The sequence below is a fragment of the Paracidovorax cattleyae genome (assembly GCF_900104515.1).
In the GTDB taxonomy this organism is placed as follows: domain Bacteria; phylum Pseudomonadota; class Gammaproteobacteria; order Burkholderiales; family Burkholderiaceae_C; genus Paracidovorax; species Paracidovorax cattleyae.
Genome location: NZ_FNJL01000029.1, coordinates 1 through 56,105 on the forward strand (window position 1 = coordinate 1; position 56,105 = coordinate 56,105).

General features: G+C 69.5%; 53 protein-coding genes and 2 pseudogenes (1 of these 55 running past the window's edge). 19 read left to right on the forward strand and 36 right to left on the reverse strand.

Annotation, left to right across the window (positions count from 1 at the left end; all coding sequences use genetic code 11):
* The 12 genes from BLR05_RS26810 to BLR05_RS19950 all read right to left on the reverse strand — a co-directional run.
* On the reverse strand, nt 1-290 hold a 290-nt coding region (locus BLR05_RS26810), incomplete at its 3' end, for a transposase (RefSeq protein ID WP_244160139.1).
* Between the two features lie 18 nt (nt 291-308).
* Entirely contained in the window at nt 309-611 is a 303-nt protein-coding gene (locus tag BLR05_RS19900) for a DUF6232 family protein (RefSeq protein WP_092837881.1), read from the reverse strand.
* A gap of 194 nt (nt 612-805) precedes the next feature.
* On the reverse strand, nt 806-1,207 hold the full coding sequence (locus BLR05_RS19905) for a hypothetical protein (protein ID WP_092837884.1): 402 nt from the start codon (nt 1,205-1,207) through the stop codon (nt 806-808).
* A complete protein-coding gene (locus BLR05_RS19910) occupies nt 1,204-2,079 on the reverse strand; it encodes a DUF6402 family protein (protein ID WP_377778093.1) in 876 nt (291 codons plus the stop codon). Before BLR05_RS19910 ends, BLR05_RS19905 begins: the two co-directional genes overlap by 4 nt.
* A 572-nt stretch (nt 2,080-2,651) precedes the next feature.
* The gene (gene ureG / locus BLR05_RS19915) at nt 2,652-3,353 is read right to left on the reverse strand and encodes an urease accessory protein UreG (RefSeq protein WP_092837890.1); all 702 of its coding nucleotides are present in this window, start codon (nt 3,351-3,353) and stop codon (nt 2,652-2,654) included.
* Entirely contained in the window at nt 3,350-4,048 is a 699-nt protein-coding gene (locus BLR05_RS19920) for an urease accessory protein UreF (RefSeq protein WP_092837893.1), read from the reverse strand. The genes ureG and BLR05_RS19920 overlap by 4 nt, the downstream gene beginning before the upstream one ends.
* Before the next feature lie 64 nt (nt 4,049-4,112).
* Entirely contained in the window at nt 4,113-4,802 is a 690-nt protein-coding gene (gene ureE / locus BLR05_RS19925; RefSeq protein WP_092837896.1) for an urease accessory protein UreE, read from the reverse strand.
* Nucleotides 4,803-4,899: 97 nt separating this feature from the next.
* Entirely contained in the window at nt 4,900-5,400 is a 501-nt protein-coding gene (locus tag BLR05_RS19930; RefSeq protein WP_092837899.1) for a GNAT family N-acetyltransferase, read from the reverse strand.
* 8 nt (nt 5,401-5,408) lie between these two features.
* Nucleotides 5,409-7,127 (reverse strand): urease subunit alpha, encoded by a 1,719-nt coding sequence (gene ureC / locus BLR05_RS19935; protein ID WP_092837902.1) that lies wholly within the window; start codon nt 7,125-7,127, stop codon nt 5,409-5,411.
* A gap of 56 nt (nt 7,128-7,183) precedes the next feature.
* Nucleotides 7,184-7,519 carry an urease subunit beta gene (locus BLR05_RS19940; RefSeq protein WP_092837905.1) on the reverse strand — a complete coding sequence of 112 codons (336 nt, stop codon included), beginning with the start codon at nt 7,517-7,519 and terminating at the stop codon, nt 7,184-7,186.
* Between the two features lie 21 nt (nt 7,520-7,540).
* A complete protein-coding gene (locus BLR05_RS19945) occupies nt 7,541-8,134 on the reverse strand; it encodes a HupE/UreJ family protein (protein ID WP_092837908.1) in 594 nt (197 codons plus the stop codon).
* 49 nt (nt 8,135-8,183) lie between these two features.
* A complete protein-coding gene (locus BLR05_RS19950; protein ID WP_092837911.1) occupies nt 8,184-8,486 on the reverse strand; it encodes an urease subunit gamma in 303 nt (100 codons plus the stop codon).
* A gap of 155 nt (nt 8,487-8,641) precedes the next feature.
* Between BLR05_RS19950 and BLR05_RS19955 the strand changes: the two genes are divergently transcribed.
* The 4 genes from BLR05_RS19955 to BLR05_RS19970 are packed head-to-tail and all read left to right on the forward strand — an operon-like array spanning nt 8,642 to nt 16,163.
* Nucleotides 8,642-10,117: a metallophosphoesterase gene (locus BLR05_RS19955; protein WP_092837914.1), complete on the forward strand. Its 1,476-nt coding sequence runs from the start codon at nt 8,642-8,644 to the stop codon at nt 10,115-10,117.
* Entirely contained in the window at nt 10,114-11,448 is a 1,335-nt protein-coding gene (locus tag BLR05_RS19960; RefSeq protein WP_092837917.1) for a cytochrome-c peroxidase, read from the forward strand. Before BLR05_RS19955 ends, BLR05_RS19960 begins: the two co-directional genes overlap by 4 nt.
* 36 nt (nt 11,449-11,484) lie before the next feature.
* On the forward strand, nt 11,485-15,075 hold the full coding sequence (locus BLR05_RS19965; protein WP_092837920.1) for a hybrid sensor histidine kinase/response regulator: 3,591 nt from the start codon (nt 11,485-11,487) through the stop codon (nt 15,073-15,075).
* Between the two features lie 5 nt (nt 15,076-15,080).
* Nucleotides 15,081-16,163: a response regulator transcription factor gene (locus BLR05_RS19970; protein WP_092837923.1), complete on the forward strand. Its 1,083-nt coding sequence runs from the start codon at nt 15,081-15,083 to the stop codon at nt 16,161-16,163.
* 37 nt (nt 16,164-16,200) lie between these two features.
* Here the strand turns inward: BLR05_RS19970 and BLR05_RS19975 are convergent, their stop codons facing one another.
* Complete coding sequence (locus tag BLR05_RS19975) at nt 16,201-17,106, reverse strand: LysR family transcriptional regulator (RefSeq protein ID WP_092837927.1); 906 nt, start codon at nt 17,104-17,106, stop codon at nt 16,201-16,203.
* 104 nt (nt 17,107-17,210) lie between these two features.
* Here BLR05_RS19975 and BLR05_RS19980 point away from each other — a divergent pair, with 104 nt between their 5' ends.
* The gene (locus BLR05_RS19980) at nt 17,211-18,194 is read left to right on the forward strand and encodes an NAD-dependent epimerase/dehydratase family protein (protein ID WP_377778086.1); all 984 of its coding nucleotides are present in this window, start codon (nt 17,211-17,213) and stop codon (nt 18,192-18,194) included.
* A 27-nt stretch (nt 18,195-18,221) separates the two neighbouring features.
* On the opposite strand, the gene BLR05_RS19985 is transcribed toward BLR05_RS19980, so the two are convergent.
* The gene (locus BLR05_RS19985) at nt 18,222-18,548 is read right to left on the reverse strand and encodes a plasmid stabilization protein (RefSeq protein ID WP_092838050.1); all 327 of its coding nucleotides are present in this window, start codon (nt 18,546-18,548) and stop codon (nt 18,222-18,224) included.
* Between the two features lie 430 nt (nt 18,549-18,978).
* Between BLR05_RS19985 and BLR05_RS19990 the strand changes: the two are divergent.
* The 4 genes and pseudogenes from BLR05_RS19990 to lldD all read left to right on the forward strand — a co-directional run.
* Nucleotides 18,979-19,086, forward strand: a pseudogene (locus BLR05_RS19990) (DUF2269 family protein); the annotation flags it as partial.
* 239 nt (nt 19,087-19,325) lie between these two features.
* Nucleotides 19,326-21,002, forward strand: a complete 1,677-nt coding sequence (gene lldP / locus BLR05_RS19995) for an L-lactate permease (protein ID WP_092837933.1) — start codon at nt 19,326-19,328, stop codon at nt 21,000-21,002.
* A 21-nt stretch (nt 21,003-21,023) separates the two neighbouring features.
* Nucleotides 21,024-21,803, forward strand: a complete 780-nt coding sequence (lldR, locus tag BLR05_RS20000) for a transcriptional regulator LldR (RefSeq protein ID WP_092837936.1) — start codon at nt 21,024-21,026, stop codon at nt 21,801-21,803.
* Nucleotides 21,804-21,813: 10 nt separating this feature from the next.
* The gene (lldD, locus tag BLR05_RS20005; RefSeq protein ID WP_092837939.1) at nt 21,814-22,950 is read left to right on the forward strand and encodes an FMN-dependent L-lactate dehydrogenase LldD; all 1,137 of its coding nucleotides are present in this window, start codon (nt 21,814-21,816) and stop codon (nt 22,948-22,950) included.
* 95 nt (nt 22,951-23,045) lie between these two features.
* On the opposite strand, the gene BLR05_RS27770 is transcribed toward lldD, so the two are convergent.
* The 4 genes from BLR05_RS27770 to BLR05_RS20025 all read right to left on the reverse strand — a co-directional run bounded on the left by BLR05_RS27770 (nt 23,046) and on the right by BLR05_RS20025 (nt 26,728).
* On the reverse strand, nt 23,046-23,594 hold the full coding sequence (locus BLR05_RS27770) for a sensor histidine kinase (RefSeq protein ID WP_092837942.1): 549 nt from the start codon (nt 23,592-23,594) through the stop codon (nt 23,046-23,048).
* 241 nt (nt 23,595-23,835) lie between these two features.
* On the reverse strand, nt 23,836-24,993 hold the full coding sequence (locus BLR05_RS20015) for an FAD-dependent oxidoreductase (RefSeq protein WP_092837945.1): 1,158 nt from the start codon (nt 24,991-24,993) through the stop codon (nt 23,836-23,838).
* A 227-nt stretch (nt 24,994-25,220) separates the two neighbouring features.
* Nucleotides 25,221-25,916 (reverse strand): DUF3334 family protein, encoded by a 696-nt coding sequence (locus BLR05_RS20020; RefSeq protein ID WP_092837948.1) that lies wholly within the window; start codon nt 25,914-25,916, stop codon nt 25,221-25,223.
* 131 nt (nt 25,917-26,047) lie between these two features.
* Entirely contained in the window at nt 26,048-26,728 is a 681-nt protein-coding gene (locus BLR05_RS20025) for a GntR family transcriptional regulator (RefSeq protein ID WP_092837951.1), read from the reverse strand.
* A 290-nt stretch (nt 26,729-27,018) separates the two neighbouring features.
* Here BLR05_RS20025 and BLR05_RS20030 point away from each other — a divergent pair, with 290 nt between their 5' ends.
* From BLR05_RS20030 to BLR05_RS20050, 5 genes are read left to right on the forward strand one after another with little or no spacing between them, the layout of a single operon-like run.
* Complete coding sequence (locus tag BLR05_RS20030) at nt 27,019-28,266, forward strand: MFS transporter (protein ID WP_092837954.1); 1,248 nt, start codon at nt 27,019-27,021, stop codon at nt 28,264-28,266.
* A gap of 59 nt (nt 28,267-28,325) precedes the next feature.
* Nucleotides 28,326-29,081: a LamB/YcsF family protein gene (locus BLR05_RS20035; RefSeq protein WP_092837957.1), complete on the forward strand. Its 756-nt coding sequence runs from the start codon at nt 28,326-28,328 to the stop codon at nt 29,079-29,081.
* Between the two features lie 28 nt (nt 29,082-29,109).
* Nucleotides 29,110-29,919: a putative hydro-lyase gene (locus BLR05_RS20040; RefSeq protein ID WP_092837960.1), complete on the forward strand. Its 810-nt coding sequence runs from the start codon at nt 29,110-29,112 to the stop codon at nt 29,917-29,919.
* A 12-nt stretch (nt 29,920-29,931) separates the two neighbouring features.
* Nucleotides 29,932-31,548, forward strand: coding sequence for a 5-oxoprolinase subunit B/C family protein (locus tag BLR05_RS20045; protein ID WP_092837963.1), 1,617 nt, complete (start codon nt 29,932-29,934; stop codon nt 31,546-31,548).
* A gap of 5 nt (nt 31,549-31,553) precedes the next feature.
* Entirely contained in the window at nt 31,554-33,305 is a 1,752-nt protein-coding gene (locus BLR05_RS20050; protein WP_092838053.1) for an acetyl/propionyl/methylcrotonyl-CoA carboxylase subunit alpha, read from the forward strand.
* Nucleotides 33,306-33,771: 466 nt separating this feature from the next.
* Here the strand turns inward: BLR05_RS20050 and BLR05_RS20060 are convergent.
* From BLR05_RS20060 to BLR05_RS20080, 4 genes and pseudogenes are all read right to left on the reverse strand, one after another.
* Nucleotides 33,772-34,145: pseudogene (locus BLR05_RS20060) on the reverse strand (hypothetical protein).
* 201 nt (nt 34,146-34,346) lie between these two features.
* Complete coding sequence (locus BLR05_RS20070; RefSeq protein ID WP_092837966.1) at nt 34,347-35,165, reverse strand: citryl-CoA lyase; 819 nt, start codon at nt 35,163-35,165, stop codon at nt 34,347-34,349.
* Nucleotides 35,162-36,364, reverse strand: a complete 1,203-nt coding sequence (locus BLR05_RS20075; RefSeq protein WP_092837969.1) for a CaiB/BaiF CoA transferase family protein — start codon at nt 36,362-36,364, stop codon at nt 35,162-35,164. The genes BLR05_RS20070 and BLR05_RS20075 overlap by 4 nt, the downstream gene beginning before the upstream one ends.
* A 2-nt stretch (nt 36,365-36,366) precedes the next feature.
* A complete protein-coding gene (locus BLR05_RS20080) occupies nt 36,367-37,341 on the reverse strand; it encodes a Bug family tripartite tricarboxylate transporter substrate binding protein (RefSeq protein ID WP_092837972.1) in 975 nt (324 codons plus the stop codon).
* Between the two features lie 159 nt (nt 37,342-37,500).
* On the opposite strand from BLR05_RS20080, the gene BLR05_RS20085 reads away from it, so the two are divergent.
* The 4 genes from BLR05_RS20085 (at nt 37,501) to BLR05_RS20100 (ending at nt 40,238) form a co-directional block, all read left to right on the forward strand.
* Complete coding sequence (locus BLR05_RS20085) at nt 37,501-38,265, forward strand: IclR family transcriptional regulator (protein WP_225978941.1); 765 nt, start codon at nt 37,501-37,503, stop codon at nt 38,263-38,265.
* Between the two features lie 139 nt (nt 38,266-38,404).
* Nucleotides 38,405-38,962, forward strand: a complete 558-nt coding sequence (locus tag BLR05_RS20090; RefSeq protein ID WP_092837977.1) for a cytochrome b — start codon at nt 38,405-38,407, stop codon at nt 38,960-38,962.
* A gap of 46 nt (nt 38,963-39,008) precedes the next feature.
* Entirely contained in the window at nt 39,009-39,587 is a 579-nt protein-coding gene (locus BLR05_RS20095) for a YceI family protein (RefSeq protein ID WP_092837980.1), read from the forward strand.
* A gap of 75 nt (nt 39,588-39,662) precedes the next feature.
* Nucleotides 39,663-40,238, forward strand: a complete 576-nt coding sequence (locus tag BLR05_RS20100) for a YceI family protein (protein ID WP_019702303.1) — start codon at nt 39,663-39,665, stop codon at nt 40,236-40,238.
* A gap of 102 nt (nt 40,239-40,340) precedes the next feature.
* On the opposite strand, the gene BLR05_RS20105 is transcribed toward BLR05_RS20100, so the two are convergent.
* Nucleotides 40,341-40,799 carry an Lrp/AsnC family transcriptional regulator gene (locus tag BLR05_RS20105; RefSeq protein ID WP_092837983.1) on the reverse strand — a complete coding sequence of 153 codons (459 nt, stop codon included), beginning with the start codon at nt 40,797-40,799 and terminating at the stop codon, nt 40,341-40,343.
* A gap of 154 nt (nt 40,800-40,953) precedes the next feature.
* On the opposite strand from BLR05_RS20105, the gene BLR05_RS20110 reads away from it, so the two are divergent.
* A complete protein-coding gene (locus BLR05_RS20110; RefSeq protein ID WP_092837986.1) occupies nt 40,954-41,574 on the forward strand; it encodes a glutathione S-transferase in 621 nt (206 codons plus the stop codon).
* Nucleotides 41,575-41,596: 22 nt separating this feature from the next.
* Here BLR05_RS20110 and xopH read toward each other — a convergent pair whose 3' ends face one another.
* The 13 genes from xopH to BLR05_RS20175 form a co-directional block, all read right to left on the reverse strand.
* The gene (xopH, locus tag BLR05_RS20115) at nt 41,597-42,748 is read right to left on the reverse strand and encodes a type III secretion system effector XopH (RefSeq protein ID WP_225978940.1); all 1,152 of its coding nucleotides are present in this window, start codon (nt 42,746-42,748) and stop codon (nt 41,597-41,599) included.
* A 185-nt stretch (nt 42,749-42,933) separates the two neighbouring features.
* Entirely contained in the window at nt 42,934-44,289 is a 1,356-nt protein-coding gene (locus tag BLR05_RS20120) for a dicarboxylate/amino acid:cation symporter (protein ID WP_092837989.1), read from the reverse strand.
* Nucleotides 44,290-44,473: 184 nt separating this feature from the next.
* Nucleotides 44,474-45,745 (reverse strand): aspartate aminotransferase family protein, encoded by a 1,272-nt coding sequence (locus BLR05_RS20125; protein WP_092837992.1) that lies wholly within the window; start codon nt 45,743-45,745, stop codon nt 44,474-44,476.
* Entirely contained in the window at nt 45,738-46,841 is a 1,104-nt protein-coding gene (locus BLR05_RS20130) for a phosphotransferase (protein WP_244160140.1), read from the reverse strand. Before BLR05_RS20130 ends, BLR05_RS20125 begins: the two co-directional genes overlap by 8 nt.
* Before the next feature lie 2 nt (nt 46,842-46,843).
* Nucleotides 46,844-47,872 (reverse strand): histone deacetylase family protein, encoded by a 1,029-nt coding sequence (locus BLR05_RS20135; RefSeq protein WP_092837995.1) that lies wholly within the window; start codon nt 47,870-47,872, stop codon nt 46,844-46,846.
* A 35-nt stretch (nt 47,873-47,907) separates the two neighbouring features.
* Entirely contained in the window at nt 47,908-48,600 is a 693-nt protein-coding gene (locus BLR05_RS20140; RefSeq protein WP_092837998.1) for a GntR family transcriptional regulator, read from the reverse strand.
* Nucleotides 48,601-48,632: 32 nt separating this feature from the next.
* Entirely contained in the window at nt 48,633-49,526 is an 894-nt protein-coding gene (locus BLR05_RS20145; RefSeq protein ID WP_092838001.1) for a DMT family transporter, read from the reverse strand.
* 13 nt (nt 49,527-49,539) lie between these two features.
* Nucleotides 49,540-50,577, reverse strand: coding sequence for a histone deacetylase family protein (locus BLR05_RS20150; RefSeq protein WP_092838004.1), 1,038 nt, complete (start codon nt 50,575-50,577; stop codon nt 49,540-49,542).
* Nucleotides 50,574-51,965 carry an aminotransferase gene (locus BLR05_RS20155; protein WP_092838007.1) on the reverse strand — a complete coding sequence of 464 codons (1,392 nt, stop codon included), beginning with the start codon at nt 51,963-51,965 and terminating at the stop codon, nt 50,574-50,576. The genes BLR05_RS20150 and BLR05_RS20155 overlap by 4 nt, the downstream gene beginning before the upstream one ends.
* Nucleotides 51,966-51,990: 25 nt before the next feature.
* Nucleotides 51,991-52,920 (reverse strand): 2-hydroxyacid dehydrogenase, encoded by a 930-nt coding sequence (locus tag BLR05_RS20160; protein WP_167361305.1) that lies wholly within the window; start codon nt 52,918-52,920, stop codon nt 51,991-51,993.
* Nucleotides 52,911-54,548 (reverse strand): ABC transporter ATP-binding protein, encoded by a 1,638-nt coding sequence (locus BLR05_RS20165; RefSeq protein WP_092838065.1) that lies wholly within the window; start codon nt 54,546-54,548, stop codon nt 52,911-52,913. Before BLR05_RS20165 ends, BLR05_RS20160 begins: the two co-directional genes overlap by 10 nt.
* Before the next feature lie 2 nt (nt 54,549-54,550).
* Nucleotides 54,551-55,393: an ABC transporter permease gene (locus BLR05_RS20170; RefSeq protein WP_092838009.1), complete on the reverse strand. Its 843-nt coding sequence runs from the start codon at nt 55,391-55,393 to the stop codon at nt 54,551-54,553.
* A gap of 11 nt (nt 55,394-55,404) precedes the next feature.
* Nucleotides 55,405-56,105: the 3' portion of an ABC transporter permease gene (locus BLR05_RS20175; protein ID WP_092838012.1), read on the reverse strand. Its footprint extends 274 nt past the window's final position; the window shows 701 of its 975 coding nt (coding positions 275-975); its start codon lies beyond the right edge, outside the window; its stop codon occupies nt 55,405-55,407.

Here is a 56,105-nt window from a genome sequence, read left to right on the forward strand (position 1 = left end):
CAAAAGCGCTGATAGCTCGCCCTGTCCAGCAACTGGTATTCCATCTGCTCGTCCGACAGGTTGTACAGGCGCTTCAAGACCAGGATGCGCACCATCACCTCGACGGGATAGGCCGGCCGACCACCCTTGCGGCCATCGCCGCGCTCGATGAGTGCATCCACCAGCCGCGCCAGCTCGGCGAAGTCGATGTGCCGCGCGATTACCTGCAACGGATCGCCCACTTCATCTCTCTTATGCTGGCGCGACGCCTCGGCAAACAGATCGAACTTCAAGGCGCTGCGAGGAGAGATCATGGTGAGGAGGACGGCTCAGGTCTTGTCGGTGAACAAGGGAGTGGCCGGGTTTTGAGAGGTTCCCATGATGTGATAGGTTTTCTTTTGTCTGTAGATGACATAGATGGCGATACCCGTGACAGGCACGCCGAAAAACGGATTGCTTATCAGACCTGCGAGACCCAGCAAGAGAAGCACGCAGCCCCACAACCGATTGGGCGGTACGGCGATTGGTTTGACTGACGTAACATTGCTCATGGCGAAAGTCTGTCCGTCCACAATGAATCGAGCGTTTGTGACTTTTACGCCATCGTACTCAAAGAACGTTTTTTCATTCATTTATATCCCTCTCTCTCTATTGCGGCCAGGCCCCTCTGTTGACGGGCTATTTCAAAATATTCATACCGGGCCCTCGTTGCGGAAACACACCCTCCAGGCATCGTCGCTGCTAATTTACTGCTGCGATCCAACACTCCGCCGCATCCGTTTCGCCGGGGAATATTGGCTTTCTTAAATTTCGGACTAAAAAATATTCAAGGCCTGTAAGCTGATTCAGGTAGTTTGGGGCAGTCTGTGCATTCCGGAGGGATGCCTTCAAAGACCACGTCCCTGCCCACCTGTACCACGTTCAGTGGAGGGTCGAACCACCAATACAGTTGCCCGTTCATCCACATGTCGACCACCTGGCTTTCTCCAAGAAGGACTTCAGGATCGTTTCTATACAGTCGAACAAAGGTCGGCATCTTCATGTCATGATGGATAATTCTCTGAATCAGGGATGCATCATAATACTCGATGCGATATACGTGGCGGGGGCTGATGGAGGTATTTGCCAGCTTGGGTTTTGATGCATGCCAAAAACCAAATGCCAAGACCGCCAGTATCATTGAAGCGAAAAACCAGCGAGCGGGTGATTTCTTTCGAACATCAGTCATATCGTGAATTTCTGCGGAATCGCTAAGCGTACTCGGTGAACATCAGATACCACCATGAAATCGCCACCTTTGTTGTTTTTGTTGCGCCATTTCTGGAAGTCGCTATTTTTGACGTAGTATTTCAAATTCGCTGCATCTTTGGGGTTTATGTCCGCAATGGTGTCTTCGATTTCGATGCTTAACCGAGTGGAAATTCCGCATTCCACGCCGTTGAATCCCCAGCACCCGAGAGGCTGCGATATGAATGATGAATCATTGAAATCGTAGGCATCGCGCAAATAGAAGCCCAGCTCGTCGATTTCAACGCTTGTAACGCCTGAGGAGGATATAACTATTCCTGAGACGGCCAGCTTGAGTTGCGATTCTCCCATGGCTCCATAGAAATCATCCATGGGATCGCTCGTCTTGCCCACTCCCACGAAGTTGACCTGGCTAAGATCGTCAAGCACTTTGGCTGGCTGGTTCAAGTTGCCGAAGCGCCAGCATTGGCCGATTCTTTGAGGCAGTTCTCTGACAATCCGCCGTTTCAAAAGTCCGATGCCTGCGGGACTGGCCCAATTGGCCTGCAGATGTGCAACGGCTGCCTTCACCCGGGAGAATTTCAACGCCCAAGCCATGGTGACGATGGTTTCATCAATCAGGGCGGGCGGGAGCTGGCTCAAGCGATTGCCCTCTGCGCTACGTTTCACGTCCAGCGGAAGTGCCAAGGGCGCACCGTTGAACCATCGCTCCATCAAGCTGGCGGCCACAGGCCAACCCAGCTTGGATCGCATTACTCCTGGAATATCGCGCAACTGAAAAATTTTTGTCTGATATTCTGGCTTTTGCTTTCTGGAGCTTCCTGAAACTGCATCAAATGCTTCATCTAACAAGTTTCTCATCAATTCCCCTCCCGAGAATGATATATTTTTTTGAAAACCCAGTTTCAATTGGCGCGTTGAGTGCGCAGTAGTGCAGCCAGAGACTGCCTGCTACAGAGGAGAAGCCATCCAGCCCCTCTCCAACTCTTGCGTTGCCGGGTGGACTATGCCTGAAGCCCCAGTACTGTTCAGTAACAAATGGATGGTTGAACGGCTCTAGGGACGCAGCCGATGGTGCCGGTACGCATCTGCACGACGCTGGTATTGGAGCTTATTGGCCGCGCAACGGGTAGCGGTCATGGAGCTGGCAAGACATGGCTCGGGAGCGCGCGTGGTGCGGTGACCTGACCTCCGGGCCTATGGACATGTCATGGAGGAGATGCAAGGACATTGGAATTACCGTCAACTCCAGCGTCGTGCGCGTCACATTCCTTGTCGAACACGTGAAGTCGCCGCAGTAAGGAGATTCACGTGTCCTATGGTCGCCGCGCTTCCAGAGTTGTGCATGTCACGCACAGCCGACTCTCGCCGGGTGCTGTACTCCTTACTAGGCAGTTCGGCCTCCACCCTGCCTCATGGCCCCCTCAACCCCGCCCCGCCTGCAACAACCCCTTCTTCTCGATGAACTCGATCACCTGGTCCAGCCCCTGCCGGGTCTTGAGGTTGGTCATCACGAACGGCTTGAGTCCCTGGGCGGTGGTGCGCATGCGGCGCGTGTCGGCCTCCATCACGTCCAGGTTCGCACCCACGTGCGGGGCGAGGTCGGTCTTGTTGATGACGAAGAGGTCGCTCTTGGTGATGCCGGGGCCGCCCTTGCGGGGGATCTTCTCGCCGGCGGCGACGTCGATCACGTAGATGGTGAGGTCGCTCAGCTCGGGGCTGAAGGTGGCGGCCAGGTTGTCGCCGCCGCTTTCGACGAAGACGATGTCGGCGTCGGGGTACTGGGCCAGCATGCGGTCGATGGCTTCGAGATTGATGGAGCAGTCCTCGCGGATGGCGGTGTGGGGACAGCCGCCGGTTTCCACGCCCATGATGCGTTCGGCGGGCAGGGCGCCGCTGACGGTGAGCAGGCGCTGGTCTTCCTTGGTGTAGATGTCGTTGGTGATGGCGACGAGGTCGTATTGGTCGCGCATGGCCTTGCAGAGCATCTCCAGGATGGTGGTCTTGCCGGAGCCGACGGGGCCGCCGATGCCCACGCGCAGCGGGGGCAGCGGCTTGGTGCGGTTCGGGACGTGGTGCAGGGGCGAGGTGGTGGTGGTGTTCGTATTCATGGTCATGGCGGTCATGAGCGGAAAAGGCGGGAGTACTGCGTTTCGTGGCGGGCCGAGAGCACGGCCAGCATGGGGGAGAAGGCCTGGCGCTGCGCGTCGCCCAGTTGCATGGCATGGGCCACGGCGCCGGGGATGGCGGCGGCGAGCCGCGCGAGGATGCGCTGGCCGGCGCTCTGGCCCAGGGGCACGGCCTTGATGGCGGCCTGGACCATGTTCTCGGCCCAGCCGAAGGCGCAGGCGAGCAGCACGTCTTCGGAGCGGGCCTGGGTGCGCGCGGCGGCCAGGGCGAATGCCACGGGGTAGGTGGGCGGCAGGGCGGCGAGGCGGGCGACGTCGGCCAGGGCCTCCGGATCGCCCGCGTGCTGGTTGCGCAGCCAGTCGGCGAGGGAACGGCCCATCTGCTCGGTCTGCAGGCGCAGCTCGCTGGTCTCGCGGGTGTGCAGCACCCAGTCGTTGAGGGCGCGCACGCGCTCCGCATCGCCCGCGCGCCAGGCAGTGAGGGCCTGGTGGACGACGGCGAGGTCGCCGCGGGCCTGGGTGAGCATCAGCTGTTCCTGCAGCCAGGCGGCGGCGGCTGATTCGGTAGTCACGCCCGCGCATTCGACGGCGATCTCCAGGCCTTCGGAATACGAGAAACCGCCCACGGGCAGGGCGGGCGAGGCGAGCCAGATGAGCTGCAGCAGGCTGGCCGCGGGCAGGGCCCGCGGCATCGATGCCGGACCGGGCGCTGCAGGACCGGAAGGGGCGGGATCGAGTACAGGCGCCATGCGCGCGTCAGCGGGCGAGGGAATGCGGATGGGCGTGGCCATGGTCCTGGCCGTGGTCATGGTGGTGGCCGCAGTCGTGATCGTGGTCGCAGCCTTCGGCTTCGTGGCCGTGCTCATGGCCTGGTGCGTGCGTGCCGTGGCCGTGGCTGTGCGCGTGGCCATGGTCATGGCCGTGATCGTGCCCGTGGCTGTGGGCCGCATGTCCGTGGTCGTGTCCGTGCGCATGGCCGTGCCCGTGCCCGCCCGCGGCATACGCGCCGCCTTCGGGCTCGAACGGCGCCTGCTGCTCGGTGACGATGAGGTGCATGGCGCGCAGCATGTCGGCGAGCACGTGGTCGGGTTCGATCTGCAGGTGGTCCGGGCGCAGCTCGATCGGCACGTGGCGGTTGCCCAGGTGGTAGGCGGCGCGGATGAGGTCGAAGGGCGTGCCGTGCTGCGTGCAGTGGGTGATGCGCAGCACGGCCTGGGGCGCGGCGAGCACGCGGACCATGCTGCCGTCCTCGGCCACGAGCACGTCGCCGCCGCGCACGACGGTGCCGCGGGGCAGGAAGACGCCCAGTTCGCGCCCGGTGGCGTCGGTGGCGGCGAAGCGGCTTTTCTGGCGCACGTCCCAGTCGAGTTCGACGGTGGCGGCGCGCTTGAGCAGGACGGGGGCGAGGCCGTGGCCCTGGGTAAGGAGTTTGTTGGCGGTCAGCATGTCGGGGTCCTGGGCGGCGAAAACGCCATTCTGCGGCCTGGCGGCCCGTCCTGGGAGCGCGCGGCCGGCCGGCGGGCGCCTGGCGGGTGCGTGTCCGTCAGAGCGCGCGTGTCATGAAGTGGCTGGCGGGGTCGGGGCCGTAGCTGCCGAACGGTGCGCAGTCTTCGAAGCCGTGGCGGGCATAGAGCGCGCGGGCCGGCGCGAAGAAGGGCTGGCTGCCCGTCTCCAGGCTGATGCGCGCGTGGCCTGCGGCGCGTGCCTCGGCAAGGGCGTGGGCCAGCATGCGGGCGGCGATGCCCTGGCCGCGCAGGGCGGCGGCCGTGCGCATCGACTTGAGTTCCGCATGGCCCGCATCCAGCCGCTTGAGCGCGACGGTGCCGGCCAGGTGGTCGCCTTGCGGCGTTTCCAGCCAGGCGCTCCAGAAGCGGATCTCCGGGCGGCGCAGGCCGTCCAGGTCGAGCGCGTGCACGCTCTCGGGGGGCGAGACGCGGCGCATGTCGGCCAGGTGCTCCTCCAGGAAGACGGCGATGCGCGGATCGCTCAGGTCGTCCAGGCGGATGCGCAGGGCGGCCGTGGCGGCGTCGGGGCGTGCGTCCATCGGCCGGCTCAGAAAAGGAAGTAGCGCTGCGCCAGCGGCAGCCGGGTGGCGGGCTCGCAGGTGAGCAGCTGGCCGTCGGCGCGCACGGTGTAGGTCTGCGCGTCGATCTCCATGCGCGGGGTGTAGCTGTTGTGCACCATGTGCTGCTTGCGAACGCCGCGCACGCCGCGCACGGCGCTCAGCGGCTTGGCGAGGCCGAAGCGCTCGCCCACGCCGGCCGCCAGGCCCGCCTGCGAGACGAAGGTGAGCGAGGAGCGGGCCAGGGAGCCGCCGAAGGCGCCGAACATGGGGCGGTAGTGCACGGGCTGCGGCGTGGGGATGGAGGCGTTCGGGTCGCCCATGGCGGCCAGGGCGATGCTGCCGCCCTTGAGGACCAATGCCGGCTTCACGCCGAAGAAGGCGGGCTTCCAGATGACGATGTCGGCCCACTTGCCGACCTCCAGGCTGCCCACGTCGTGGGCGATGCCGTGGGCGATCGCGGGGTTGATCGTGTATTTGGCGACGTAGCGCTTGATGCGGTGGTTGTCGTTGCGGGGGCCGTCCTCGGGCAGGGCGCCGCGCTGCTGCTTCATCTTGTCGGCCGTCTGCCATGTGCGCAGGATGACCTCGCCCACGCGGCCCATGGCCTGGCTGTCGCTGCTCATCATGCTGATGGCGCCCAGGTCGTGCAGGATGTCCTCGGCGGCGATGGTTTCCTTGCGGATGCGGCTTTCGGCGAAGGCCAGGTCTTCGGCGATGGAGGCGTCCAGGTGGTGGCACACCATGAGCATGTCCACGTGCTCGTCCAGCGTGTTGCGCGTGTAGGGCATGGTGGGATTGGTGGAGGAGGGCAGGAAGTTGTCCTCGCCCACCACGCGCAGGATGTCCGGCGCATGGCCCCCGCCCGCGCCTTCGGTATGGAAGGCGCAGATGCCGCGCCCGCCGACGGCGGCGATGGTGTTTTCGACGAAGCCGCTCTCGTTGAGCGTGTCGGAGTGGATGGCCACCTGGGTGTCGGTGGCATCGGCCACGTCCAGGCAGTTGCTGATGGCCGAGGGCGTGGTGCCCCAGTCCTCATGCAGCTTGAGGCCGATCACGCCGGCCTCGATCTGCTCGTGCAGCGCGGCGGGCAGGCTGGCATTGCCCTTGCCGAGGAAGCCGATGTTCATCGGGAAGGCGTCGGCCGCCTGCAGCATGCGCTCGATGTGCCAGGGGCCGGGCGTGGAGGTGGTGGCCAGCGTGCCGGTGGCCGGGCCGGTACCGCCGCCGAGCATGGTGGTGACGCCGGAGGCCAGCGCCTCCTCGATCTGCTGGGGGCAGATGAAGTGGATGTGGCTGTCGATGCCGCCGGCGGTGACGATGTTGCCTTCGCAGCTGATGATCTCGGTGCCGGGGCCGATCACGATGTCCACGCCGGGCTGGGTGTCCGGGTTGCCGGCCTTGCCGATGGCGGCGACGCGGCCGTCCTTGAGGCCGATGTCGGCCTTGACGATGCCCCAGTGGTCGATGACGAGGGCGTTGGTGAGCACGGTGTCCATCGCGCCTTCGGCACGGGTGCGCTGGCTCTGGGCCATGCCGTCGCGGATGGTCTTGCCGCCGCCGAACTTGACTTCCTCGCCGTAGCCGCCGGCGCGCAGGGTGAAGTCCTGCTCGACTTCGGCGACGAGGCCGGTGTCGGCCAGCCGCACGCGGTCGCCCACGGTGGGGCCGAACATTTCCGCATAGGCGCGGCGGGATACGGTGGCCATGGTGTGGTCTTGCCTTTCCGGGGGGCGTGGATTGGTGCGTGATGGGGCGGAGCCGATCAGGACTGCTGCGGCAGATCGGGGGTGGTGTCCAGCGGGCCCTGGGTGTCGCCGCGGAAGCCGTACACGGTGCGGCTGCCGGCGTAGTCCACCAGTTCGACGGTGCGCTGCTGGCCGGGCTCGAAGCGCACGGCGGTGCCCGAGGTGATGTTCAGCCGCATGCCGCGCGCGGCCGCGCGGTCGAAATCGAGTGCGCCGTTGGTTTCGGCGAAGTGGTAGTGCGAGCCGACCTGGATGGGCCGGTCGGCGCTGTTGCGCACCACCAGGGTGGCGGTGCGCCGGCAGGGATTGAGTGGGTGCTCGCCGTCATCGACCAGCAGTTCGCCCGGGACCATGGTGCGCTCCTCGGGTTGCGTTCAGGCCAGGCCGCCCAGCAGGGCGAGGCCGAAGAGGCCGACGGCGGCGCCGGCCGCGCGCGGCAGCCAGCGGTTCGCGCCGCGCAGGGCCACGCCCAGGCCGATGCCGCCGGCATGCAGGGCCACGGTGGCGGCGAGCATGCCGGCCAGGGTGGGCAGGGCTGCGCCGTCGCCGGCCAGTTCGTGGCCGTGGGCGATGCCGTGGAAGACGGCGAAGACGCCGACCAGCGCCGCGGCGGCGGGCGCGGGGAGGCGGCGCTGCGTGGCGACCAGCAGGCCCAGCACCAGCAGCGAGACGGCGATCATGGGCTCCACCGCGGGCAGCGACAGGCCTGCGAGGCCCGCGAGCGCACCCGCCAGCAGCATGCCGGCGAAGCCCAGGGGTGCTGCCAGCAGTTCGCGGCGGCTGCGTGCGGCCAGGGCGCTCCAGAGGCCTACGGCCACCATGGCGGCCAGGTGGTCCATGCCGGTCAGCGGGTGCAGGAACCCGGCGGTGAAGCCATGGTGGTGGCCGGCATCCGCACCGGTGTGGGCCAGCGCCGGCAGCGTGGCGGCCGCGAGCAGGGCGGGCAGGAGGGAACGGGCAAGGCGCATGGGGAGGCTCCGGGGCAGAGGGAAGGGGGGAAGGGCGGGGCAGTCCGCGTCAGGCGATGGGCTGGTGGACGGTGACGAGCTTGGTGCCGTCCGGGAAGGTGGCTTCGACCTGGATGTCCGAGATCATTTCCGGCACGCCGTCCATCACGTCGCCGCGCGTGAGGACTTCGCGGCCCTCGCTCATGAGCTGGGCCACGGTCTTGCCGTCGCGGGCGCCCTCCAGGACGGCCGCGGAGATCAGGGCCACCGCCTCCGGGTAGTTGAGCTTGAGGCCGCGCGCCTTGCGGCGTTCGGCCAGCAGCGCGGCGGTGAAGAGAAGCAGCTTGTCTTTTTCCCGGGGGGTCAGTTCCATGGGTGGTTCCGTCGGTCGCCTCAACTGGGGCGGACATCGTAAAGCAGGAATCCTGCCAACGGGACCGGCAGCGGGTGTCACGCGGATGTAACTCGCTGTTACTAGGATGCGACCCGACCCCACGATCGGCCCGGCTTGAAAGAAAGACACACCACATGCAGGCATCCCGCTGGATTTCCCCCTTCGGAGCGGCGCTCGCCATGGGAGGTGCGCTCACCCTGTCCGGCTGCGACGGCGGCGGCTCCGGTATCACGGCCGATGCCGCGAGCGCACCGGCCAACATCCAGGCCGCCTGGGTGGTGGTGGGCGAAGGCAGCCATGCCACGGCCCGGGTGGTCACCAGCTACGCGCTGCCTGCCGGCTCGGCCGCGGGCACCAGCGTCTGCCCCCGGATCGTGGTGGACAACCAGCCCAGCCGCATGGCGCTGCGCGTGGGCGCCGGCACGGTGGCGCAGCGGACCACCGCGAGCGATCCGTCCGACTCGAAGCCTTCGGAGTTTCCCGTGTCGGTCTGCGAGACGGCGCTGCCCGATTCGGCACGCCAGGTCACCGTGGCCGACCGCACCCTGCCGCTGCCGAAGGCGCAGCCGCAGCGCGTGCTGCTGATCGCCGACACGGGCTGCCGGCTCAAGAAAGCGGACAACGCTTGGCAGCCCTGCAGCGATCCCGTGGCCTGGCCCTTCGGCACCGTCGCCGCGACGGCCGCCGCGATGGCGCCGGACCTGGTGCTGCACATCGGCGACTACCACTACCGCGAAAACGCCTGCCCCGGCGACGTGGCCGGCTGCAAGGGCAGTCCCTGGGGCTATGGCTGGGACACCTGGCAGGCGGACTTCTTCCAGCCTGCCGCGCCACTGCTGGCCGGCGCGCCCTGGATCATGGCACGCGGCAACCATGAGGAGTGCGGGCGCGCCGGGCAGGGCTGGTTCCGCTTCCTGGACCCGCGCGCCTACAGCGAGCAGAGCTCCTGCAACCTGCCGGCCAACGACAACGTGGGCAACTATTCCGAGCCCTATGCCGTGGCCCTGGGCGGGGACACGCAGGTGATCGTGTTCGATTCGGCCAAGACGGGCAAGACGGCGCTCAAGAGCACGGACCTGCAGTTCGGCATCTACCAGAAGCAGTTCCAGAGCGTGGCCGCCCTGGCGGCCAAGGCCGGCGTGGCGACCAACATCTTCACCAACCACCACCCGATCCTGGCCTTCGCGCCGGTGGCCGGCAGCACGCCCGCGCCGGGCAACGCAGCGCTGCAGTCGGCCATGGTCGGCCTCTACCAGCAGGCCTACTATCCGCCGGGCGTGCATGTCGCGCTCCACGGCCACGTGCACGATTTCCAGGCCATCAATTTCGCATCGGGCCATCCGGCGACGCTGGTGACCGGCAACGCGGGCGACAACCTCGACGTGGCGCTGCCCGATCCGCTGCCGGCCAGCGCCTCGCCCGCGCCGGGCACCACCATCGACCGCATCACGCACCACGCGAGCTTCGGCTTCGCGATGATGGAGCGCCGCGCGTCGCCCGCGACCGGCTGGACCTTCAAGGCCTACACGACCACCGGCAAGCTGCTGGCCACCTGCCAGCAGTCCGGCCGCACGCTGGCGTGCGACAAGACGGGCTTCCTGGCGCCGTGACGGCAGATTGGCGGAGCCGGCTGGCGGCCGTCGCGCTGGCGTGGCTGCCCCTGGCGGCGCCCGCGGTCATGCCGGGGGCGCCCGGGGTGCCCGAGACCCGGGTCGTGCTGCTGCCGGGCGTGCCGGCCCAGGCGGTGGTGGGCTGGGTGGGGCGCACGCCCCAGGTGGCCTCGCGGGTGGACCCGACCCGGGCCGTGTTCGCCCCCGACCCGGAACTGGTGCGCCTGGGCGAGAGGCTGTTCAACGACCCGCGGCTGTCGCGGCCGCGCGGGATGTCGTGCGCGGCCTGCCACGACCCGGGGCAGGCCTTCGGGCCCACCCTGGCCACGCCCCGCGCGCTGGCCGGGCCGGGCACCTCCGAAGGCAGCCGGGCCGGGCGCTTCGGCGCGCGCACGGCACCCTCGCTGCTCTACGTGCGCTACGTGCCGCGCCGCCATTTCTACCAGGACGACGACGCGCCCTTCGCCTCGCCCTTCGGCGGCCTGTTCGCCGACGGGCGGGCCGACACGCTGGCCGGGCAGATCCGCGGCCCCCTGCTGGACCCGCGCGAGATGAACAACGGCACCCCGGCGCAACTGCTGCGCTCGGCGCAGCGCAGCGGCCTGGCGGCGGAGCTGGCGCCGCGCTTCGGCACCGCGGTGCAGCGCGACCCCGAGGCGCTGCTGCGCGCCCTGGGCGCGGCATTGCAGGCCTTCCTGCAGAGCGACGCCATGGCGCCGTTCAGCTCGCGCTTCGACGACTACCTGCGCGGCCAGGGCACGCTGTCGCCGGCCGAGCAGCGCGGCCTGGTGCTGTTCCGCAATCCGGACAAGGGCAATTGCGCTTCCTGCCACACCCTGGCGGAGACCGCGTCGCGGCCCGAGCGGTCGCTGTTCACCGATTTCGGGTACGACGCGATCGCCGTGCCGCGCAACCGACGGCTGGCGGACAACCGCGATCCGCGCCACTTCGATACCGGGCTGGACGCCACGGCGCGGCGCCTGGGCTGGCCGGAGCCGGGGCAGTGGTGCGCCTACCTGCGCACGCCGGGGCTGCGCAACGTGGCGGTGCGCCCGCGTTTCATGCACAACGCGGTGTTCGGCGACCTGCGCGACGCGGTGGCGTTCTACAACACGCGCTCCACCGACCCCGCGCACTGGTATGCCGGCGGCCGGCCCTTCGACGACGTGCCGCAGGAGTGCCGCGGCAATGTCAACGTCAATTCGCCGCCCATGAACCGGCGTGCGGGCACCGCGGCGGCGCTCTCCGGCGCGGAGATCGACGACCTCGTCGCCTTCCTGCGCAGCCTGACCGACAAGGCCTACGCCGGCCGCATGCCCCCGGCGCGCTGAAGGCGTGCAGCGCTGCGGGCAGGGCAGGTGGCATGAATGCTGCACCTGCGGGGCGTGCCATCCGCCCCCGTTTCCACTTCCCTGCCACCGCATGACGCCGCAGAAGGCGAGGCGCCGCAGCGCATCGTCAAGGTGCGCCGCGACTACAACAGCTGGGTGGGCAGCGAGACGCTGGAGGACTATGCGCTGCGCTTCACGCCGCAGCGCTTCCGCAAGTGGTCCGCCTGGCGGGTAGCCAACACGGCTTTCGGGGCGGCCTCGTTCCTGATCCTGGAGGCGGTGGGGGCCACGCTGCTGGTGCAGTACGGCTTCGCCAACGCCTTCTGGGCCATCCTGGCGACGGGGCTCATCATCTTCCTGGCCGGCATGCCCATCAGCGCCTGCGCGGCGCGCTACGGGGTGGACATGGACCTGCTCACGCGCGGGGCGGGCTTCGGCTACATCGGCTCGACCATCACCTCGCTGATCTACGCGAGCTTCACCTTCGTCTTCTTCGCGCTGGAGGCCGCGGTGATGGCCTATGCGCTGGAACTGGCGCTGGACATTCCGCCGGCGTGGGGCTATGTGCTCTGCGCGCTGGTGGTGATTCCGCTCGTGACGCACGGCGTCTCGGCCATCAGCCGGCTGCAGGTGTGGACGCAGCCGGTCTGGCTGGTGATGCTGCTGGTGCCGTTCGGCTACGTGCTGGCGCGCGATCCTGGTGCATTCGCAGGCATTGCGCACTACTCCGGGGATCGCGGCGGCTCGGCGGCGTTCGACCTGCACCTTTTCGGCGCAGCGCTCACGGTGGGCATCGCCCTCATCACCCAGATGGGGGAGCAGGCCGACTACCTGCGCTTCATGCCGGCGCGCACGCGCGCGAACCGGTGGCGCTGGTGGGCCGGGGTGCTGGCCGGCGGGCCGGGCTGGGTGGTGCTGGGCGTGTTCAAGATGCTGGGCGGCGCGCTGCTGGCCTACCTGGCGATCACCCTGAGCGTGCCGCCCGAGCGGGCCGTGGACCCCAACCAGATGTACCTGGCCGCCTACGGTTACGTGTTCGCCGACTACCGCTGGGCCGTGGCGGCCACGGCGCTCTTCGTGGTGGTGTCGCAGATCAAGATCAACGTGACCAATGCCTACGCGGGCTCTCTCGCGTGGAGCAACTTCTTCTCGCGCCTCACGCACAGCCACCCGGGGCGGGTGGTGTGGGTGGTGTTCAACACGCTCATCGCCTTCATGCTGATGGAGATGAACGTGTTCACCGCGCTGGGGCAGGTGCTGGGCCTGTACTCCAATATCGCCATCGCCTGGATGATGGCCGTGGTGGCCGACCTGGTGGTGAACAAGCCGCTGGGGCTGTCGCCGCCGGGCATCGAGTTCAAGCGCGCGCACCTGTACGACGTCAACCCGGTGGGCGTGGGGGCGATGGCGTTGGCTTCGCTGCTCTCGGTGGTGGCGCACCTGGGGCTGTTCGGGCTGATGGCGCAGGCGTTCTCGGCGGTGATCGCGATGGTGACGGCCTTCGTCGCGGCGCCCGCCATCGCCTGGGCGACGGGCGGGCGCTACTACCTGGCGCGCACGGCGCCGCCGCAGGCCGGCGGCAGGGGGGGCTGCGAGGGCTGCAGCGGCGGTGGAGCGGCCTCAGCCTCAGCCACGGCCGCGCTGCCCGCCATGCTGCGCTGCGTGGTCTGCGAGCGCGAATACGAGGCGCCGGACATGGCGCACTGCCCCGCCTACCGGGGCCACATCTGCTCGCTGTGCTGCACGCTGGATGCCCGCTGCGGCGACATGTGCAAGCCCCATGCGCACCTGGCCGTGCAGTGGGCCGGGGCGCTGCGCTGGCTGCTGCCGCGCAGCGCGTGGCGGCTGCTGGATTCCGGGCTGGGGCATTTCCTGCTGCTGATGCTGGTGATCGCGCCGCTGCTGGCGGCGGTGTTCGGGCTTTTCTACCACCAGGAGACGCAGGTCCTGGGCGTGCCGGGCACCGGAGCTGCGCCGCTGCGCTCGGGGCTGCTGAAGGCCTACCTGGCGCTGCTGGTCATCTCGGGCATCGTGGCCTGGTGGCTGGTGCTCGCCCACAAGAGCCGCAAGGTGGCGCAGGAGGAGTCGAACCGGCAGACCCACCTGCTGCAGCGCGAGATCGCCCTGCACCGGCAGACCGACCAGGCCTTGCAGGAGGCCCGCCGCACCGCCGAACAGGCGCGCGGCGTGGCCGAGGAGGCGCGCGAGGAGGCCGAGCAGGCCCGGCGCCTGGCTGACCAGGCCAACCAGGCCAAAAGCCGCTACATCAGCGCCATCAGCCACGAGCTGCGCACGCCGCTCAACAGCATCCTGGGCTACGCGCAGCTGATGGGCGAGGACGCTTCGGTACCGCCGCACCGCCGGCAGGCCGTGGGCGTGATCCGGCGCGGCGGAGAGCACCTGCTGACGCTGATCGAGGGCACGCTCGACATCGCCCGCATCGAGAGCGGCAAGCTCACGCTGCAGGTGCGGCCCATGCGCTTCGCCGACTGCCTGCACGAGATGGTCGAGATGTTCGAGCCCCAGGCCCGCGCCAGGGGGCTGGCGTTCCGCTTCGATGCGCAGGGCGTGCTGCCCGAGGTGGTGCGCGGCGACGACAAGCGCGTGCGGCAGATCCTCATCAACCTGATCGGCAATGCCATCAAGTTCACCGCCGCCGGCCACGTGCGCCTGGGCGTGCGGCATGCGCGCGAACTGGCCCTGATCGAGATCGAGGACAGCGGACCGGGCCTGACCGAGGCCGAGCGCGCCAGCATCTTCGAGCCCTTCGAGCGCGGCGCGGCCAGCAGCCAGGGCGCGGCGCCCGGCGCGGGCCTGGGGCTGACCATCGCCAAGATGCTGACCGAGCTGATGGGCGGCGAGATGACCGTGACCAGCAGCCCCGGCGCCGGCGCGCTGTTCCGCATCCGGCTCTTCCTGCCCGAAGTCCACCCCGGCGCCCTGGGCGCCTCCGAGCAGCGCGCCGCCGGCCCGCGGCCCGCGCGCCGCGGCTATGCCGGCCCGCGCCGCCGCCTGCTGGTGGTGGACAACGAAGAGCCCGACCGCGAGCTGCTGGTGCAGTTGCTGGCACCGCTGGGCTTCGAACTGCGCACCGCCGCCAGCGGGCACGACGCGCTGGACCTGCTGGCCGCCGGCTACCGGCCCGACGTGGTCTTCATGGACCTGGCCATGCCCGGCATCGACGGCTGGGAGACCATCCGGCGCCTGCGCGCGGCCGGCCAGACGCAGGCGCACGTCGCCGTGGTCTCGGCCAACGCCTTCGACAAGGGGCTGGATAACGACGTGGGCATCAGGCCCGAGGATTTCATCGTCAAGCCGGTGCGCCACAGCGAACTGCTGGACTGGCTGGAGCGGCGCCTGGCCCTGCAGTGGCTGGAGGAGGAGAGTGTCGCTCCCCCGGCAGCGCCTGCGCCGCCCGCCGCCGGCCCTGCCGAGGCCCTGCCCGGCGCCGCGCTGCTGGCCCCGCTGGCCGAGGCCGTGGAGCTGGGCTACTACCGCGGCGTGATGGCCCAATTGGCCGAGATCGAGGCCGCGCAGCCCGAATGCGCCGGCTGGGTGGCCCGGGCGCGCGCGCTGGCGCGGCAGTTCCAGTTCGAGGCGCTGGCCCGCCTCATGGCATCCTCCTGATCCCGATGACCGACCTGCCTTCGCCTTCCGCCCCCCATGCCCCGGCCGCCGGCCGCGCCGCGCCGCTGTTGGACAGCGACAGCGCCGGCCTGGTGCTGATCGTGGACGACGTGCCCGACAACCTGGCCGTGCTGCACGATGCGCTGGACGAATCCGGCTACACGGTGCTGGTCGCCACCAGCGGCGAGACCGCATTGGCCCGCGCCGCCCAGGCCATGCCCGACGTGGTGCTGCTCGACGCCATGATGCCCGGCATGGACGGCTTCGAGGTCGCGCGCCGCCTGAAGGCCCAGCCGGCCACCGCGCACATCCCCATCATCTTCATGACCGGGCTCACCGAGACCGAGCACCTGGAGGCCGCCCTGGCCGCGGGCGGGGTGGACTACGTGACCAAGCCCATCAAGCCGCGCGAGGTGCTGGCGCGCATGCATGTCCACCTGCAGGGCGCGCGGCGGGCCCGGCAGGACATGCGCCAGGCGGGCCAGGCGCGCAATGCGCTGGATGCCTTCGGCTATGCCAGCATCACCGTGCGCGCCAGCGACGGGCGGCTGATGTGGCAGACCGCGCTGGCGCGCACGCTGCTGCGCGCGTATTTCAGTGCCGAGGGCGCGCAGGGCGGGGAGGGCGCGGAGGCCACGGCCGATCCGGTGGCCGTGCCGCTGCCCGTGGCCGAATGGCTGCGGGCCCAGCTTCCGCAGGTGCCGGCCTTCGCGGCGCAGCAGATCGAGCCGCCGCGCCTGGTGGTGGAGCGCGGCGCGCGGCGCCTGTCGTTCAGCCTGCACCAGCAGACCGGCGACAGCGAGGGCGGCGGCGACTGGCTGGTGGTGATGCGCGAGGTGTCCGACGCTGCGGTGATCGAGGCGCTGGCGCTGGGCTTCCGGCTCACCGCGCGCGAGGCCGAGGTGCTCTACTGGCTGCTCAAGGGCAAGACCAACCGCGACATCGGCGACATCCTGGGATCGAGCCCCGCCACGGTGAAAAAGCACCTGGAGCGCGTCTATGTGAAGCTGGGCGTGGAAACGCGCACCGCCGCCGCGGGCATCGCCATGGCGCGCATCCGGCAGACGCATCCGCAGTTCGAAGGCTGAGGGCCGGCGTCCCCCGCTACTGGTCCCCGGCGTGCCCTCAGCGCGTCGCCATGTGGGCCAGCATGCCGTTCACCAGGGCGTCGAACGTGACACGGCAGCGCGGGCTGCTGCGCAGGTCTTCGTGCATGGTGACCCAGGTTTCCATGGGCACGGTGAGGCCGCGGGGCATCAGGCGCACCAGGTCGGGGGAGCGCCGCGCCAGCGGAACCTGGCACATCCCGATGCCGGCGCCCGCGCGGATCAGCGCCAGCTGTGCGAGGTTGCTGTCGCTGCGCAGCGAGAACATGTGGCGCCGCAGCCCTTTCAGCGAGCCCTCGACCTGGCGGATGAAGGCGGTGGCCTGGTCGTAGCCGATGAGCGTGTGCGCGGCCAGCTGCTCGAGGTTGCGCGGCGTGCCGTGCCGCTCGAGGTAGTCCCGCCGCGCATGCAGGCCCACGTCGATGTGCCCCAGGCGCCGCGCCACCAGTTGCTCCTGCCGGGGCGTGGCCATGCGCACGGCGATGTCGGCCTCGCGGTGCAGCAGGTCCTGCACGCGGTCGGTCAGCACCAGCTCGACGGACAGGGCCGGGTGCGCGCTCCGCAGCGCGGCGATCACGGGCGGCAGCACCTCCACCCCGATCACGTCGCTGCAACCCACCCGCACGGTCCCCCGGACACCACCCTCCGGGCCGCCCTGGCTGGCAGCCGTGCGTTCGAGGGATGCCGCCAGGCTGGCCATCGCCCGGGCCTGCGGATGCAGCGCCTGTGCCGCGTCCGTGGGCATCAGCCCCGTGGGCGACCGGGTGAAGAGGGGGATGCCCAGCGCCTTCTCCAGCGATTCCACATGGCGCCCCGCCGTGGGTTGGGTGATGCCCAGCGCGCGCGCCGCGCCCGATAGCGATCCTTCGGTCAGCACGGCCAGGAAGGTGCGGTAGAGCTCCCAGCCGATATTCGTCTTGGCCATGCATAAATGTATGGCTGTTGCCTCATGCTCTGCAATTCATTTTGAACCCGGCTGTCCGCAGAATCGGCTCCATCGGCCCTGGTGGCCTCGACAAGGAGATGGAAATGGGGGATCGTTGCAGGACAGCCCTGGTGCTGGGCGCTACCGGGGGCATCGGGGGCGAGGTGGCGCGGCAATTGCTCGGCGCGGGGTGGACGGTGCATGCACTGGCGCGCGGCGGCGCCCCGGCGGCACCGTGCGGCGAGGGGATCGTCTGGTTCCGGGGGGATGCCATGCGCCGGGACGACGTGGCGCGGGCCGCGCAGGGGTGTTCGGCCATCGTGCATGCCGTCAACCCTCCCGGCTACCGCGACTGGGACACCCTGGTCATGCCGATGGTCGAGAACACCATCGCCGCTGCGGCAGCGCTGGGGGCGACCATCGTGTTGCCGGGCACGGTGTACAACTTCGGGCCCGATGCATTCCCGTGCGTCACCGAGGGCGCCCCCCAGCGTCCTGCCACCCGCAAGGGCGCCATCCGGGTGCGGATGGAAGAGCGGCTCGACGCCGCCAGCCGGCAGGGGTGCCGCGCCATCATCGTGCGGGCCGGCGATTTCTTCGGGCCGAAGCCGGGCAACAGCTGGTTCTCGCAGGGCCTGGTCCGCCCGGGGCGGCCCGTGGCGTCGGTCTCGAACCCGGCGCGGCCGGGCGTGGGGCACCAGTGGGCCTACCTGCCCGACGTGGCGCGCACCATGGTGGCCCTGCTGGAGCGGCGCGCATCGCTCGCGGCGTTCGAGCGGTTCCACGTGGCCGGCCACTGGGATGCCACCGGCCTGCAGATGGCCGAGGCCATCCGGCGGGTGGTGCAGCGGCGTTGCGGCACCGTGCCGCGCGTGGCCCGCACGCCGTGGTGGCTGCTGCGCCTCGCCGCCCCCTTCGTGCCCACGCTGCGCGAGATGATGGAGATGCGCTACCTGTGGGAGCAGCCCGTGCGCATGGACAACAACCGCCTGCTGGAGGTGCTCGGCCATGAACCGCACACCCCGCTCGACGAGGCGGTGGAGGCGTCGCTGGACGGCCTGGGCTGCCTGGCGCCGGCGGGCCGGTAGCCGCGACGGTGGCGGCCGTCGCGGCGATCAGCGCCCTACGGCCTTCTGCAGTTCGGCCTTGTTCATCTTCGAACGGCCGGCAATGTTCTTCTTGCGCGCCTCTTCGTAGAGCTGCTCGCGCGTGCGGCCCTGCGCACCGGTGTGCGAGCGCTGGCCGCCCCGCACGGGCGCAGGCGTGTCGTGCACGGTCTTCGGATTGGCCTTCTTCGCCTCTCCGTGCTGGGCACGCTCCTTGTTGACGGTGCGCGCCGCGATCTGCTCGGCCGTCTTCTCGCTGCGGCCGCGCTCCTCGAGGCTGTCCTTGATGTGTTCGTACTGGCGCTCGCGCTTGTCGCTCCAGGCGGCTCGGGGCATGGTGGACTCCTTGGCGTTGTCGGAAAAAGGAAAAACGGGAAAGACCCTTGCGCTATCTGACAGCCTGCGTCGTCCCGCGCATGTCGGCGCCGCGGGCATGCCTCCGTAGGACGCGGCATCACCGTGCCGGGGACACGGCTTGCCGTGCCAGCGCACCATGCCGCGCAATGCCGGGTCGCCCCAGATCCGGTGGCTCACGGTATTGACGGGCGTGATGGCGCCGCGGGCCTGGTGCCGTCCCGCCCACAGCAGGGCCAGGGCGGAGAGCGCGCTGGCGCAGCTGCCGGCGATGGCGCCCTCGCGCAAGGCGCGTTTCCAGTCGATGGGCCTGCGGACCTCCTGGGCACCTCATTGCCCCCCGCGCGCCGGCCCGCATGTCGGAGGGCACGGCAACCGCATGCAGGCGCATGCATTCACGCGAAAGGTTTCCATGGAGTATTTCGTCGCCAGGTGGCTGCACGTCCTCTCGTCCACGGTCCTGTTCGGCACGGGCATCGGGACGGCGTTCTACCTGCTGGTCGCGGTGCTGGGCCGCGACCAGCCCATTGCGCCGGCCTGCTCGCCGTGGGATGGATGAGTCTCAAATTGGTATTACCAATTCACGGCGATGCGGTATGATTTCCGTTTGCTCGCGGGTTTACTCTGTTTGTTGAGGCGCGATGCGTCTTCGAGAATGCGCTCCGTTGCGTTGGTTGGTTTTATTGGTCATACCAATTTGGTGTGCTTGCAGACCCATTGCAACGGCGTCTTCTCTTTTCTCTTTCACACCGTCCCGCCATGCAAACCCTCTGGCAACAGAACTACGACCCCGCCGGAAACATCTGGATTTCCGCGCTGGTGGCGCTCATTCCCATCGTCTTCTTCTTCCTCGCGCTGACCCGCCTGCGCCTGAAGGGCTACCAGGCGGGCACGATCACCGTGGTGCTGTCGCTGGGCGTGGCACTGCTTTTCTACCGGATGCCGGCGAGCGCCGCGCTGGCCTCGGCCGTGTATGGCTTCCTGTACGGCCTGTGGCCGATCGCCTGGATCATCGTGGCCGCGGTGTTCCTCTACAAGATTTCGGTGGCGACGGGGCAGTTCGCGGTCATACGCTCGTCGATCCTCTCCGTCACGGAGGACCAGCGGCTGCAGCTCATCCTGGTGGGCTTCTGCTTCGGGGCGTTCCTGGAGGGCGCGGCGGGCTTCGGAGCCCCCGTGGCCATCACCGCGGCGCTGCTGGTGGGGCTGGGCTTCAAGCCGCTCTACGCCGCCGGCCTGTGCCTGATCGCCAACACGGCCCCCGTGGCGTTCGGCGCGATGGGCATCCCGATCATCGTGGCGGGCCAGGTGTCGGGCGTGGACGCCTTCGCCATCGGCCAGATGGCCGGCCGGCAGCTGCCGTTCATGACGGTGATCGTGCTGTTCTGGATCATGGCGATCATGGACGGATGGCGCGGCGTGAAGGAAACCTGGCCCGCCGTGCTGGTGGGCGGGGGATCGTTCGCGCTCATGCAGTTCCTCACGGCCAACTACATCGGCCCCGAGCTGCCGGACATCACCTCCGCCATCGTCTCGCTGGTGGCGCTGACGCTGTTCCTGAAAGTCTGGCAGCCCCGGCGCATCTTCCGCTTCGAGGAGGAGCCCGCTGCCACCGGTGCGCGGCCCGCGGCCGGCGTCTCCAGCGGCGTGCCGCTCACGGCGGGCGCGGTCTTCAAGGCCTGGTCGCCCTTCATCATCCTCACCGCGGTGGTCACGCTCTGGAGCCTCAAGCCCTTCAAGGCGCTGTTCGCGGCGCAGGGCGCGCTCGCCTCCACGGTGGTCAACATTCCCGTACCCTTCCTGCACAACCTGGTCGAGAAGGTGCCCCCGGTGGTCGCCTCGGCGGCGCCCTACGGCGCGGTCTACACCTTCAACTGGCTGTCCGCCACCGGCACGGCCATCCTGATCGCCGCGCTGGTCACGATCGCTTCCACGCGCCTGTCGCCTGCGAAGGCGATGGCGACGCTCGGCGAGACCTTCAGGGAACTGGCCGTGCCGATCTATTCCATCGGCATGGTGCTGGCCTTCGCGTTCATCGCCAACTACTCCGGCCTCTCGGCCACACTGGCGCTGGCCCTGGCGCACACGGGCCATGCCTTCACGTTCTTCTCGCCGTTCCTCGGCTGGATCGGCGTGTTCCTGACGGGCTCGGACACCTCGGCCAACGCGCTGTTCGCCGCGCTGCAGGCCACCACCGCGCAGCAGCTCGGCCTGCCGCAGGTGCTGACGGTGGCGGCGAACACCACGGGCGGCGTCACCGGCAAGATGATCTCGCCGCAGTCCATCGCCATCGCCTGCGCGGCCGTGGGGCTGGCCGGGCGCGAGTCGGACCTGTTCCGCTTCACGGTGAAGCACAGCCTGGTCTTCGCGGCCATCATCGGCATCATCACGACGCTGCAAGCCTATGTGTTTCCGTGGATGATCCCCGGCCATTGACACCACCCTCCGAGGTTTGACATGCGCCTGGCCGATCACGTCGTCGAGAAACTGCTTTCCCTGGTGCAGGCCCGCGGGCTGCAGGCCGGGCAGCGGCTGCCGGCGGAGCGGCAGCTGGCGGACGAGCTGGGCGTGTCGCGCACCTCCATCCGCGAGGCGATCCAGAAGCTTGTCAGCCAGGGCGTGCTGGCCAGCCGGCGCGGCGACGGCACCTACGTGCAGGCAGGCGGCTCGGCGGAGTGGCTGCAGCCCGCGGTGGCGCCGCTCACGCGGCTGATGGAGTCGGATCCGCACTACCGCTATGACGTGCTGGAAACCCGCCATGCACTGGAAAGCAGCACCGCCTGGCTGGCCGCCCAGCGCGCCACGGCCGAGGACAAGGACCGCATCCGGCGCTGCTTCGACGTGATGGTGCAGCACCAGCAGAGCGGCAATGCCGAGCTGGCAGCGCGCGCCGATGCGCAGTTCCACCTGGCGATTGCCGAGGCGTCTCACAACCTGGTGCTGGTGCAGGTGATGCACAGCCTGTTCACCATGGTGCTGTCCACCGTCGAGCGCAACCGCCACGACATGTTCCGCCTGAGCGAGCCCGTCACCATGCAGGCGCTCACCGCGCAGCACCAGGGCCTCATGCAGGCCATTCTCGACAGCGACCCGCAGCGTGCCCGCCAGTGCATCGGCGAGCACCTGGAGCACGTGCGCGCCACCATCCAGCGCCTGGACGAGGACCGGGCCCGCCGCGAGCGCTCCACGCGCATGCCGGTGGACGCGGGCCCCGCGCCGCTGCTGCCCCCCCATTGACCCGACGACCATGATCATCTCTTCCACCGCCGACTACCGCGAAGCCGCGCGCAAGCGCCTGCCGCCTTTCCTGTTCCACTACATCGACGGCGGCGCCTATGCCGAGCAGACCCTGCGCCGCAACGTCGAGGACCTGGCCGCGGTGGCGTTGCGCCAGCGCGTGCTCAGGGACATGAGCCGCCTCGACACCGGCATCGAGCTGTTCGGCGAGAAGTTCTCCATCCCCGTCGCGCTGGCGCCCGTGGGCCTGACGGGCATGTACGCGCGGCGCGGCGAGGTGCAGGCCGCGCGCGCGGCCGACCGGCACGGCGTGCCGTTCACCATGTCCAGCGTCTCGGTCTGCCCGATCGAGGAAGTGGCGCCGAAGCTCGGCCGTCCGATGTGGTTCCAGCTCTACGTGCTCAAGGACCGCGGCTTCATGAAGAACGCGCTGGAGCGCGCCCAGGCGGCGGGCTGCACGGCGCTGGTCTTCACCGTGGACATGCCCGTGCCCGGCGCGCGCTACCGCGACGCGCATTCCGGCATGAGTGGCCCCAACGCCGCGCTGCGCCGCTACTGGCAGGCCGCCACGCACCCGCGCTGGGCCTGGGACGTGGGCGCGCTGGGCCGCCCGCACGACCTGGGCAACATCTCCGCCTACCTCGGCAAGCCCACGGGCCTGGCCGACTACATGGGCTACCTGGGCTCCAACTTCGATCCCTCCATTTCGTGGAAGGACCTGGAGTGGATCCGCGCGTTCTGGAAGGGACCCATGCTCATCAAGGGCATCCTGGACCCGGAGGACGCGAAGGACGCCGTGCGCTTCGGCGCGGACGGCATCATCGTCTCCAACCACGGCGGCCGGCAGCTCGACGGCGTGCTCTCCTCGGCGCACGCGCTGCCGCCCATCGCCGATGCGGTGAAGGGCCGGATCAAGATCCTGGCCGACTCGGGTATCCGCAACGGCCTGGACGTGGTGCGCACCATCGCGCTCGGCGCCGACGCCGCGATGATCGGACGCGCCTTCATCTACGCACTGGCCGCGGCGGGCGAGGCCGGCGTGAAGCACGTGCTGGAACTGCTGGAAAAGGAGATGCGCGTGGCGATGACGCTCATCAGCGCCGCGAAGGTGTCCGACATCACGGGGGACCTGCTGGTGAAGGCCTGAATGCCTGAACGTAACCCCACGCGCGGGGGTACACGGTCCCTTCTTCCTCCTTGGCGCCGTGTCACCGGCGTGCGCGACTGCGTGGTGGACAGGGCTTATTTCGACCAGTGCGCGGCCGCCGCCGGAGCGAACGGCGGCAAGGCCGGAAGCATCGACACCGGCAAGGACGAAAGCGTGGCCAGCCGGCGGGCCCTGGATTCCTGCGAGAAGAAGGCGGGGGCGAAGTGCCCGGTGCTATGCGTCGAATGCACCAGGCCGCTGTGCATCAAGTACCAGGCCCGATGCTTCTTGCAATGGCCCGTGGCGTCGCCGTGGTGGGCGCGTGCGATCTGCCGCGCAATGAGCAGTCCCAGCCCCAGGTGCGCGCGGTCCGCGCCCTGTCCATGACGCCCGCGCCGAAGCGGCTCGAACAGATCGTCGATGCTCTCCGGATCCAGTTCACCCGGGTTTTCGACCGAGATGGCCACCCCGTTTGCGGTGCCATTGACATTGACCGTGATGGTTGCCCCGGCGTCTCCGTGCTTGACGGCGTTGGAAACGAAATTGCCGAGCGCCTCCCGCACCCTGGAAGCGTCGCAGGTTCCCTCCGCCGGCCCTTGTGCCGAAAACTCGATCTGCGCGTGCGGATGGGCGAGGCGCTGCAATTGAACCTCCCGCTTTGCGCACGCATCAATCCATGGGTTTGCGCCGAACCCTGCGTTGAATCGGATGGCGCGTTGCCGTGCGACTTTCCAATCCGCTGTTTCCTGCTTTGCGGGGTCTGTCCTTCACTGGCATAAGCATCACCTCCGGGATGCTGCTTGGAATGCATTTTTCCGAAACAACGGTGGCCGTCACCTGCGGCGGACGTGCCTGCGTCGGCCAGGCCGGGCCCGGGTGAATAAGTCAGCGAACCGGAAAGAGTTCCACCACGCTCGCCGGTGCACGGCTGCCGAAGAAGTTCTGGTGATTCTTCGCCGTTTCCCGGGCGAAAGCGGCGCTGCGGGGGAACAGCGCTTGCTCGTACATGGCAAGCGCTGCCTCCATGTCACCGGAGTGGTCCCGTATCGCAAGGGCCAGTTCGGCCCCGTCATGGATGGCGAGATTGGCGCCCTTGCCGGCGAACGGCGACATCAAGTGGGCGGCATCGCCCACGAGCGTAATGCCGGGCGTGCGTTCCCACCGATGGTCCACCGGCAAGGCATGGATCAGGCGCACGATGGGTGGCGTATCGCTTTCGGTGACCAGTGCACGAAGCGGCGGGGCCCATCCCCTGAATTCCTCGGCCACCTGCTGCAGGGCTGATGCCGGATCACCGAAATCCACTGCGGCAATCCATGACTCGGGCTTGTTCAAGGCGATATAGGTATGCAGTGTGCCGTTCGCGTGGTGATGGGCAAGGATGGCTTTGCCTGGCTCGGCAGCCATCAGCGTACCGCCCCCGATGGCGTCGGCGCTCGCTTTGTGCCGGGCAGGGCCATCGAAGAGGCGCGTTTCGATGAAGGCCGTGCCAACGTAATCGGGCGTTGCCGCAGAAACCAGCGGCCGGACTCTCGACCACGCGCCATCCGCACCCACGAGCAGGTCGGCCATGGCTGTCGAGCCGCCCGCAAATACCAGTTCGTGCGATCCCCCGGGGCGGCGGAGGGCATGGGCGAGCTTGCAACCCCACCGGATGCCACCCGAAGGAAGCGACTCGATGAGAAGCCGGCGCAACGCGCCCCTGTCCACCTCAGGCCTGGCCGTCCCGCCGGTGCCCGGCTTGTCCAGCAGAACGGTGTTGTGTTTGTCGACCACCCGCTTGGCGTCTTCCCCGGGAAGCGTGAGGGCCAGGAAGGCGTCGTACAGGCCGGCAGCCCTGAGACCGGGCTGCCCGCTGTCGTCGTGAATGTCCAGCAAGCCACCTTGCGCTCGCGCTGTCGGCGATGCTTCGCTCTCATAAATGGTGGCGGGTATGCCGTTGACGCGCAGCACACGCGCAAGCGTCAAGCCTCCCAGGCCGGCCCCCACGATGGCTATGCGAGGGCTGCTGGAGGACGTCGGTGCTTTGAAGCGGCTGTACATGGCGTGTTCCGGTCTGAAGTGCCTTGCCGGGATGCAAGGCACTCTTAAAGGTCCGACGGGGTGTCGGGTGGAAACGCTGGCCGAACTTCCGGGGACCGGAAGGTGGCGTGTACGCGATGGCCCGCGGCGGGGCATCGTTTTTCGCGGTCTTGGGCCGCTATTCTTGCACAGGGACAGCTCTCTCTGAGCCCGGCAGGCGGGCCGGGCCCGCCTCCGCGGGGAAAGGATCACATGCCCAGCGACTTGAGCAGGTCGTCGGTGTCACTGTCGGTGCCGGCGGCCGGCGGTGCGGAAGCGGGCGTGTCGTTCTTGCCGGCCTGGGCCAGCAGCGCGTCGGGATCCGGCGCTTCCTGCGGCTCGAAGTCGTAGAGCTTGATGAACTCGGTGCGGTCGATGGCCAGCTCGAGATAGAAGATGTGGTTCTTGGCCGTGTAGAAGGTCACGCGGCGCGCCTCGGGCTGGTCGAGGTTGGCGTCCACGCTCAGCATCACCTGCTTGTTCAGCGCCAGCATCTTGGGCTGGTTCTGCGTGATGTGCGTCTGCAGCTCGCGGCGCACCTTGCCGGTGAAGTCGCCCACCACCTGGTTCATGAGCTCGCCCATCACGTTGGCCACCTCGTCGGAGGTGTAGGAGTTGGCGAGGTCGTCCTGCGACATGCCCATGCTCAGGAGGTAGCTCTGGTAGATCTCCATCGCCGCCTCCTTGGTGAGGTTGATGATCACCAGGCCCGAGAAGCCGCCGTCGAACAGCACGAAGCAGCCGATGTCGGGGCGCAGGCAGGTCTTGCTGATGCGCTGCACCATGCCGGAGTAGTGCAGCTGCGTCTGCGTGGCCACGCTCAGCACCCGCGTGACGGAATTGCACAGGCTGATCAGCAGGTCTTCGGTGCCGTAGGTGGGGGTGATCTTGTCGGGCGTGCTCATGGAGATGCGTGCTGCGGTCGGGGCGAAAAGGGGGCATGGGCAGGGCGGATTCCCGGCTGCATGCAGTGTAGCGCGGCAGGGGCCTGCGCGGACCCCGGGCCGGCCTGCGGTGCGGGAGGCCAGGATGCGGATCAGCGGGCGCCGCGTTCCAGCCCGGGCTCGGAGATGCGCCGCGCGTACACGGCCAGCACGATGCGCTCCGAATGCACCAGGTAATCGTGCAGCACGGTGGAGGATTCCTGCAGCTTGCCGGCCTCGAACAGCTCGACGATCTTCACGTTCATCTCCACATAGGGCGCGTGCAGGAATTCCGCATCGTTGAGCAGCCCGAAGGCCAGCCGCAGCTCGGCCAGCAGGTGCGAGAACATCACGTTCAGGCGCTCGCTGTCGGCCAGTTCCACCACGGCCATGTGGAATTCCATGTTGGCCGTGCCCACGCCCTGCCAGTCGCCCGCGTCGCGGCAGCGCACGGCGGCGTCCACCGCTTCGCGCAGGTGCTTCTTGGCGGGGTGGCGCGGATAGGCCTGGGCCAGCGCCTGGCATTCGATGAGCCGGCGCACGCGGTAGATGTCGATGATGGACGCGATGCTGGGCACCGCCACCGACACGCCGCGGTTGGGCTCGTGCTTGAGCAGGCCCTCCTTGGTGAGCAGCCGGAACACCTCGCGCAGGGTGTTGCGCGAAATCTCCAGGCTCTCGGCCAGCGCGGCTTCGGACAGGCGCTGGCCCGGAGCCAGTTCGCCGGCCACGATGCGGCGGCGGATCTGGTCGCTGACGCGGTCCGTCAGGTTCTGTGCGGGGGATTCACTCATCGGCTGCGGCAGGAAGGGGGAGGGCGCGCCGCCGCTGCAGGAGGCACGGCCGCTCGGGCCGCCAGTGTATCGGGCGCCGGCCGCGGCCCGGGCGGCGCGCTGCCTGCCGCACCGCGCCGGTGCCGCGCACGCACCAACCGCATGCGGGTAATCCCCATCAATGATCAAAATCAAATTGTTCAACAATTTATCCGGATGATTCATCAATGAATGGATCTTTGATGAGACGTTGGCGCGGTAATTGCTCTGTGCCATGGGTCTTCTTCCCTTCGCAGAAACGGAAACACACCATGTGGCTCAAGGAAACCAGCAAGGAAGAGCGCAAGACGCTCTTCGCCGCCTTCGTCGGCTATGGCGTCGATGCGTTCGACTACATGATCTATACCTTCATGATCCCGACCTTCATCCTGGTCTGGGGCATGACCAAGGCCGAGGCGGGATATATCGCCACCGGCGCCCTCATCAGCTCGGCCATCGGCGGCTGGCTGGCCGGCATCCTGGCCGACCGGTACGGCCGCGTGCGCATCCTGCAGCTGACGGTGCTGTGGTTCAGCTTCTTCACGTTCCTGAGCGGCTTCACCCAGTCGGCCGAGCAGCTCTTCATCACCCGCATGCTGCAGGGCCTGGGCTTCGGCGGCGAATGGTCGGTGGGCTCGGTGCTGATCGCCGAGATGATCCGCGCCCGCCACCGCGGCAAGGCCGTGGGCCTGGTGCAGAGCAGCTGGGCGGTGGGCTGGGGCCTGTCGGCCGTCGCCTTCTGGGCCGTGTATGCGCTGGTGGACCAGCAGTACGCCTGGCGCGTACTGTTCTGGCTGGGCGCGCTGCCGGCCCTGTTCATCCTCTACATCCGCCGCAACATCAGCGAGCCGGCCGTCTATCGCGAGACCAAGGCGGAACTGGCCCGCACGGGGCAGAGCAGCAGCTTCTGGCTGATCTTCAAGCCGGGCGTGCTGCGCATCACGGTGTTCGCCAGCCTGCTGGCCACCGGCATGCAGGGCGCCTACTACGCGGTCACTACCTGGCTGCCCACCTACCTGAAGATGGAGCGCAACCTGTCGGTGCTGGGCACCAGCGGCTACCTGATGGTGCTGATCTTCGGCTCGTTCGCCGGCTACCTCACCAGCGCATGGCTCTCCGACCGCCTGGGCCGCCGCCGCTGCTTCATCCTGTTCGCGGTGTGCGCCGGCGTGCTGGTCACCTGCTATACGCAGCTGCCGATCACCGATGCGGCCATGATGGTGCTGGGCTTCCCGCTGGGCTTCTTCCTCTCGGGCATCTTCTCGGGCATGGGCGCCTACCTGTCCGAGCTGTTCCCCAGCCACATCCGGGGCTCCGGCCAGGGCTTTTGCTACAACTTCGGCCGTGCCGTGGGCTCGGTGTTTCCGGCGATGATCGGCCACATGAGCGCCAGCATGCCGCTGGGCGTGTCCATCGGCTACATGGCCGCGGGTGCCTACCTGATCGTCGTCATCGCCTGCCTGCTGCTGCCGGAAACACAGGGGCGCGAACTCTCCGCCAGCACGAACGCGGCGGCCTGAGCGTCGCTGTCTCCGGTTGCCTGCTGGCGCTCCATTCCTCGACATTCTTTTCCTCTCGTATGCATATCGACCTGAACAGCGACCTGGGCGAGAGCCTGGGCGCCTGGCACATGGGCGACGACGCCGCCATGCTCGGCATCGTGACCAGCGCCAACGTGGCCTGCGGCTTCCATGCGGGCGATGCGGCGGGCATCCTGGCCACGCTGCGCGCCGCCAGGGAGCGCGGCGTGTCGGTGGGCGCCCACGTCGCCTACCCGGACCTGGCGGGCTTCGGCCGTCGCAACATGGACGTGGCGAGCAGCGACCTGGTGGCCGACGTCATCTACCAGATCGGCGCCCTGCAGGGCCTGGCCACGGCCGCGGGCACGCGGGTCACTTACGTGAAGCCGCATGGCGCGCTCTACAACACGATCGCGCACGACGAGCGCCAGGCCCTGGACGTGATCGCGGCCATCCGCGCCATCGGCCCCTCGCTGGCCCTGGTGGTGCTGGCGGGTTCCCCGCTGGAGCGCTGGGCGGCCGATGCCGGCCTGCGCGTGGTGGCCGAGGCCTTCGCCGACCGCGCCTATACGCCTGAGGGCACGCTGGTGTCGCGGCGCGAGCCCGGGGCCGTGCTGCACGATGCCGGCGAGGTCGCCCGCCGCATGCTGCAGCTGGTGCGCGAAGGCACGGTGCAGGCCATCGACGGCAGCACCACCCGCGTGCGCGCCGATTCCATCTGCGTGCATGGCGACAGCCCGGGCGCCGTGGCCATGGCGCGCGCCGTGCGCGAAGCGCTGGAGCGCGAGGGTATCGCCCTGCGCGCCTTTGCATGACGGGCATGACCGAAGACAGGAGCCGCCGATGAATTCTCCCCTCGAAGCCGCCCGCGCTGCCGCCGTCCAGGCCGCACGCGAGGCCCGCGCCAGCTACCGCGCCGGCCTGGTGGAACCCACCGCCGGCCGCGCCCCGGGCATGACCCAGGCCAACATGATCGCCCTGCCGCGCGAATGGGCCTGGGACTTCCTGCTGTACGCGCAGCGCAACCCCAAGCCCTGTCCGGTGCTGGACGTGATCGAGGCCGGCAGCCACGCCACCGTGCTGGCCGAAGGCGCCGACCTGCGCACCGACATTCCGCTCTATCGCGTCTGGCGCGATGGCCATCTGGCCGAGGAAGTGGCCGACGCCAGCGCGCTCTGGGCCGGGCACCCGGACCTCGTCACCTTCCTGATCGGCTGCAGCTTCACCTTCGAGACACCGCTGCAGGAAGCCGGCATCGAGGTGCGCCACATCGCCCAGGGCTGCAATGTGCCCATGTACCGCACGCAGCGCCAGTGCCGGCCCGCAGGCCGGCTGCACGGCGAACTGGTGGTGTCGATGCGGCCCGTTCCCGCCGACCGGGTGGCCGATGCCGTCTCCATCTCCGGCCGCTTTCCGTCCGTGCACGGCGCGCCCGTGCACGTGGGCGACCCGGCGGCGCTCGGCATCGCCGACCTGGCGCTGCCCGATTTCGGCGACCCGGTGGAGATCCGCCCCGGCGAGGTGCCCGTGTTCTGGGCTTGCGGCGTTACGCCCCAGGCGGCCGTGATGGCCTCGGGCGTGCCCTTCGCCGTCACCCATGCGCCGGGCCACATGTTCATCACCGACGTGCCTGACAGCACCTACCACGTCTGACGGAGTTTTCGATTGCGCTTTCTTCCCGTGAACTTGGACGCCCTGCTGGTCGAGCTGGATGACCTGCAGCAGACCCTGGCGCTGCATGCCTCGCTGCAGCGCGAGCCCGTGGCCGGCATCGAAGAACTGGTGCCGGCCGCGCGCACCGTGCTGGTCCGCTATCGGCCCACGGCCCTGGGCTTCGCCGCCCTCGTCGATGCGATCGCCCGGCGCGACGTGCGCGGCGTAGCGCAGCGCAGCGACACCCTGGTGGAAATTCCCGTGCGCTACGACGGCGAGGATCTGGACGAGGTGGCGCAGAGGCTGGGCATCACCTCCGACGAGGTGGTGCGCCGCCACACCGGCAGCGAGTACACCGTGGCCTTCACGGGCTTCGCGCCCGGCTTCGGCTACCTGGCCGGTGGCGATCGGGGCCTGGACGTGCCGCGCCGCGCCACGCCACGCACCCGCATCCCCGCCGGGGCCGTGGCGCTGGCCGGCACCTTCAGCGGCGTCTATCCGCAGGCCAGCCCGGGCGGCTGGCAGATCATCGGCACCACGCCCGTGGCGATGTGGGACATCGAGCGCGACCCGCCCGCGCTGCTGCAGCCGGGCGCCCGCGTGCGCTTCGTGGACATGGCCACGCTGCCCGCCGCGGCGCAGGAGGCCCTGGAGGCGGTGCGGCCCGCGGTGCCTTCCGCACCCGTATCTGCATCCGCCACGCCGCACGCCGGCGGGCAACCGCCTGCGCTGCGCGTGCTGTCCGCCGGCCTGCAGACGCTGTTCCAGGACCTGGGCCGCCACGGCCATGCAGGGCAGGGCGTCTCGGCCTCGGGCGCCATGGACCGGGCCGCGTGCCGCGCCGCCAACCGGCTGGTGGGCAATCCATCCGATGCCGCCTGCCTGGAGACCGTGCAGGGCGGCCTGCGCCTGCGCAGCCAGGGCGAGACCGTCGTGGCCGTGACCGGCGCTGAGGCCCCCCTGCTGTGCACGGCCGCCGACGGCCGGCGCTGGCCCGTGCCGCGCCATGCGCCCCTGGCACTGGCGGACGGCGACGAGCTTTCCATCGGCGAGCCGCATGCCGGAGCGCGCTGCTACGTGGCGGTACGCGGCGGCTTCGGCGTGGCACCCGTATTGGGCAGCTGCGCCACCGACACCCTGGCCCGCGTGGGCCCGCCGGCGGTGGCCGCGGGCGACCTGCTGCCCGTGCGTGTGCCGCCCGGCCTGCCGGTGGTGGGGGCGGCAGAGGTGCTGCCTGGCGGCCTGCCCCGGGCCGGCCACGAGGTGGTACTCGATTGCGTCCCCGGGCCGCGCACCGACTGGTTCACGCCCGAGGCCCTGGCACTGCTGGCCTCCCAGCGCTGGCAGGTCACGCCGCAGTCCAACCGCGTGGGCCTGCGCCTGGCAGGCGTTACGCCGCTGGCGCGTGCCGTGCAGGGCGAACTGCCCAGCGAGGGCACCGTGGCCGGCGCCATCCAGGTGCCGCCCAGCGGCCAGCCCGTGCTGTTCCTGGCCGACCATCCGCTCACCGGCGGCTACCCCGTCATCGGCGCCGTGGCGCCCCACCACCTGGACCTGGCGGGCCAGGTCCCCGTGAACGCCTGGGTGCGCTTCCATCCCATCCGGGCGTTCGAACCCGTCACCCGTTGAACACCATGAAAAAAGTCCTGATCGCCAACCGCGGCGAGATCGCCGTCCGCATTGCCCGCGCATGCGCCGACTACGGCCTCCATTCCGTCGCCGTCTATGCCGACGCCGACATCGACGCCCTGCATGTGCGCATGGCCGACGAGGCCTGGGGCCTGGGCGGCGACCGCCCGGCCGACACCTACCTGCACATCGACAAGCTGCTGGATGCGGCCCGCAAGAGCGGCGCCGACGCAGTGCACCCGGGCTATGGCTTCCTGTCGGAGAACGCGGGCTTCGCGCGGGCCGTGATCGGCGCGGGCCTCACCTGGATCGGCCCGCCGCCCGAGGCCATCGAGCGCCTGGGCGACAAGGTCGAGGCGCGCAGGCTCGCGCTGCAGGTGGGCGCGCCGCTGGTGCAGGGCACGGCAGGCCCGGTGAAGGATGTCTCCGAGGTGCTCGCCTTCGCCGAGCAGCACGGGCTGCCGATCATCATCAAGGCGGCCTTCGGCGGCGGCGGGCGCGGCATGAAGATCGCATGGCGCATGGACGAGGTGGAAGACCTCTATGCCTCCGCCGTGCGCGAGGCCACGGCCGCCTTCGGCCGCGGCGAGTGCTTCGTGGAGCAGTTCCTGGACCGCCCGCGCCACATCGAGGCCCAGGTGCTGGCCGACACCCACGGCAACGTGGTGGTGCTGGGCACGCGCGACTGCTCGCTGCAGCGGCGCAACCAGAAACTGGTGGAAGAGGCGCCCGCGCCCTTCCTCACGCCCGGGCAGCGCGAGCGCATCCACACCGCTGCGCGCGACATCTGCGCCGCTGCCGGCTACACCAGCGCGGGCACGGTGGAGTTCCTGCTCTCGGGCACGGGGGCGATCTCGTTCCTCGAAGTGAACACGCGCCTGCAGGTGGAGCACCCCGTCACCGAGCAGACCACGGGCATCGACCTCGTGGTGGAGCAGTTCCGCATCGCCGAAGGCCTGCCGCTGCGCACCACGCAGACGCCCGAACCGCTGGGCCATTCGATCGAATTCCGCATCAACGCGGAGGACGTGGGCCGCGGCTTCCTGCCCACGCCGGGCGGCGTGACCGCGTTCGAGCCGCCTTCGGGCCCGGGCGTGCGGCTGGATACGGGCGTGCAGGCCGGCTCCATCGTGCCGGGCACCTTCGACTCGCTCATGGCCAAGCTCATCGTCTCGGGTGCCACGCGCGAGCAGGCCATCGCCCGGGCGCGCCGCGCGCTGCGCGAGTTCCGCATCGGCGGCGTGGCGTCGGTGCTGCCCTTCCACCGCGCGGTGATGGAGCACCCGGATTTCACGAACGGCGAGGCCCTGCGCGTGCACACCCGCTGGATCGAGACCGACTTCGCGGAGCCGCTGGCCGCTGCCGTCCGTGCCGGGCCGCTGCCGGATACCGCGCTCGTGCGCACCGCCATCGAGATCGACGGCCGCCGCGTGGCCCTGGGTTTGCCCGCGCTGCTGCTGCAGGGGCTGCAGGCCGGGCCGGGCGCGCAACCTGCCGGCGCCCTGGCGCAGTCCGCTGATGCCGGGGGCGCCGCGGAGGAGGGCGCCGTGCCTGCGCCCGTGGCTGGCACGGTGCAGGCCTGGAAGGTGGCCGAGGGCGACACCGTGGCCGAAGGCGACGTGGTCGCCGTGATGGAGGCGATGAAGATGGAGATGCAGGTCACCGCGCCGCGCGCGGGCCGCATCGCCGGCCTGGTCGCGGTGGGGAGCTACCACGCCGCGGGGGCGCCACTGGCACGGGTGGAGCAGGACAGCTGATGCCGCGGGACCTGTGCTCGCGGGCCGCCCGCTTCACTGCGGGGGCGCCCCGATGGCTTCACCAGGTGCCCTTTTGCCATTGCGAAGGCGTGAGCCGGGGCTTTGCCACCGACGCCTGGCCTGGCCCGGCTTCGACGATGGTGACCGTCTTTTCCCGGGTGGCCAAAACCCTCGATCTGTTGGAGCAGTCGGCTGCCGCTGGGGCGGCTGTCGATTTTCTCGAGAGCGGCCTTGACGTCCGTTCTGAAGTTCGACGATGTGCTGGCGCCGACGCGAATACTGGGGTAACGATCCATGGTGTTTCTCTTTGAACTTTTGGAGTTTTGGCACCGCGAGTTCTCGCGGTATGCCGTTTTCCAAAATTCTTTCCATGTCCCCCGGGATCGCAGGGCGGGTGAGCGAAGTGCCTGCGATGTGAGCAAAGCGAGGTACCGCCACGCCCCGGCAGGCACGATGCCCCCTTGAGTCAGCGCCTGGGATGTTCGGGTGCCGCGCGCGTTTCCCACTTCACGGGCCGCGGATCGGCGATGGTGTTCGCCTCCTGGTTGAACCGCCCGTACTGCGGGGCGATGCTCGGTTCGTCCTCCCAGGTCGCCTGCTGGGTGAACTTGCCGGTCTTGCCGCCCCAGTCCGTCGAGGGCAGCGAGATGAAGGCCACCGCGTACTTGTCGTCCGTCATCTTGCCGTGGACCACGTACACCCCGTAGTGCTCCTCCCCCGGGAGGTGATCTTGTACACGCCGTTGTCGTAGCAGTACGGCGTGGCGTCCTCGAACGACTTCTTCTCGTCCGACCGCGCCCGGCTGGGCGAGCGCATGGCGGCCGTGGTGCCGGCCGGCATCCCCCTGGAGGCGGCCATGGCCTGCCTGTCGGGCAGGGCGTGGACTGCAGCCGGGAATGGCAGGGCGCCGTGCTCTGCATGTGCATCGAGCGCGTCAGGATGTCCGTCGATCCCGGCACCCGCAAGGCCGCCGCTCCCGAAGTGCCGCCGATCGCGTGCGCCGGCCTGTAGGGCGGCCGGTGGCGCCGGCCGGCGCGGTGGTCAGGGCAGGTCCCGGGGCGCGGGGCCGTCGTACGACCACAGGTATTCCCGCGGGATCGGCCCCTTGTTGCGGCCTCCCTGGCCGGTCTGCTCCCAGGCATGGGCCAGGATGCCGACGGAGCGCGACAGGCAGAACAGGCCGCGCGCCAGCGGCGGCGGGAAGCCGAGCTCCGCATAGATGACGGCGGTGGCGCCGTCGATGTTCATGGGAATGCGCCGGCCGTTCTTGCGGGATGCGAGTTCCTCTTCCACGGCGCGCCCGATGACGGCGAACCGACCGCTCACCGTGCCCTGGCGCGCGGCCTCATCGACGAGCTCCAGCAGGCGCGGGGCGCGGGGATCGACGGGGTGGAAGCGGTGGCCGAAGCCCGAGACGAACTTGCCGTGCCGCTCGATCGCCGCGTCCAGCCCGCCGCGCACCGCGTCGCCGGGCGCGGCGCCCGCATCCTGCCGGGCCGCGATGTCGAGGTACATGGCCACGGCCTGTTCGCCGGCCCCGCCATGGATGTCACCCAGCACGTTGACTGCCGAGGCCATGGCGTTGTTCAGCCCCACGCCGCAGGTCGCGGCCATGCGGGCGATGCCGATGCTGGGCGCCTGCGGGCCATGGTCCACCGCGGACATCAGGGCGGTGTCGAGCAGCCGGCCTTCCGCCTCGCCGGGCAGCTCGCCGCGCGTCATCAGCCAGATCATCTGCGCGAAGCCGATGCGGCCGATCAGGTCCTCGATGGCATATCCGCGGTAGCGGATGACGCCGGGACTCATGTCGATGATGGACGTCTTCCACCAGTCGCTCACGCGGGGATCATGGATGCTCATATCGCCTGCTCCTGCAGAAGGTCCTGGATGTCCGATGCCGAGTAGCCGATCTCGGCCAGGATGTCCGCCGTGTGCTCGCCCAGCCGGGGCGGCGGGGTGCCGACGGACGGTGCCTCGCCGTTCCACTTGAGTCCGGTTCGCACGACCCGGATGTCCCGGCCGACGCCGGGAACGTCCCTGAAGGTGCCCACCATGCCGCGGCCCGCGATCTGCGGATGCTCCAGCACCTGGGGCACCGTATACACCGGCCCGGCGGGCACTCCCGCCTCGTTGAGGCGCCTCCACCAGTCGTCCGCCGTGCCGGCGGACAGCGCTGTTTCCACCAGGGCCGTGAGTTCGGCGCGGTGCCGCAGCCGGCCATGGCGGTCGGCGAACCGCGGGTCCGCGATCCATTCCGGGTGGCCGAGCACCGCGCACACCGCCTCGAACTGCTCCTGCTTGTTGGCCGCGATGTTGAGCAGGCCGTCCCCGGTCCGGAAGGTGCCGGACGGGCTGGCGGTGACGTTGTCGTTGCCCAGGGGCCGGGGCTCGCGTCCCGCGATCAGGTGGTTGGACACCGCCCATCCCATCGTCGCCACTGCGGCCTCGAGCATCGAGACATCGATGAAGACGCCGCCCGTGCGGTGGCGGTCGGCCAGGGCGGATGCCACGGCGAATGCGGCGGTGATGCCCCCGATGGTGTCCGCAACGGGGTAGCCCACGCGGTAGGGCGCCGTCTCCGGCGCGCCCGTGATGCTCATCATTCCGGACATGCCCTGGATGATCTGGTCATAGGCCGGCAGGTCGCGCAGCGGGCCGTCCTGCCCGAAACCGGAGATCGCGCAGTAGATCAGCCGCGGGTTCTCCTTCAGGAGGTCCTCGTAGCCCAGGCCCAGGCGCTGCATCACCCCGGGCCGGTAGTTCTCCACCAGCACCTGCGCCGTGCGGACCAGCCTGCGCAGCGCCTCCTTGCCCCGGGGGTGCTTGAGGTTGAGCGTGATGGAGCGCTTGCCGGGGTTCTGGGCCAGGAAAGACACGCCCATGTCGGCCTGGTTCAGGTCCTGGTCGGCGCCCAGCTGGCGCGCCAGGTCGCCGCCCTGCCGGGCCTCGACCTTGATGACATCGGCGCCCATGTGGGCGAGCTGGTGGCAGGCGAAGGGGCCGGCGAGCACGTTGGTGAGGTCCAGCACGCGGACGCCGTGGAGAGGAGGGAGGGCCATGGTCAGTCGAGCTTCACGTTGCCGCTGCGGATGACCTCGCCCCAGCGCTGCTGCTCGCTGCGGATGAGGGCGGCGGCCTCCTGGGGCGTGGTCGCCATCGGGGTGCTGCCTTCGGCCTGCAGCGTGGCGATGGTGTCCGGCCGCGCGAGCGCCCTGGCCACTTCCTGCTGCCACCGGGCGAGCACGGCGGGCGGCGTGCCGGCCGGGGCCACCAGCATCTTCCAGTCGCTGGTGTCGAAGCCCCTGTAGCCGGACTCGGCAATCGTGGGCACGTCGGGAAGCACCGGCAGGCGCTTCGCGGAACTGACGGCCAGCGCACGCAGCTTGCCCGCCTTGATGAACGGGATCACGGTCTGGGGCGTCGCGAAGTAGTAATCGACCTGGCCGCCCAGCAGGTCGGTCGCCGCCGGGCCCGCGCCCTTGTAGGGGATGTGGCTGGTCCGGATGCCCGCCTGCCGGATGAAGAGTTCGCCGGTGAGGTGGCCCACGGTGCCGTTGCCTGCGGAGGCCATCGACAGGGCGTCGGGTCTGGCCTTCGCGGCGGCCACCAGGTCGGCCAGGGCCTTGAAGCGCGATTCGGCGTTGACCACGAGCACGACGGGCTGCCCCGCCACGGTGGCGACGGGAACGAAGGCCCTGGACGCGTCGTACGGCATCTTCGCGTACAGGCCCGGGTTGATGGCCAGGTTGGCCGTCTGGCCCATGCCGAGGGTGTAGCCGTCGGGAGCGGCCTTGGCGACCGCATCCATCCCGATGTTCCCGCCGGCGCCCGGCTTGTTGTCCACCACCAGCGTCCAGCCGGTGGATGCGCGGATCTTGTCCAGCACCATGCGGGTGACGATGTCCGTGCCGCCGCCCGGCGGGAAGGGCACGACGATCTTGATGGACTGGGACGGGTAGTCCGCTGGCTGGGCGATGGCTGCGGCGGACGCGGCGAGCAGGGCGCAGGCACCCAGCAGGCGAGGTAGAGAGGACATATTGTTTCCTTGAGTTGTTCTATTGAATAGAACTGTGTTCTGTGAGAAAGAACTTTAGTGGCGTGCGCGCTGGCAGGCCATGCGGGCTAACCCGGGGGTTGCCGGAATCCGGCGCTCCATGTGTTCTACTCAGCAGAACACAGCCGTGACCTTGACTGCATGCCGATGACCCAAGAATCCTCCGAGGCCTCCAGCGGGGTCGCCGTCCTGGACCGTGCGTTCGCCCTCCTGGGTGCGTTCGCTCCGCAGGACGAGCGGCTGACGCTGACGGAGCTGTCCCGGCGCACGGGGCTCTACAAGAGCACGGTGCTGCGGCTGCTGGGCGCCCTGGAAAGCGGCGGCTTCATCCGCAAGTGGGACGACGGGCTGTACGGCATCGGGCCGGCGCCGGTGCGGCTGGCCGCCATCTACCAGCGCAGCCTGCGCATCGACTCCATCGTGGAGCCGCTGCTGCGTGAACTCAGTGTCGAACTGGGGGAAACCGCCTCGTTCTACGTGCGCGCCGGGGACCGGCGCCTGGTGCTCAGCCGCGTCGAGCCGTCGCGCGCCGTGCGCGTGTCCATCCGGGTGGGGGAGGCGTTCGACGTGCAGCTCGGCGCCTCGGGGAAGGTGCTGCTGGCGTTCTCGGAGGACGATCCGGCCCATGAGGCGGTACGCGCCCGGCTGTGGGCCACCTCGTTCGGCGAACGCGACCGGGAGACGGCGGCGGCCTCCGTGCCGGTGTTCGGGGCGCTCGGAGAGCTCCGCGGCGCCCTGACGGTGTCCGGGCCGCTCTCCCGCCTCGGGGAGCCCGCCGCGATCCGGGCGGCCCTGCTCGCGCTCATGGACCGGGCCCGGAGGGCCACCGCGGAGTTCGGCGGCAATCCTGCCCTCTATGCTGCAAGTCGCCAGGCGCTTCTGGCCGGGGGGGCGTTGCCTGTTTAGTCAAGGCCCCTTGCCTTCACAAAAATTGAATCAAAGCATCAATTTGATTGAAGATTTACGGACGCCGTGGCCCTAGACTGGCGGTGCAACAGCCCGGCCGCGTCGCGCGGCCGCCCGAAAGACCACCGCCCTCCGATCCATGAATCCGTCCCGCCCGGCCCGCTACACCGCCACTGCCATCCTGCTGCACTGGGTGCTCGGCCTGGCCATCGTCGCCGTGTTCCTGCTGGGCCTGTACATGACGGGGCTGGCGTTCTCGCCGCAGCGGTTGAAGTTCTACAACTGGCACAAGTGGGCCGGCGTGGCCATCCTGGCGCTGTCGGCCCTGCGCCTGCTCTGGCGCCTGACGCACCGCCCGCCGGCGCTGCCCGCGGCCGTGCAGTCCGCGATGCCCGCATGGCAGCGTGCGGCGCACCACGGCATCCACCACCTGATGTACCTGCTGTTCTTCGCCGTGCCCCTCATCGGCTGGGCCTACAGCTCGGCGGCGGGCTTTCCCATCGTGTTCCTCGGCATCGTGCCGCTGCCGAGCTTCGTGCCGGCGAGCCCCGAGCTGGCCGAGGCCATCAAGCCCTGGCACCAGATCACCGCCTATGCCCTGGCCGTGCTCGTCGTGCTGCACGTGGCCGCCGCGCTGAAGCACCAGGTCATCGACCGCGACGGCCTCATCGGCCGCATGCTGCCCGGCCGTGCCTGACCGCCTGCAACCGAATCACCGAATGACCGAATCTACGGAGCGATCCATGAAATTCTCCCCTTCCCTCTTCGCCGGCGTCGCGCTGGCATCCTCCGCGCTGCTGGCCGGCGCGCCTGCCTTCGCGCAGCAGAAGCTGGTGCCCGAGCAGAGCGAGATCACCTTCGTGAGCAAGCAGATGGGCGTGCCCGTCGAGGGCCGCTTCAAGAAGTTCGACGCACAGGTCGCCTTCGACCCCGCCAAGCTCGCCACCAGCAAGGTCACGATCACGGTGGACACCGGCAGCGCCACCCTGGGCGTGAAGGAATCCGACGCCGAACTGCCCAAGGCCACGTGGTTCAACGTGCCCAGGTTCCCGCAGGCGACCTTCCAGTCCACCGCGATCAAGTCCACCGGCCCGGGCAAGTTCGAGGTGGCCGGCAAGCTGAGTATCAAGGGCGCCACGCAGGACGTGGTCGCACCCGTCACGCTCACGCAGAACGGCGCCACCACCATCGCCGCCGGCAGCTTCCCGATCAAGCGCCTGGCGTTCAAGATCGGCGAGAACGAGTGGGCCGACACCTCCATGGTCGCCGACGACGTGCAGGTGAAGTTCAAGCTCGCGCTCACGGGCGTGGGCAAGCTCTGAGCCCCGGGCCCGGCCCCGCGCTTCCCTTTTTCCTTTCCGTTCTTCCTTTCTTTTCTTTCAACTGGAGATTACGACATGCGCAAATCCCTGTTCGCCCTGGCCGCCGTGGCCGCACTCGCCGCCGGTGCTGCCCAGGCAGAGACCGCCACGTATGCCGTGGAGCCGACGCACACCTTCGCCACGTTCGAGATCAGCCACTTCGGCGCCAGCGTGAACCGCGGCCGCTTCGACAAGAAGGAAGGCACGATCGAGCTGGACAAGGCCGCCAAGACCGGCAAGGTGGACATCACCTTCCAGATCAACTCCATCAACACCGGCACGCCGCCCTTCGACAAGCACCTGCAGAGCCCCGACATCTTCGACGCGGCCAAGTACCCCACGGCACGCTTCGTGGGCGACAAGTTCACCTTCGACGGCGACAAACTGGTGTCCGTGGCCGGCAACCTGACGCTCAAGGGCCAGACCCATCCCGCGACCTTCAAGGCGAACCAGTTCGCCTGCTACCAGAGCCCGATGCTCAAGCGCGAAGTGTGCGGCGGCGACTTCGAGACCACCATCGACCGCACCCTGTTCGGCCTGGACTACGGCGTGCAGTACGGCTTCCCGAAGAACGTGCGCATCGTGGCGCAGGTCGAGGCCGTCAAGCAGTAATTCCTGCCGCGACGCACCGCCCCGGCCTGCGGGCCGGCGCAGCCGCCGCCTTCCGCCCCGTGCGGACGGCGGCTTTTTTCTTGGGGGCCGGGTGGGCCCACCTCACCTCGCGGGCGGCCGCACTGCCTGCACGGTGGCGTGCTTGCGCACGGGGCTCGAGAGCACGAGCGAGGTGGTGACGGAGCCGTGCACCGCCAGCGCATCCACCACCCGCTGCAGGTCGGCCGGCTCCGCGATGGCGCAGCGCACGACGAAGCAGTCCTGGCCGGTCACCCGGTCGGCCTCCAGTACCTCGGGCATGCTCTCGAACAACTGCAGGTAGGGCGCGATGCCCTGGTGCGTGGTCTCGATGCGGATGATGGCCGTCAGGCCCACGCCGATGCGGCCCAGGTGGACGCGCGCGCCGTAGCCTTCGATGATGCCGGCCTCCTCCAGCTTGCGCACGCGCTCGCTCATCGCGGGCTGCGAGAGGCCGATGCGCTTGCCCAGCGCGGCCAGGCTCTGCCGCGCGTCGATCTGCAGGGCCTGCAGGATCAGCCAGTCCTTCTTGTCGATTCGCATGGAATGTCGGGGCCGGGGCAGGGTGCCCGCGGCCGATGGTTCATCGGTGGGCGGGGGCTTTTTCCGATGCCCGCCCCTGTGCACGCACGGCGCGCCCGCCTATCGTAGGGTACGTTCCATGCATCCGCACACACCCCTCCAAGGAAGGATCTCCATGCAGCTCTTCGGAATGCTCGACTCGCCCTATGTGCGCCGCGTCGCCGTCACCCTGCGCCACATCGGCGTGCCGTTCGAGCACCGGCCCCTGTCCGTGTTCAGCACCTTCGACGCGTTCCGCGCGGTCAACCCGGTGGTGAAGGCGCCCACGCTGGTGGCGGACGACGGCACGGTGCTGATGGATTCGACCCTGATCCTGCAGTGGATCGATGCCTGCGCGCCCGAGGCGGCCGCCCGCCTGGTGCCGAAAGGCCCCGAGGCCCGCCTGAGGGACCTGCGCATCACCGGCCTCGCGCTCGCCGCGTGCGAGAAGACGGTGCAGATCGTCTATGAGCAGCGGCTGCGCCCGGAGGACAAGCAGCACGCGCCCTGGCTGGAGCGCGTCGGCCTGCAGATGGACGCCGCGTACGCGCAACTGGAAGAGGCCCTCGCCGGCGCGGGCAGCGCGCCGGACGCGGCGGGACTGACCCACGGCGGCATCGCCGCGGCGGTGGCATGGGGCTTCACCGGACTGGTGCTGCCCGGGCGGGTGGCGGGCGCGTCGCATCCGTCGCTGGCGGCGTTCGCCGCGGCGGCCGAGCGGCTGCCCGCGTTCGTGGCGTGCCCGCAGGCCGGTTGATGGCCTGCGGGCCGCGAGCCGCTCAGCTGGATTGCGCAGCGTCGGCGCTGCGCCATTGCGACCATGTCCGGGGCAGGCCTCCCGGGTTTTCGCGCGCATAGGCGTGGAACTCATGGAGGAAGGCGAGCCTGTCCGCGTGGAAGGCCTGTTTGCTTTCGCGGACCGCACCGGTATCGGCCAGGTTGTAGTCCATGCCCAGTTTGGACTGGCGGGCCATGATGGCGTCGGCATCGACTTCCCGCGCATTGCGCAGCATGTCGTAGAGCGCCATGAAGGTGGTGGTTCTTCCGCGACCGCCATTGCAGTGCACATGCAGGCCCGCGCCTTCGGGCAAGCCGCGTACCAGGGCGATGAACTGGTCCACCTCCCAGCGGGACGGGCGCAGGTGGTCCGTGACGGCGATACGGCGATAGCCGGCGCCCGCGGCTTCCACGATCTCCTGCTCCGAACGGGCAAGGGTGGTGTCCAGGCGCCGGAGGGCCGGATCGTCGGTTTTGCCTTTCACATGATCGGCGTGCGTCGCCACTGCGCTGCCCTGCCGGCGCAGTTCTTCGAGCTGTTCTGCCTCCCGGGCCGTGGCCGTGTCCAGCCCCACGTTACCCCAGTCCATGGGGCCGCGCCATGTCAGGGAATGGCCATCGGCCACCCCGTGCGATTCCTGGCGCAGGTCCACCACCACTACCAGGGGGGCATCGCCGCAGGCCTGGCGGATGGCGCACACCTGTTCGACCGAGGTGATGCGTTCGCTTCCGGAAAGCTGCAGTGATTCCAAGCCACGGGTGTCGATGCCGGGGGGCAGTGTCGATGCCTGGTTCGAATGCCGGAAGAATGCCATGGTCCCTGCCGGATGCGGCGGCTCGGTGTCATAGGTGAGATGCAGGTCGGTTTCGGCAGCGGGCTGGCGCAGTTGCAGTGCGGTCCGTCCCCTGCCGATCGGTCCGGAATGGTTGGAGGGGCCGGCCACGGCGCTGCGTGGCGGCGGCGCATCCTGTGGACTGGTCCCCTCCCTGCGGCGGCGTGATGCAGGCATTCCGATGAAACGTGCGGCATCCAGGCATTTGCTGCTGGAACCGGAGGCTGGCGGGGATACGCCGGCGACGGGTGCAGGGATGTCGCGTTCGCCCGAGGGCAGGCAGGACTTGAACAATCCGCAATGGAGTGAGATACGGGGCATGGTTTTTCCCTTTTCAATAGTCTGAATGCATCGACTGTGGGAAAAGCATCAACGCGGCGTCTCTCACGGACGAAGCACCGAGCCATCCTGCGAAGCGGTTTGTCGGGCCTCGGCAAGGAGCACTCCTGCCCGACAAAGAAAAAGGCCGGCATGTGCCGGCCTCGGTGCGGGATGGGGCGGGGCGCTCAGCGCGTGCCCGGCACGTCCATGCGCTCCGTCTTGTGGTCCAGGATCGCTTCCGGCTCCTGCGCGGCCATCCAGTCGGGGTTGTCCAGGCGCTGCTTGAGCTGCTCGGTGTCGAGGTCTCCGGTCCACTTGGCCACGACGAGGGTGGCCACGCCGTTGCCCACGAGGTTGGTGAGCGCGCGTGCCTCGGACATGAAGCGGTCGATGCCCAGGATCAGCGCGAGGCCGGCCACCGGCACGTGGCCCACGGCCGAGAGGGTGGCGGCCAGCACGATGAAGCCGCTGCCCGTGATGCCCGCCGCGCCCTTGGAGGTGAGCAGCAGCACCAGCAGCAGGGTGATCTGGTGGGTGATGTCCAGCGGCGTGTTCGTGGCCTGGGCGATGAATACGGCGGCCATGGTCAGGTAGATGGAGGTGCCATCCAGGTTGAAGGAGTAGCCGGTGGGGATCACGAGGCCCACCGTGGTCTTCTTCGCGCCCAGGTTCTCCATCTTCTCCATCATGCGCGGCAGCACCGATTCGCTGGAGGAGGTGCCCAGCACGATGAGCAGTTCTTCCTTGATGTACTTCACGAACTTCCAGATCGAGAAGCCGTGGAAGCGGGCGATGAGGCCCAGCACGACGAAGATGAACAGCAGGCAGGTCAGGTAGAACGAGCCCATCAGCTTGCCCAGCGACAGCAGCGAGCCGACGCCGTATTTGCCGATGGTGAAGGCCATCGCGCCGAACGCGCCGATCGGGGCCACCTTCATGATGTAGCCCACGATGGTGAAGAGCACGTGCGAGGTCTTCTCGATGAAATCGAACACCAGCGTGCCGCGGCCGCCGAAGCGGTGCAGCGCGAAGCCGAACATCACGGCGAACAGCAGCACCTGCAGGATCTCGCCCTTGGCGAACGCATCCACCACCGTAGTGGGGATGATGTTCATGATGAAGTCGGTGGTGGTGCCCATCTTGCCGGGTGCCGTGTAGGCCGCGATGGACTTGGTGTCGAGCGACGCGGGATCGACGTTCATGCCCGCGCCGGGCTGGAGCACGTTGACCACGATCAGGCCGATGACGAGCGCGATGCTGCTGACGACCTCGAAGTAGAGCAGGGCGAGGCCGCCGGTGCGGCCCACCTTCTTCATGTCCTCCATGCCCGCGATGCCGACCACCACGGTGCAGAAGATGATGGGCGCGATGATCATCTTGATCAGCTTGATGAAGCCGTCGCCCAGGGGCTTCATCTTCTCGCCGATCTCGGGGTAGAAGTGCCCGAGCAGCACGCCCACGACGACGGCGAACAGCACCTGCACGTAGAGCGAGCGGTAGAGGGGAAGTTTTCTGGCGGGAATGCGGGCGGTTGCGGTCATGCAGGGCTCTGGCGTCAACTAACAAGGAGCGGGCGCGGGGCGCCAGTCCAGGCAGCCGTCGCGCGGGTGACGCACTGTAAGGCCGTGCCGCGCGCAGGACATTGTGGAAAACCACATCGTTGACGCCGTGCCGCCGCGGGACGCGCGGCGCGGCCGGCGACGGCGCACGCCCGGGAGCACCGCCTTACAGCGTGCCCAGGACCTCGTCCAGGCGCTCCACGAGCAGGTCCGCGTGCTCCGGCCGGAACACCAGCGGCGGCCGGATCTTGAGCACGTGGGCGTCGGGGCCTGTCGCGCTGAGCAGCACCTGGCGCCGGCGCAGCCCGTTGACCACCCGGGCGGCCTGGGCCGTGGCCGGTGCGCGCGTGTCGCGGTCGGCCAGCAGTTCCAGGCCCACGAACAGGCCGGCGCCGCGCGCTTCGCCGACGATGGCGTGGCGCTCGCCCAGCGCGGCGAGCCGCTCCCGCAGGTAGGTGCCCACGCGCAGGGCATGGGCCTGCAGGTCGTTCTGCTCCAGCACGTCGAGCACGGCCGAGGCCGCGGCCATGGAAACCGGATTGCCCCCGAAGGTATTGAAGTAGCGGCTCGCCTGGCCGAAGGCCTCCATGACTTGCGGCCGCACCGCGAGGCCCGCGACCGGATGGCCGTTGCCCATGGGTTTGCCCATGGTGACGATGTCGGGCACCACGCCGTGCCGCAGGAACCCCCAGAATGCCTCGCCCGTCCGGCCGAATCCGGGCTGCACCTCGTCGGCGATGAACACGCCGCCGGCCGCATGGATGGCATCCACGGCGCCCTGCAGGAAGCCGGGCGGGCCCGTGAAAACGCCGTCGGAGGAGAACACCGTGTCCACCAGCAGCGCCGCGGGCTTCAGACCGTGGGCCTGCAGGTCGGCGATGGCCGCGCGCACGCCGTCGGCGAAGCGCTGCCCCGTCCCGGCGTCGCCGCCTTCGGGCGCATCGACCAGCCGCACATGGTCGCCGATGCGCACGTACCGGCCCAGCGAGGGCGACGCGCAGGCCAGTGCCGAGGTCACGCCGTGGTAGGCGAAGCGCGTCACGATGAGGCCGGTGCCGCCCGTGTGCGCGGTGGCGATGCGCATCGCGAGGTCGTTGGCCTCGCTGCCCGTGCAGGTGAAGGTGGCGTGGCCGAGTTCGGGCGGCATGGTGGCCAGCAGCCGCTCGGCGTAGTCGAGGATGCCTTCGTGCAGGTAGCGCGTGTGCGTGTTGAGCACCGAGGCCTGGCGCGCGATGGCTTCCACCACCTCGGGCCGGGCATGGCCCAGCGGCACGACGTTGTTGTACGCATCCAGCCAGGGGGTGCCGGCGGCGTCGTAGAGCCACACGCCCTCGCCGCGCACGGGATGGAACGGCTCGTCGTAGAACAGCCGGTAGGCGGGGCCCAGCAGGCGCGATCGGCGGGCCAGCAGGCCGGCCGTGGGGATGGTGTCAGGCATGGATCGGATCCCGGGTGCTGCAGGCGGCGTGGATGGCATCCTGTACCTGCTCGGGCGTGAGGTCGGCGCAGGCAGCGAGGCGTGCCCACGAGAGGGCGTTGTTGCGCAGGAGGTAGGGCGCGTTGCCGGGCTGGCGCGCCGCGCGCCAGCCGCTGATCGCCACCACCATCGCGAGCCGCCCCCGGACGAGATCCAGCAGCGCGAAGGTCTCGGCCTCGGTCAGCGGCGAGACGGCGTGGTAGTCGGCCGCGAACCGCGCGATGGTGGCCAGCGCGTCGCCCGGCGCCTGGCTTTCCGCGTCGAGGTGGTACGAGGCCGCGACGGCCAGGTCGTCCACGAGCGGTGCATGCACCATGTCGCCGAAGTCCAGGATGCCGGCCACGCGCTCCGGCTGCGCCGGGTCGACGAGCAGGTTGTAGAGGTTGAAGTCGTTGTGGATCGGCTGGCGGCGCAGGTCGGCCAGCACCGGCTTCGCGCGCCGTGCGAAGCCGTCGAGTGCGGCTTCGGCCAGTGTGCGGCGGGCCGGGTCGGCCACGTGCGCGAGCAGCGGGCGCACGCGGTCGGCGCGCTGGATGTCCCACGGCAGTTCGCGCGCGGCGGCGGGGTGCTCCAGGCCGGCCAGCGCCTGGTCCAGCCGCGCCAGCATGCGCGCCACGCTGCTGCGCTGTGCGGCCGGGCGCGGTGCCTGCGGCATGGGCAGGCCTTCGAGGTAGCTGAACACGCGGGCCACGCGCGTGCGGCCTTCGGCATCCTCGATCTGCACCGAGGGCGCGCCGTGCCGGTCGGGCAGCAGGCGCTGCACGGGCAGGCCCGGGTCGGCCCGGGCGATGTGCAGCAGTGCCTGGGTCTGGAAGTCGGCGACGATGGGGTCTTCGTCGGGGTGCGAGAGCTTGAGCATGCAGCGCGCGCCGCCGCCGTCCGGCTCCAGCAGGAAGTTGGCGTCGCGCTCGCCCGTGAGAGGCTGCAGCCGGCCCCGCAGGCCATGGAGGCGCTGCAGCAGGGCGGCGGCCCAGCCGGTTTCGACGGGTGCGGGCGGGGCCGTGAGCACGGCGGCTTCGGGCAGGGCTTCGCGGATCATCGTGTCCAGGTCGTGCATGGTCAGGCTGCCTTCTCGAATCCGGCCAGCGCGCTTTCCAGGTTGGGCCCCAGATCTTCGGACAGGTACCCGCCTTCCTGCACGAGCACGGTGGGCAGGCCCAGCCGGGCGATCTCGCCGAGGATGCGGCCGAAGCCCGGCGTGCTGACGGCCAGCATGCGGTAGGGGTCGTTCTCGTGCGCGTCCAGCCCCAGCGCCACGACGAGCGCGCCGGGCGCATAGGCGCGGACCGTGGCGGTGGCCGTGGCCAGCGCGGCGAGGAAGCCCTCGTCCTGCGTGCCGCGGGCCAGCGGCAGGTTCAGGTTGTAGCCCAGGCCTTCGCCTTCGCCGGTCTCGTGCGCATGGCCGGTGAAAAAGGGCGTGCAGAAGTGCGGGTCGGCGTGCAGCGAAATGGTGAGCACGTCCCGGCGGTGCCAGAAGATCCCCTGCGTGCCGTTGCCGTGGTGCACGTCGATGTCCAGGATGGCCACGCGGTCGTGCCGCTGGCGCAGGTGCTGGGCGGCGATGGCGGCGTTGTTGAGATAAGTGAAGCCGTTGGCGCGGTCGGCGTAGGCGTGGTGGCCCGGCGGGCGGCACAGCGCGTAGGCGGCGCGTTCGCCGTCCAGCACGAGCCGGGCCGCGTGCGTGGCGACGTGGGCCGACCAGGTCGCGGCATGCCAGGTGTGGCGGCCGATGGAGCAGGCCATGTCGCCCATGTGGTAGCCGGCCTGCCCGACCAGGCTGTCGGGGTAGGTGAAGGGCTGGCCCGGAAAGGGGTGGACGTTGGGCAGGACCTCTTCGGACGCGCCTTCGAGCTGCTGCCAGCGCTCCCACGCCGTCTCGAGGAAGCGCAGGTACTGCGGCGTGTGGATCGCTGCGCGCGGGCCGGGACCGTGGTCCTCGGGCGCCAGGATCTCGTGGCCCTGCCGGCGCGCGGCGTCCAGCAGCAGATGGCCGCGCTCGGGCTGCTCGTTGCTGCGCTGCATGCGGCCGCGCACGATGAATTGCTGCGGATCGTGGCCGACGTGCCGGTCGCTGTAGATGACTTTCATGCAGGGCTTTCCGTATCCGGTGAAAAGGATCGATCTCAGGTCTTGAAGAGGCTCGAGGCATGCGCCTTGGCGTCCTCCAGGTGGAAGCGCAGCGCGTGCTGCACGGCATCCACGTCGCGCCGTGCCAGCGCGTGGGCGATGGGGCGGTGCGTCTCGGCCAGCTGCTTCAGGTCGCCGTAGCTGCCTTCGCTCAGGGCGAGGAACATGCGCACCTCGGTCTGCATGTTGTCGAACAGCCGGTGCAGATAGTGGTTGCCCGACAGCGCGCTGATCGCGAAGTGGAAGTCCAGGTCCAGCGCCACGCGCTCGGCCGAGGGCAGCGTCTCGGCGCGCGCGACCATGTCGTCCACGCGCGCGTCGAGCCGGGCGAGGTCTGCATCGCTCGCGTGCTGGCAGGCCAGCGCGGCGCCCAGCAGTTCGAGCTGGATGCGCACGTCGTACAGGTCGCGCACCTGCTTGGCCGAGACCGTGCGCACCGCGAAGCCGTGGCGCGGGCGCGAGACCAGCAGGCCCAGGCTCTCCAGCCGGCGCGCGGCCTCGCGCACGGGGGCGCGGCTCACGCCCATCTGGCGCGCGAGCTCGGCCTCGACGATGCGCTCGCCGGGGGCGATGCGGCCCGAGAGGATCGCGTCCTGCAACTGGGCCTCGACCACACCGACCAGGTCGGGGACCTGGATCGAGGAGAAGGCGGGCGCCGGGATGGCGGGAATGCGGGTGCTGTTGCTCATGGGAAGTTTTTTCTCTTGCGGGTGCGCGGGGATCATGCCGGACGGCGCGCGCGGGCGAGGGACACGCCGGCGGCGGCGATCAGCGCCATGCCCAGCAGCGCCGGCGCGTCCGGCGGCCTTTCGAACCACAGCGTGCTGATCAGCACGGCCAGCAGCAACTGCACGTAGTTGAGCGGCGCCAGCGTGGCCGCGCCCACGCGGCGGAAGGCGGCCAGCAGCAGCAACTGGGCTCCGCCGCTGATCGCGCCGGCGGCGGCCAGCACCGCCAGCTCGGGCCAGGGCGGCAGCGTGGTGTGCGCAGAGAACAGCATCGGCAGGCTGGTGATCAGCAGGCAGGCCAGCGCCGTGTGCGCGAACTGCACGGGTGCGGGCACCAGGCCCGAGAGCTTGCGCGTGAGCACCTGGAAGACGGCATAGCAGACGGCCGAGACGGCCATCAGCAGCGTGCCGGCCAGCGGCAGGCTGCCGCCCGGCCGCACGATGCACAGCATGCCCGCGAAGCCGAGCAGCACGGCCGTCCATTGCGTGCGGCCCACGCGTTCGCCGAGCATCCAGGGGGACAGCGCGACCATGATCAGCGGCGCGGTGAAGTAGATGGCCGTGGCCTCCGCCAGCGGCATGGTGACGAGCGCCGCCATGAAGCAGGTGGCCACGATGGCCAGCGCCACGCTGCGCGCCGTGAGCAGCTTTTGGTGCGGCTGCCTCCACAGCCGGAGGTCGCCATGGCGCAGCAGCAGCACGAAGCCCAGCAGGGCGATGGCGCTGTAGCGCGCCAGGTTGACGACGGCCGGCGCATGGTGCGCCACCATGTGCTTGGCGAACGCGTCGTAGGCCGCGAACAGCACCAGCGCGCACAGGAACAGCGCGATGCCGACGGCGGCGCCGTCGCCGCGTGCGCCGGGTGCGGGGGCGGGGAGTGCGCTCATGCGGCAGCCGGCATCATGGCTGGAGTCCCTCCAGGAAGGCGTCGAGCGCCGCGCCGATGGCCCCGACCATGTAGCCGCCTTCCTGCACGACCACGGTGGGCAGGCCCATTGCGCGCACGCGTGCGCCGGCCAGCCGGAAAGCCTCCATGTCGAATTTCAGCACGCTGATCGGGTCGTCCTTGTAGGTGTCGAAGCCCAGCGGCAGCACCAGCGCCTGGGGCGCGAAGCTTTCGATGGCGGCCGTGGCGGCGTCCAGCGCCCGCGCGAACTCGGCGTTGCCGCTGCCGTGCGCGAGCGGGAGATTGAGGTTGCAGCCCGCGCCTTCGCCCGTGCCGCGTTCGTGCGCGTAGCCCGTGTACCAGGGGTAGTAGTTCGCGGGGTCGGCATGCGTGGAGACAGTGAGCACGTCGCCGCGCCCGTAGAAGATCTGCTGCGTGCCGTCGCCGTGGTGGGCGTCGATGTCGAGCACGGCCACGCGCGCATGCGCCTGGCGCAAGGTGGCGGCGGCGATCGCGCTGTTGTTCACGTAGCAGAAGCCGGCTGCCCGTGCGCGCTGGGCATGGTGGCCCGAGGGGCGGCACAGCGCATAGGCCACGCCGCCTGCATCGCGCACCGTCCCGGCTGCCGCCAGCGCCGCATGGGCCGAACGCAGCACCGAGCGCCAGGTGTGCGGGCCGATCGGGCAGGACAGGTCACCCACGTACCACCCGGTCTGCGCGAGCATGGAGGGCGAGGGGCAGGCGCCCTCGCGTGGACCGTGCGGCGACATGTTGGGCAGCACCTCGATGCCAGGCTGCAGGCCGAACGATTCGATCTGCTGCCAGCGCTCGAACGCCGTCTCCAGATAGTCGAGGTAATCGGGGGCGTGGACGAGTTCCAGCGCCTCGCGGCCGGCATCGGGTGGTGCGGTGACGGTGATGCCGCGCGTGGCCAGCGTGGCCATGAGGGCTTCGGCGCGCGTGGGCAGGTCGGCGGGCTTGCAGATGCGGCCCACGCGCATGTACTGCTGCGGATCGTGCAGCAATTGGTCGTCGGAGAAGAAGGCCTTCATGGCTGGACTTCCATTTCTGCGTCGAAGCGGTCCATCGCATGCGTGAAGCGCGCGAACAGGTCGGCCAGCTCATCGGGGGTGATGATGAGTGGCGGGCACAGGCCGATGCTGTCCCCCATGGCGCGCACGATCAGGCCTTCTTCGAGCGCCAGCGCGGCGAAGCGGTAGCCGGCCTTGCGGTCGGCCGCGAACGGCGTGCGCGTGGTCTTGTCGGCCATGAGCTCGATGGCGCCGATCAGGCCCACACCGCGCACGTTCCCGACCCAGGGCCGGCCCGCGAAGGAGCGGATGCCGGCCTGGAACGCCGGGGCCAGAGCCTGCACGTGGTCGATCAGTCGCTCGTCCTCGTACACCTGCAGCGTCTCCAGCGCCACGGCGCAGGCCACCGGGTGGCCCGAGTAGGTGTAGCCATGGCCGAAGCTGCCCAGCTTGCCGCTGTGCGCGGCGATGGCGCCGTGCACCTTGTCGTTCACCATGACGGCCGAGATCGGCACGTAGCCCGAGGAGAGCGCCTTGGCGCAGCACAGGATGTCGGGCTGCAGGCCGAAGGTGGTGGAGCCGAACATGTTGCCGGTGCGGCCGAAGCCGCAGATCACCTCGTCGGCGATCAGCAGTACGTCGTACTTGCGCAGCACGGCCTGCACCTTCTCGAAGTAGCCGGCCGGCGGCACCAGCACGCCGCCCGCGCCCATTACGGGCTCGGCGATGAAGGCGGCCACGGTGTCGGGGCCTTCGGCCAGGATGCGGTCTTCGAGCTGCCGGGCCAGGCGCGTGGAGAAGTCCTGCTCGCTCTCTCCATCGTGCGCGTAGCGGTAGTGGTGGGGGCAGTCCACGTGCAGGAAGCGCGCGGCCGGCGCGGTGGCGATGGGCAGGTCGAAGTCGCGGTGGTTGCCGTCCAGGCCGCCCAGGCTGGCCGCGGCCACGGTCACGCCGTGGTAGGCGTTGCGCCGCGCGATGATCTTTTTCTTGTCCGGCTTGCCGATGGCGTTGTGGTAGTACCAGACCATCTTGACCGCGCTGTCGTTGGCCTCCGAGCCCGAGTTGGCGAAGAACACGCGCGCCATGGGCACGGGCGCCAGCGCCAGCAGCTTCTCGGCCAGGTCGGCCACGGCCACGTTGGTGCGCTGGTTGAACGTGTGGTAGTAGGGCAGGGTCTGCAGCGCTCTGGCGCCCGCTGCCGCCAGCCGCTGGTTGGAGAAGCCCAGCGAGGCGCACCACAGGCCGGACATGGCCTCCACGTAGCGTTTGCCTTGGTCGTCGACGACGTGGATGCCGTCGCCGCCCACGATCACGAGCGGCGGCGTCTGCGGCAGCGCGGCCAGGTTGGTGTAGGAATGCAGGTGGGTAGCGACGTCCTTGTCGCCGGTGCTCATTGTGTCTTTGGCCATGGGGGCTCCTCGGTGGTTCGGACGCTCAGGCGATCACGGAAAGCTGAGCCAGGTTGTCCCGGGTCAGCCGGGCGATGGTCTCGGGCCCGGTGCGCGTGGCGATGTGCGGCGTGACGGTGATGCGCGGGTGGTGCCAGAACGGGTGCGCGGCGGGCAGGGGCTCTTCCACGAAGGCGTCGAGCACGGCGGAGCCGACCTGGCCGCTCTCCAGCGCGGCGAGCAGGTCGTCCTGCACGAGCTGCGCGCCGCGGCCGGCATTGACGAGGTGGGCGCCGCGCGGCAGTTGCGCGAACAGGTCCGCACCGAGGATGCCGTGCGTGTCGTCGGTCAGTGGCAGCAGGCAGACCAGCGTGTCGCAGCCCGCGAGGAATGCTTCGCGCCCCGCGTCGCCGTGGAAGGCCTGCACTCCCTCGGGCAGGCCGCTCTTGGGGCTGCGGCTCCAGCCGCGCACCGGGTAGCCGATGGCCGCCAGGGCGCGCGCGGCCGACTGGCCCAGCACGCCCAGCCCGGCGATGCCCACGCGGTGCCGGCCCGGCGGCACCACGGGCGATTCCTGCCAGGTGGCGCTGCGCTGGCTCTCGATGTAGCCGGCCATGTGGCGCTGGCCATGGACCACGGCCCAGGCCACATACGCATTCATGCCCGCGGCCATCTCGGCATCGACGATGCGGCGGATGGGCACATCGGGCAGCGTGGCGTCGCGCGTGATGTGGTCGGTGCCGGCCCCCACGGACTGGATCAGCCGCAGCTTCGGCATGCATGCCAGCAGGCCGGCGGGCGGCGACCAGCAGACCGCGACGTCGATGTCGGCGAGCGCGTCGGGCGACTGCACCTCGGTATCGAAGCGGTGCAGTATGGCCCCGGGAAAGCGCGCCGCGAAGGCCGGGCGCAGGTAATCCATGGCGATCTGGTCGGAGACCAGGGCGATGTTCAGGCGCACGTTGTTCAGTCGCATGCGTGGGCCACCTCCGCTGCCGCCGACAGGCGGGGCTGCGCCTCGATCAGCGTGCGCGTGTAGGCATGCTGCGGGTCGGCCAGCACCTTCGCCGTCTCGCCGTATTCGACGATCTCGCCGCGCTGCATCACGGCGATGTGGTCGCACATCTCGCCGGCCACGCGCAGGTCGTGCGTGATGAAGACCATCGCCAGCTGGAAGCGCTCGCGCACTTCGGCGAAGAGCTTGAGCACCTGTGCCTGCACCGATACGTCGAGCGCGGAGACGGGCTCGTCGGCCACCAGCAGCTGCGGCTCCATGGCCAGCGCGCGCGCGATGCCGATGCGCTGGCGCTGGCCGCCGGAGAATTCGTGCGGGAAGCGGTCGGCGGCGTCGGGCTTGAGGCCCACGAGTTCCAGCAGCTCCATGGCGCGGGCCATGGCCTGGTCCCTGGGAAGGCCCTGGGCGATCGGGCCCTGCGCGATGGCCGCCCCGATGCGGTGGCGCGGGTTCAGCGAGGCATACGGGTCCTGGAAGACCATCTGGATCTTCCCTTGGGCCTGCTGGCGGAACTGCTCGCCCGACTGCAGCGTGCGGCCCCGGAACAGGATGCGCCCGCTGTCGAACGGCGCCAGGCCCACGATGCAGCGGCCCACGGTGGACTTGCCGGAGCCGGATTCGCCGACCAGCCCGAGTGTCTCGCCGAGCCGCAGGTCGAACGAGAGGCCCCTGGCCGCTTCCACGCGCCGGCCCTTCCTGAACAGGCTGCCGCCCGTCACGTAGGTCTTGTGGAGATCCTGCACCTGCAGCACGCGTTCGATGGCGCGGTCCTGCACCGGCTGCCGCACCCGGCCGTCGGGGATGGCGGCGATCAGCTTGCGCGTGTAGGCGTGCTGCGGCCGGGCCAGCACGGCGGAGGCGGGGCCGGACTCGACCACCTGACCGGTCTGCATCACGACGACCTGGTCCGCGATCTCGGAGACCACGCCGAAGTCGTGCGTGATGAACAGCACGGCCGTGCCCTTGCGCTGCTGCAGTTCGCGGATGAGCTTCAGGATCTGTGCCTGGGTGGTCACGTCCAGCGCGGTGGTGGGCTCGTCGCAGATCAGCAGGGCCGGCTCCAGCACCAGCGCGCAGGCGATCATCACGCGCTGCCGCTGGCCGCCCGACAGGCGGAAAGGGTAGCTGTCGATCAGCACCTCGGGCTCGGGCAGCCCGACGTCGGCCAGGGCGGCGAGGATGCGCTGGCGCTTCTCCGCCGCCGGCAGGCTCACGTGCGCATCGAACACCTCGGCGATCTGCTCGCCGATGCGCATGACGGGGTTCAATGCCGTCATCGGCTCCTGGAACACCATGCCCATGCGCCGGCCGCGCAGCGCGCGCAGTTGCGTTTCGCTCAGCTGCAGCAGGTCGTGGCCGTCGAACAGGATCCTGCCGGCCACGGGTTCCACGTGCGGCCGCGGCAGCAGGCCCATGATGGCGTTGGCGATCATGGATTTGCCCGAGCCCGATTCGCCGACCACGCAGAGCGTCTGGCCCGGCAGCAGTTGCAGCGACGCGCCCTGCACGGCGAGCGTGCGGTCGCCGCCCTGCGGAAGGCGGATGTCCAGGCCCTGGATGTCCAGCACGGGCAGTTCGATCTTGTCCATCTTCATTTTCCTCTCCCGTCGGCGCGCGCATTCAGGCCGTCGTTCAGGCCTTCGCCCACCAGGTTCAGTGCCAGCACGGTCAGCAGGATGGCGATGCCCGGAAACACGGCCATCCACCAGGCCTGGCGCAGCACCGTGCGCGCCGAGCCGACCATGTAGCCCCAGCTCATCTGGTTCGGGTCGCCCAGTCCCAGGAAGCTCAGGGACGACTCCAGCAGGATGGCCGTGGCCACCATCAGCGAGGCCATGACCACGATGGGCGAGGCCGCGTTCGGCAGGATCTGCGTCAGGATGATGCGCGGCGTGGACTGGCCCGCGAGCTGGGCCGCGGCCACGAAGTCGCGCTGGCGCAGCGTGAGGAATTCGCTGCGCACCAGCCGCGCCACGGGCGGCCAGGAAACCACCGCGATGGCCGCGACGATGGAGCCCACCGAGGGCTCGAAGATGGCCACCAGCACGATGGCCAGCGCGAAGCTCGGCACGGCCTGGAACAGCTCGGTGAAGCGCATCAGCGTGGCATCGACCCAGCCGCCGAAGTAGCCCGCGATGGCGCCGATGGACACGCCGATCAGCAGCGACACCACGGTGGAGACCACGCCGATCAGCAGCGACACGCGCGCGCCGGCGATGATGCCCGCGAAGATGTCGCGGCCCATGGTGTCGGTGCCCAGCGGCAGGCCCGCCTCGGTGCCCGGATGGGCGAACGGCATGCCGACCATGTCCCAGGGATTGTTCTGCGCGATGAAAGGGCCCAGCGCGGTGACCAGGCCGACCAGCATCAGCACGACCAGGCCGAAGACGGCGCCCTTGTTGCGGCAAAAGCGCCGCCAGAAACTGCTTTTCATGGGGTGGCTCCTCAGCCGAGTTCGATGCGGGGATCGACCAGCGTGTAGACGAAGTCGGTGATCAGGTTGAACAGCACGGCCATGGCCGCGGTGAACAGGAAGCAGCCCAGCAGCAGGTTGTAGTCGCGCTGCAGCAGCGCGTCGAACATGAGCCGGCCGATGCCGGGCCAGGCGAACACGGTTTCGGTCAGCACGGCGCCGCCGATCATCCCGCCGGCCTGGATGCCGGCCAGCGTGACCACGGGCAGCAGCGCGTTGCGCAGGATGTGCCTGCGCTGGATGCGGCCCGGGTGCACGCCCTTGGCGCGCGCGGTCTTGACGAAGTCCATCTGCGCCACTTCCAGCATCGAGGCCCGCGTCATGCGGGCATACACCGCCATGTAGAACAGCGCCAGCGTGAGCGCGGGCAACACCAGGTGCCTGGCGATGTCCAGCGCCTTGGCCATGCCGGTGAGGTCGGCGCCCACGGTGAAGAAGCCGAAAGCCGGCAGCAGGTCGAACTGCACGGTGAACAGCAGCACGGCCATCATCGCGAGCCAATAGAGCGGCGTGGCGTAGAAGACCAGGGCCACGACGGTGATGAGGCTGTCCTGCCATCGGCCCGCATGGCGGCTGGCCAGCGCGCCCAGCACGATGCCGAACAACAGCGACAGGCCGAAGGCCGTGCCCGTGAGCAGCAGGGTGGCGGGCAGGCGCTCCAGGATCAGGTCGG

Coding starts and splice junctions, on each gene's coding strand:
- BLR05_RS19965 (WP_092837920.1), top strand. CDS start 11,485: ATGCTGCACCTGCGGGGCGTGCCATCCGCCCCCGTTTCCACTTCCCTG.
- ureE (WP_092837896.1), bottom strand. CDS start 4,802: ATGCTGACCGCCAACAAACTCCTTACCCAGGGCCACGGCCTCGCCCCC.
- BLR05_RS19985 (WP_092838050.1), bottom strand. CDS start 18,548: ATGCCCCGAGCCGCCTGGAGCGACAAGCGCGAGCGCCAGTACGAACAC.
- BLR05_RS20020 (WP_092837948.1), bottom strand. CDS start 25,916: ATGAGCACGCCCGACAAGATCACCCCCACCTACGGCACCGAAGACCTG.
- BLR05_RS19920 (WP_092837893.1), bottom strand. CDS start 4,048: ATGCCGCGGGCCCTGCCCGCGGCCAGCCTGCTGCAGCTCATCTGGCTC.
- BLR05_RS20165 (WP_092838065.1), bottom strand. CDS start 54,548: ATGGACAAGATCGAACTGCCCGTGCTGGACATCCAGGGCCTGGACATC.
- BLR05_RS20105 (WP_092837983.1), bottom strand. CDS start 40,799: ATGCGAATCGACAAGAAGGACTGGCTGATCCTGCAGGCCCTGCAGATC.
- ureG (WP_092837890.1), bottom strand. CDS start 3,353: ATGACCGCCATGACCATGAATACGAACACCACCACCACCTCGCCCCTG.
- BLR05_RS19980 (WP_377778086.1), top strand. CDS start 17,211: ATGGGGGATCGTTGCAGGACAGCCCTGGTGCTGGGCGCTACCGGGGGC.
- BLR05_RS19975 (WP_092837927.1), bottom strand. CDS start 17,106: ATGGCCAAGACGAATATCGGCTGGGAGCTCTACCGCACCTTCCTGGCC.
- BLR05_RS20095 (WP_092837980.1), top strand. CDS start 39,009: ATGAAATTCTCCCCTTCCCTCTTCGCCGGCGTCGCGCTGGCATCCTCC.
- BLR05_RS20130 (WP_244160140.1), bottom strand. CDS start 46,841: ATGCACGACCTGGACACGATGATCCGCGAAGCCCTGCCCGAAGCCGCC.
- lldP (WP_092837933.1), top strand. CDS start 19,326: ATGCAAACCCTCTGGCAACAGAACTACGACCCCGCCGGAAACATCTGG.
- lldR (WP_092837936.1), top strand. CDS start 21,024: ATGCGCCTGGCCGATCACGTCGTCGAGAAACTGCTTTCCCTGGTGCAG.
- BLR05_RS20015 (WP_092837945.1), bottom strand. CDS start 24,993: ATGTACAGCCGCTTCAAAGCACCGACGTCCTCCAGCAGCCCTCGCATA.
- BLR05_RS20080 (WP_092837972.1), bottom strand. CDS start 37,341: ATGTCCTCTCTACCTCGCCTGCTGGGTGCCTGCGCCCTGCTCGCCGCG.
- BLR05_RS20145 (WP_092838001.1), bottom strand. CDS start 49,526: ATGAGCGCACTCCCCGCCCCCGCACCCGGCGCACGCGGCGACGGCGCC.
- xopH (WP_225978940.1), bottom strand. CDS start 42,748: ATGCCCCGTATCTCACTCCATTGCGGATTGTTCAAGTCCTGCCTGCCC.
- BLR05_RS20170 (WP_092838009.1), bottom strand. CDS start 55,393: ATGAAAAGCAGTTTCTGGCGGCGCTTTTGCCGCAACAAGGGCGCCGTC.
- BLR05_RS20085 (WP_225978941.1), top strand. CDS start 37,501: ATGCCGATGACCCAAGAATCCTCCGAGGCCTCCAGCGGGGTCGCCGTC.
- BLR05_RS20125 (WP_092837992.1), bottom strand. CDS start 45,745: ATGCCTGACACCATCCCCACGGCCGGCCTGCTGGCCCGCCGATCGCGC.
- BLR05_RS20150 (WP_092838004.1), bottom strand. CDS start 50,577: ATGAAGGCCTTCTTCTCCGACGACCAATTGCTGCACGATCCGCAGCAG.
- lldD (WP_092837939.1), top strand. CDS start 21,814: ATGATCATCTCTTCCACCGCCGACTACCGCGAAGCCGCGCGCAAGCGC.
- BLR05_RS20135 (WP_092837995.1), bottom strand. CDS start 47,872: ATGAAAGTCATCTACAGCGACCGGCACGTCGGCCACGATCCGCAGCAA.
- BLR05_RS20110 (WP_092837986.1), top strand. CDS start 40,954: ATGCAGCTCTTCGGAATGCTCGACTCGCCCTATGTGCGCCGCGTCGCC.
- BLR05_RS20160 (WP_167361305.1), bottom strand. CDS start 52,920: ATGCGACTGAACAACGTGCGCCTGAACATCGCCCTGGTCTCCGACCAG.
- ureC (WP_092837902.1), bottom strand. CDS start 7,127: ATGGCCACCGTATCCCGCCGCGCCTATGCGGAAATGTTCGGCCCCACC.
- BLR05_RS20025 (WP_092837951.1), bottom strand. CDS start 26,728: ATGAGTGAATCCCCCGCACAGAACCTGACGGACCGCGTCAGCGACCAG.
- BLR05_RS19950 (WP_092837911.1), bottom strand. CDS start 8,486: ATGGAACTGACCCCCCGGGAAAAAGACAAGCTGCTTCTCTTCACCGCC.
- BLR05_RS20040 (WP_092837960.1), top strand. CDS start 29,110: ATGAATTCTCCCCTCGAAGCCGCCCGCGCTGCCGCCGTCCAGGCCGCA.
- BLR05_RS19905 (WP_092837884.1), bottom strand. CDS start 1,207: ATGACTGATGTTCGAAAGAAATCACCCGCTCGCTGGTTTTTCGCTTCA.
- BLR05_RS20155 (WP_092838007.1), bottom strand. CDS start 51,965: ATGGCCAAAGACACAATGAGCACCGGCGACAAGGACGTCGCTACCCAC.
- BLR05_RS20120 (WP_092837989.1), bottom strand. CDS start 44,289: ATGACCGCAACCGCCCGCATTCCCGCCAGAAAACTTCCCCTCTACCGC.
- BLR05_RS20050 (WP_092838053.1), top strand. CDS start 31,554: ATGAAAAAAGTCCTGATCGCCAACCGCGGCGAGATCGCCGTCCGCATT.
- BLR05_RS20090 (WP_092837977.1), top strand. CDS start 38,405: ATGAATCCGTCCCGCCCGGCCCGCTACACCGCCACTGCCATCCTGCTG.
- BLR05_RS19970 (WP_092837923.1), top strand. CDS start 15,081: ATGACCGACCTGCCTTCGCCTTCCGCCCCCCATGCCCCGGCCGCCGGC.
- BLR05_RS19945 (WP_092837908.1), bottom strand. CDS start 8,134: ATGCGCCTTGCCCGTTCCCTCCTGCCCGCCCTGCTCGCGGCCGCCACG.
- BLR05_RS20035 (WP_092837957.1), top strand. CDS start 28,326: ATGCATATCGACCTGAACAGCGACCTGGGCGAGAGCCTGGGCGCCTGG.
- BLR05_RS20100 (WP_019702303.1), top strand. CDS start 39,663: ATGCGCAAATCCCTGTTCGCCCTGGCCGCCGTGGCCGCACTCGCCGCC.
- BLR05_RS20070 (WP_092837966.1), bottom strand. CDS start 35,165: ATGAGCATCCATGATCCCCGCGTGAGCGACTGGTGGAAGACGTCCATC.
- BLR05_RS19930 (WP_092837899.1), bottom strand. CDS start 5,400: ATGGACGCACGCCCCGACGCCGCCACGGCCGCCCTGCGCATCCGCCTG.
- BLR05_RS19900 (WP_092837881.1), bottom strand. CDS start 611: ATGAATGAAAAAACGTTCTTTGAGTACGATGGCGTAAAAGTCACAAAC.
- BLR05_RS20075 (WP_092837969.1), bottom strand. CDS start 36,364: ATGGCCCTCCCTCCTCTCCACGGCGTCCGCGTGCTGGACCTCACCAAC.
- BLR05_RS20030 (WP_092837954.1), top strand. CDS start 27,019: ATGTGGCTCAAGGAAACCAGCAAGGAAGAGCGCAAGACGCTCTTCGCC.
- BLR05_RS19955 (WP_092837914.1), top strand. CDS start 8,642: ATGCAGGCATCCCGCTGGATTTCCCCCTTCGGAGCGGCGCTCGCCATG.
- BLR05_RS19940 (WP_092837905.1), bottom strand. CDS start 7,519: ATGGTCCCGGGCGAACTGCTGGTCGATGACGGCGAGCACCCACTCAAT.
- BLR05_RS20140 (WP_092837998.1), bottom strand. CDS start 48,600: ATGAGCAACAGCACCCGCATTCCCGCCATCCCGGCGCCCGCCTTCTCC.